Source organism: Enterovibrio norvegicus DSM 15893 (assembly GCF_900115495.1).
GTDB lineage: Bacteria > Pseudomonadota > Gammaproteobacteria > Enterobacterales > Vibrionaceae > Enterovibrio > Enterovibrio norvegicus.
In genome coordinates, this window is the sequence record NZ_FOWR01000003.1 from 115,344 (window position 1) to 171,828 (window position 56,485).

Here is a 56,485-nt window from a genome sequence, read left to right on the forward strand (position 1 = left end):
CGAATGGCATTATCGGCACGCTCTGTGCGCTGTGGCTGTACAACAACTTTGTCGGCTGGCTGACCTTCCTTTCAGCTGCGATACCGCCAATTGGTGGTATCATCATCGCCGATTTCATCAAGAACCGTGAACGCTACAAAGACTTTGCCAATGCAGAGTTTCAAACCGTCAATTGGGCAGCCATTGCCGGTGTCGCCATTGGTATTGCAGCAGGCCACTTGCTCCCAGGTGTTGTACCTTTAAATGCAGTACTTGGCGGCGCAATCAGTTTCTTGATTTTAGATATGCTAAACGCGAACAAACAAAACACTTCAGCTCGCGTGTAAGAGGGTTAAACCATGTCAGCAACTATGCTAATTAAAAACGTTGTCATTCGCGGGCAGAATAGTCTGTCGCAAATTTTGATTGAAGACGGTGTGATCCGTGCTATCGAACCCAATGAAGCCACACTGCAAACCAATGCCCCTGTGCTTGATGCAGAAGGCGGCATGGCGCTACCGCCATTTTGTGAACCCCACATCCACCTCGATACGACCCAAACGGCGGGCGAGCCAAGCTGGAACATTTCAGGCACCTTGTTTGAAGGCATTGAGCGCTGGGCTGAACGTAAGGCACTGCTGTCAATTGACGATGTGAAAACGCGCGCGAAACAAACCCTGAAATGGCAAATAGCAAACGGCATTCAACATGTTCGCACGCATGTTGATGTTTCAGACCCTACCCTCATCGCACTGAAGGCCATGCTTGAAGTGAAAGAAGAGATGAAGGAATGGGTAGACATCCAAATCGTTGCATTCCCGCAAGAAGGCATTCTGTCTTACCCTAACGGTAAAGAGTTGCTGGAAGAAGCGGTGAAGCTTGGTGCAGATGTTGTCGGAGCGATTCCACACTTCGAATTCACCCGCGAGTACGGTGTAGAGTCACTGCATTTCGCCTTCGAACTGGCGTGTAAATACGACCGCCTGATCGATGTGCATTGTGATGAAATTGATGATGAGCAATCACGCTTTGTCGAAACCGTTGCCGCCCTTGCACACAAGTTCGACATGGGACATAAAGTCACGGCTAGCCACACCACCGCAATGCACTCATACAATGGCGCGTATGCGTCCCGCTTGTTCAGATTGCTGCGTATGTCAGGCATCAGCTTTGTCGCCAATCCACTGGTAAACATCCACCTTCAAGGCCGCTTCGATGACTACCCAAAACGTCGTGGTATCACGCGCGTGAAAGAGATGCTGGCGTCAGACATCAACGTCTGTTTTGGTCATGATGATGTGTTCGACCCTTGGTATCCACTAGGCACGGCAAACATGCTGCAAGTGCTGCACATGGGCCTACATGTTTGTCAGATCATGGGTTACGACCAACTTAACCAATCCCTTGATTTGATCAGCCATAAATCAGCGCGCACACTTAACATCACTGATAGCTACGGTGTGGAAGTAGGCAAAGCAGGTAACTTGCTCATTCTACCCGCGGAGAACGATTTCGACGCACTGCGCCGCCAAGTGCCCGTTCGTTACTCTATCCGCAACGGTAAAGTAATCGCAGAAACCCAACCCGCAGCCACGTCTTTGCACCTCGATAAAACAGAAGCTGTGACTTTCAAACGCTAAATCGCGTTCCGAGTGTTTCAGTTCGATACAAAGCCCTGCATGTGCGGGGCTTTTTTTCCCTTAAAAGCCGATTACCACAACCGCCAGTATTCTCACCCCAACATCAAATTTTTGCACCATTCGTACATGGTTGATGAGAGCTGACCTTAATTATGCAACATAAGGCATATACAGCAAACAATAAGCCCATTCTAATAGGGGTTAATGTTAGGTGGGAGAGGAAGTATATGTTTCCAAATGTGATTGTTCTGAATGGTACGGGCAGTGCAGGTAAAACCAGCATTGCAAAGTCTCTCATTGAGATGCTCCCTCTCCAATACTTAAATTTCAGTATCGATAGCGTGCTTTACGCGCTTCCACCCAGTGATCTGCAGAAAATGATGGAGGGTAAAGCCATCACTCGAGAAGGCTACAATTACTCAACCCTGATAGAAGGTTATCACCAAGCCGCCTCTGGGCTGGCAAAAGCGGGTTGCTTCCTTATCCTCGATAACGCGTGGACACTCCCTGCTGAAAAACTCAACATGTTGAATGCACTTTCGGGGTTCAATGTTTGCTTGGTCGGCGTTAAGTGCGATTTGCGTGAAACATCAGAACGGGAAAGACAACGCGGCGACCGCGCCATCGGCCTTGCAGAGAGCGAATTCCACCTCGTCCACCAGCACCTCACTTATGACATAGAGCTCGACACAACCTTTGCGTCTGCCGAACAAGCCGCCAAGAACCTGTTGGTCTATCTCAAAGAGCAAGACGTTTATAACGGTGCGCAATTGTCTCGTGAGAATCTTGCACGTTAATAGCCATAAAAGAAAAAGCACAGCGAGTATCCTCACTGTGCTTTCTCGTCTTATCAATCGATTTGTGAACAGATTTACGGTGTAAATTCAGCGTGCGTAGGTCACATTCAGTGCGCGTTGTAACTTCTCTGATACGTTCGTAAAACCCCACCAAACAGCATAAAGGTCAACAACCATAGGGCATGTCCACCGCCGCCGCCCCCATCTGACGACGCTGACGATGACGAGCTTTCAGCCATAGAGAGTGTTGCACCTTCAAACGCCGTCGCCCCATAAATCATCACGTAATAGGTACCTGAAGACATGTTGGTCAAGGAGCAGCTTTCTTGGTTAGACGTTGATGTCGAGCGGCAATCATATGCAGAAGTCGTCGGGGCCGAACCACCTCGCACGTAGAGGTTTGCATCACCCAATCCTCCTGACATGGTAATGGTGACCCCACCGCCAGAATACGTTGATGCGCTCGGCGCATTTTTAGAACCAGCACCAGCGTTCGCAGAAAGAATGCCCGCAGAACCTACTGTGAAGGAATAGTAAATGGCATCACCTTCCTGCCCTTCGATATTCGAGACAGGTAACGACGGATCAATCGGATCAGCACGCTCTTCGGGTGGCTGGGTAGGTGTATCCAGAGATAGTGACAGTGTCACACCTGAGTAAGCAGAATAACCGTGCAGCATGACATAGAACTCATCACCCGCCACACCCGATGCCGTACAAGATTCATTGTTGCCGTAATAGTAAGGGCGGCAGTCATAATCAGATTGCGATGGCGAACTTCCTTTGTTGAGGTATAAGTCAGCATCCCCTGACCCCCCTGAAATTCTGACCCGTAGATTGCTGCCGTCCTCTGGAATCACGAAACGATAGAAAAGGGTATCGCTTCTCGCACCTGATAAGTTCGTTACTGAAGAACCGATCACTAACTCCTGAGGGGGCAATTCTGTCGTGTCCATGACGATACTCGCGCCACTGTAGGCGGTTTGTCCGACGACAAGGACGTTGTATTCACCGCTACCTTGGAAAGAAACGTCACAGTATTCGTTGTTGTCTGACGTCTTTGACACGCAATCGTAGTCTGATTCCGTCGGTAAGGCGTTATATTTCACGTAAAGGTCTGCATTACCCGTACCACCACTCAAAGTGACATTGGTCGATTCCGTATTCAGTGGCAAAGAAAACGTAAAGTAACTTTCCTCGCCCGCACCACCGCTCAGATTTGATACTGGCACCTCGTCTTCAAGCGACGTGGTCGCTAAACACGCGAACACACCAACCGCATTGAAGGCATTGACGACATCCGTGGTGTTGTAGTCCAGATCATTGGCAGCATTCACGACACCACACGCACCTTCATCAAAGGTCGAATCCGCTTCCCAATAGATTTTGTTTGCCATCGCGAATGCCGTAAAGGCCGTTTTTATGTCCCACCCGTCGGTGTTTGCCAGCAAATAGAAAGCACGGTTAAACACGCCGCTCGAATAGTGCACGTCCATGCCATCGTAATACTGATTCGCATGGTTTATTGAACGTCCGTCATCTGACGGTGTTTCAAAGTAACGCAATGCTCCGAAGCCCTTATAAATAACAGCACCAACTTTCCAATCAACAGAACCTTTCCAATAGTATTCAGCAGCTTCACCCGCGATATCGGAAAAAGCTTCGTTAATGCCCCCAGACATGTTGCTGTAGATAAGATCAGAGTTTTGATCGGTAAATCCGTGGCTAACTTCATGTGCAGACACATTGATATCAACGAGCGGGTAAAAGCGTGAATGACCATCCCCAAATGTCATGGACGAGCCATTCCAAAATGCGTTCTCGTAGTTGTTGCCATAGTGAACTCGCATCACTAATTGGCCTGTTAAGGGCGATAATCCCAGCCAATCATTAAACATCTCGAACACCAGCCCGCCAAAGTAATGCGCGTCATTCATCGGAGAATAGGCACCATTGATTGATTTCACGGTGTTGGTGTTATTGCCGTCATTACAGTTGTAAGAGAATGCCGCTGATCCGGAGCTGCCATGGTTCAAGTTAACGGTTTTAACATTGCTGTTTTCCAGGGTGCATGTCGTGCCCAATTTGGTGATAGCAAATCCATCGTAGTCAGTACCAAAGTCGTATCGGCCCGTCTTCTCGTTGCCGCCAGGGCCTCGCCCTGTCGCTTCGGCATGTGCGAGACCTTCCCACATTTTTAAAATCTCACCGGATTTCGCATCAATATAAGCATGGGGGCGAGAAGGCTTGCTTGAAGGAATGAAGAAACTGACTTCATACACTAAGCGTGGAACGCCATCATCAAGCCAAACAAAAAGCTCACTCTCTTCATTTTCCGGCACAACAATGGTGGCTGCAGGCACACCGAGAAGATATTGGTTTTTTAGTTGCTGAAGCGCGCGTTGATGACTCATAGAAGGTGTGACAGAAGGCAATTCTGCGCTTAAACCAACCACTCGATTGCCTCGCGCTTGTTTGTGGCTGCCGCTCTCATTCGTCGTTACTACACGTCCCTTTCTGACGGGAATGCCTTGATAGTATTGCTGGTGACGAACTTTTACCTTCCCATTAGGTAACGTGATTGTTTCTTTAGGATAAATCCCCGTTAGGCTTTGCTGGCTGCTAAAGCGGGCAGCAGCGACTGGCACCTCTCCAGACAACACACTCACATCGCTTACCGACTCAACAGTGGCGCCACTCGCCGCTGTCGAGAGTAAAACGGTGGGGATAAGACCCGAAATGATTTTCCACTTCCTTTTCATCACAGCCACTTTCCCACTTATGAACCACATGAATCAATATCAATTAATAATGGTCTAACGAGGGTGGTTGATCGAGCAGAAATGGTTCTTTTTTAATTCAAATGACCCACAAAAGAGACACTGCTTTTTATCAATATTTAACGTTTTCTTAATCTTTATGTTTTTCAATATATTATTAAGAATTCACACAAAATAATTCGGGACTTATTGCAAAGGGGTTTATGTAAGCCTTGCTTAACACATTCATCTATTGACTATTTTTCAGGTCAAAAATCACTAAAATACGTACAAAATATTGGCAACTTATCGAGTTTGATGACGCGATCTTCACACACTAAAAAGAGACGTTGAGGAAGATCCGTTGAAGAAAATATCGCCGAGAAGATGAAAAAAGAGAAAACCACGGCATTCGACAATGAGAACCATCGCCGAGGTGAACATGACACCGTGTATATATTGATAAGGGTTACGATTTTAAACCCCAAGTTTAAAACAGCGCCGAGCGAGCCTTGATAAGGCCAACCATTCCCTTTACTGTGAGACGCTATATTCCCAAATAACCTCAAGAAATAGGATTCAGAGCCTCTCATTTCGTTCAACTTGAGGTTGTTTGGGTATACTCATTGTAACGTCTTCAACATTGGGAATTAGTTGTGGAATACCTAGGACAAGCCATCGCCTTTTTTACCGAGCATAAATTTCTCTTCACGCTCATCGTCATTACCGTAATTTGGATAATTAGACGCATTTTGATCCGCTTCATCTGGGGCGAAACAAACTTCCTCAGCGAAGATCAACGCAAATGGATCTCACGAACAAAAAATGGCACGTTCACCACCTTACTGATCGTGATGTTTATTTTATGGCGGTCAGAAATCAACGAGTTCGCCCTTTCCTTAACAGCAATCGCGGTTGCTGTGGTTGTGGCGTCAAAAGAAATCATTCTTTGTTTTACGGGCTCGATACAACGCGCAAGTTCACGTTCATTTCAAATTGGGGAATGGATAGAGGTCGGTTCGCAATGTGGTGAAGTCATTGAGCACAATTTAATGGCGACAAAAATCCAAGAGATTGACCTTCACCACGGAACGTATAACTACACAGGGAAAACGGTCACTTTCCCCAACAGTTTGTTCTTTACGACGCCCGTAAAAAACCTCAACTTCATGAAACGTTATGTTTACCATGAGTTCAGCATAACGATTAAAGAAACGGCTAACCTCTTCCCACTGATACCCAGCTTGCTGGCGCGCATTGATGATCACTGTGAAGATTTTTATGAAGTTGCCACACGCTATAACCATGTAATTGAGCGTCATGCGGGTGTGGATCTACCAGGCGCAGATCCACACATTCACGTGACAACAACCAGCCTGGGTGACCAACAAGTACATGTTCGACTTTTCTGCCCAACAGAACGTGCGACAGAACTTGAACAGCTTATTCGAGAAGACTTCATGACATTGTTCTGCGAACGAATTTTGAATCAAAGATCCGTTGAAATTGCGGACGATGATTTGTTGCTCGAACTACAAACGAAAACCGACCAAGAAGGCTAACCTAAATAGCCATAGCCAACCTATAACATTCAGCGCTGGTCCCTTTGGGGTAAATCACCAGCGCTTTACTCTCCAGCTTCGCCTCGTCGACCTTAAGCCAACTTGCTGCACGCGGATGGAATAAGAAAAGATCAGAGGCCGCCCGTGACATCGATGATAGATCCTGTAATAAACGAGGCCTCATCAGAAAGCAAAAAACAAATAGCAGCGGCGACTTCGTCACGGGTGCCACCACGTTGCATAGGAATACGAGACGCCAAACGGTCGACACGATTAGGTTCTCCACCGTCAGCATGAATCTCGGTATAAATCAGGCCGGGACGCACACCATTTACGCGAATACCCTCAGCCGCGACTTCTTTTGACAGGCCAACCGTAAATGCATCCACCGCCCCTTTGCTTGCCGCATAATCAATGTATTCATTGGGAGAGCCGGTTCGAGACGCCCCCGATGATACATTAACAATGACGCCACCGAGCCCGTTATATTCTGTCGACATGCGCTTTACCGCTTCACGAGCACACAGCAGACTGCCTGTCACATTTGCGGCGAGCACTTTCTCTATTCGGTCTGCCGTCATATCTACCAACTTACTTTGGGTAAACAACACACCCGCATTGTTCACAAGCACCTTCAGCGGATATGCCATGCTATCAATAGCACCAAAAAGGACCACTACATCCGCTTCTTTCGATACATCAGCCTGCACACAGAATGCCTCTCCACCAGCACCAATAATGCTGTGGGCTACAGATTCCGCCGCTGCCGCATTGGATACATAGTTAACACAGACCTTATAACCATCAGCACCTAAACGCATGGCGGTTGCGGCCCCTATTCCACGACTCGCACCTGTCACCAGTGCGATGCCTTTTACGCTGTCTTTCACCCTCATTTCTTTCCTCTATTTCCGCCAGGAAAATCGATATTTTCAATGTCTATCACCTGCCAAGGTCGATCTTGGTTGCGAAATATCCGCTTGTTTAGGCGAGGGTAATCAGCCTCATCGTGCGCGAGTCGCTGACCAACAACAATACAGCGTAAGGTCTCGGACCCGGTATTTATCATGGTGTGTGGTAAACCATTCGCGGGATAGCCAATAAAATAGCCTTCTCCAACACCGAAAGTGTCTTCACCTATCGTGACCTCTGCATTGCCTTCAAGCACGTATACACATTCATCTTCAAAGTAATGCACATGGTATTCCGTCGATTCATAGCCAGGTTCTATCTCAACAATATGAAACCCAAAACCCGTTAGCCCAACCACATCCCCAAGAGATTTGTTGGTGCGAATAGCCTTTGAATTTAAGAAATGTGTTTTGCAGGTGCCTTCCATTTGTTCAATCTCGACTTTCGATATGATCGATTTGCTCATGCCCACGTCCCTGTTGGTGTGAAGTGACTCCTTGTTTTTAACATGAACAAAAATGCCACGTAAAGGCATGTAGTAAGTAGAGGTTGTGTACACAGAAAAGTGCGCGGTAGGTCAAGCGGCTAGTTTATCTAAGGTAAAATGTGGACGTAAAACCATCAATGACGATTCAGTGATAACTCGGTATCCAATTCGATGCGTTCTCCTCCCAACATGACAGGGTTCAACACATTCTCAAAACGAGGGTCTGCAAGCATACTTTGCATGCCTCTATCTCTCATTGCTTTTGAAGGCCAAACAATCCACGAAAACATCACTACCTTGTTGGCACAGTGAACGTCGATGAGATCTAAATAGGAAGAGGATTCTTGATCGCCGCATTGGACAATATTGATTGCACCATAAGCACGAATAAGCGGCACGACGTCTTGCAACAATCGTCGGTAGGTTTCTTGATTCACTGCTGGCAACGCTGTTATCAGCCCGTCTACATAAAGCATGATCGACTCCCTCTGCCGGCTTGAGTTGCCTCATAGCAACGCAATAACGAACATCCTGATCAAGCCACCAACTCTGTGTGATTATTTTTATATTTATTAAAGCGTTAACGTTTCATACTCATCTGTCAGGTGACAATAAAAGCCATCAGTATTGAGTGTGTACGTTGTGATGAACTATAACGTTGACATCGTAGGGCTTATTGCCTCAATCACGAGATACGCAAAATGTTTCTTATTAATAATTGAATTAAAAGGAAGTAATTTTTCACGCGCAGACAGATTGCTGGTTGTACGACATTGGTGTTTGTTCAATATTGATGTTTTTTCAATATTGGTTTTTGTACAGCACGGGGTCTGCACAACGTGGGTTTAGCAAAGCGGAAGAGACGTTAAGAGAGTAGTCACGAGGAAATGGACAAGGCAGGAAGGAGAGATGGCGGTTTTTTACAAGCTCAACGAGAGGCGTCAAGAAAAGTAAAAGAAACACCGGAGGCATTCCTGCATTGGGATACATTCCTCCATGGGTATACATTCTTACATAGATATAGACCCGAAATGTTCCCTTAAAACGTGATTAGAATTCTTTAAACAGCTCGATCAAATAGATAATTTCTTGCCCTAGATTGCCAAACTCTTCTTTAGAGAGCTTGTGATTAAGCAGATCGTTATAACCACGCAGTTTTCGCCTATCAAAGGTTTCAAGATTCTTGAAGCCCATTGACCAATTAGGGAAAGAACGCTGCTCAATCTCACTGCGATCGATCACGATCGCGCCGTTGTGGCGAGTATCCGAGGCGATATCGGCATAGAGCTTTTCTACGGCACCTTCATCACCTTCTAAAATTTGAAAAAAGTTTTCCTTGGCGTAAAGCAGCAATCCACTGACATCCCGTTTTTCGTTGTTTGCTCTGCATTTACCTAATAACTGCATGAGATCGTTTTCATTAAACGCTGTCGTCGCAGAACTGGCATATATCAGTCTTATCATTACTCCCCCAAAGCATCACGGCGTTATACGGCAATCTTGTTCGCACAATTGCTCTATCTAAACAATGTAGTCGCAAAAAAGAGACAAAGAGTCGCATCTTGGGAGCATTCGTGATTGAGGGGCTAGGGAATATCAGATTGGAAGATATCGACGGGAATAAGCGTATCCTTGCCCGTTTTTAAGAAGAGTTTATGCGCAGCAGTAATGCGATGCCCGCCATCTTGGAGGATATAGGTTTTCCCACAGGCGCATTGAATAAGCTTTATCGCTTCATTGATGGCCTCACCTCTCTTCAAACTTTTCATGATGGCGGCGAAGCGAGCATCTTCTCCGCGCACCCAATGCAGGTCGAGTTTTACGATGTCACTAATTGGCATAACTTGCATCACTCTTCCCCTTTATATCACCACTAGACATGACCATTTGTTTAGCTTAGCCAAATCAAAAACGGGGCGAGCGTGATTTACGATACCCTAGGGGTTGAAAAATGCATGAGGAGAAAAACCGTTTTATTCCTTTGAAGCCAGCCATTTCCGTAATAAAGAAGCCAACGTTGCTTGCTCTTTTTCCGTCAACACATTCAACATTTGATGTTCATTTTCCACGTGTGCCGTAACGACAGCGTCAATCAAGGTTCGCCCTTCGTCAGTCAACATCACCAAACAACTTCTTCTGTCAGTTTCACTGGCTTGACGTACCACAAGACCACGTTTAACTAGCCCATCAACTCGGGTGCTCATGGCCCCCGATGAAAACATCAAGGTTTGATACATCTCGGTGGGTGTAACAGGTTCGCCAGCACGACGTAACGTCGCCAAAATATCAAACTCGCTGCTCATCAACCCAAACTGTTTGAACACCTCTTCCAGGCTCAGCTTCATTAAATGGTTAGCTCTGTCCATTCGGCCAATCACACCCATAGGCGAGCAATCTAAATCAGGGCGTTGAACCTGCCACTGAGCAAGGATGGTATCAACATGATCCTGCTTCATAACACCTCCATATTTTATCTTTCCAAAAAGATACTTGATCTAAAGAGACAAAGCGAATAATTTATCTTTCAGGAAAGATACTTTTTAGAAAGATTACTAAGCCATTTTTGGCTGACTGTATAGAGGAAACACCGTGATTAACTACTTACTTGCCGCCACCGTTCCCATACTCTGGGGCAGCACTTATGCAGCAGTAAGTCTGTTTTTGCACGATATGTCTCCATTTTGGGTGGCTGTTTGGCGGGCGCTACCAGCCGGTTTGCTCCTGATGTTACTGAAACCGGGAAAACCGCCGCTACCGTTTGGCAAACTCACACTGCTAACCACCTTTAATATCGTGGCGTTCTTTCCATTACTGTTTATTGCAGCTTATCGCTTACCTGGATCTGTTGCGGGTACGCTTGGCGCAACACTTCCACTTCAATTGATGTTCATGCAATGGTTGGTGGAAGGTAAGAAACCCGAACTGAAAATGCTGTCGCTTGCATTGTTGGGGCTTTCAGGGGTCGTTCTCATTTTGAACCCCACCGCCGACATCGATCCGATTGGCGCAGCCGCCGCGCTAGCCGCCACAGCGTTAGTTGCTCGTGCAACACTGTGGCTAAAAAACTGGCCAGTCACGGATATTTTCAGACTCACCGCTTGGCAGTTAACATTGGGGGGGCTGATGCTCGCTCCGATTGCGTTTTTAGTGGAAGGCGCACCAAAGCCCATCACGCTTGATGCTTTACCCGGCATTGTCTGGGTCAGTGTATTAAACAGTGCGTTTGCGTACTGGGCGTTTTCCCGTTCAATTAAACGGATCGGCCCGGATGCGATGGCGATGATCAGTATGCTAAACCCTGTCGCAGCAGTCACCTTAGGCATATTGTTGGTGGGTGAAAGCTTGGGTCCACTTCAGTGGATAGGCATAGGATTGGTATTGTTAAGTCTGCTTTTGATGGGTCGAAGTAAGCGAAGATTAGCAAAGATAGCAGCACAAAAAGCAAGCCTTGGGTAAGCCGACATGTCATAGATATAGAGGGAGAAGCAGAAAGGCTTCTCTCGTTGCTTGTCCTTTCTTTAATTTATGAACGCGTATTGCCCATTATCACCCCACTCTTCGGGCGTATTTATTGTCTAAATAAACTCTCACTTATCATATAAGAAAGACAACTTCGCGACCGTCACATTGTCTTTCGTGAGGAAGCTCTTAGTTTCAACGATACGCTGCCCACATTTCGTCAATTCAATAATTACGCGTTTATCCTGCCCAAACCTACAGTGTTCGCACATCATCTCGATATCAACTCAATACTTGGACAGACATGCCAACTCAGTTGCATATAACACCTTAAACTCTTTGGATCGGGAAACTTGAACAGCGCCTAAACACAGGGCAAATTGCAAAGGGTCAATAACGATGGGAGAAAGAATCAATGGAAATACGCGTCGATGATTTATCAGGAAAGGAAATCCAAGATCTTCTCCATCAACACCTCGCAAGCATGTATGACATTAGCCCACCTGAAAGTGTTCACGCATTAGACATTACCGCCCTTCAACACCCAAATGTCACGGTTTGGAGTGTATGGATTGATGGAGAAATAGCGGGTTGTGGTGCGCTGAAGCAAATTGGCCCAGGCCATGGCGAAATCAAATCAATGCGAACCTCAGAAAATTTCCTCCGTCGCGGTGTAGCAGCAAACTTGCTTGCACACATTCTTCAAGAAGCTCGTCGTCGCAAGTATTCGCGCCTAAGTCTGGAAACAGGTGCTGAACCCGAGTTTGAGGCAGCAAGAAAGCTATACCAGCGTTTCGGCTTTGATGCGTGTTCACCGTTTGGCGACTACGTCGAAGATCCAAACAGTGTCTTTTATTCACGCGCACTTCAATTATTTAGCCCTGCTCTCTAAATGAAGACGTTGACAAGCGGACGCACAAAACAGCCATGCATCCATGTTGTTTGATATGAAGCATTACATCGACATTGTTGATTACCACCCGCGCTACACCGAAGACACCCTTCGAATGTGGCGCGAGAGTAAAGCATTCGCACTGGGTAAGGCTGAATCACAGAGCCTTGCTTCTCATCGCTACTACCTCAATCGCGTGCTCGCCGCATGCAATGACATTTATCTCGCCATAGAAAAGCAGTCTGGACAGGTGCTCGGGATGATAGCGACAGATGGCGAATCAATCACTCAGCTTTACGTTGCACCAGATGCACAGCGGCAAGGCATTGGAAGCTGCCTTGTTGAACTCGCCAAAGAATCAGCGAACAATGGCCTTATGCTGTATACCGTTGAAATTAATCAACAAGCGAGGGAGTTTTGGCAGAAGCAAGGGTTCATTGAATGCGAAACCAAAACAATCACGTGCGATGAAGGTATGATCGATGTGTTGTGCGAATGGCATCCGAAGGCGCTTGCAGAGCATTCACGAATGGGTGGCTAGATAAGTGTCTGCCCCCACATTTTCAATCGCCGTTTACACATCATCTCCCGGCGAGTTATACAACCCGCCCCCCTTACCCCGTATCTGTGAAAAAAGTGAAAATAATTTCCCCCTTTCTCACGTTATCAACCATGAGAGTTCTCTCTTTTTAATCCATACTTTACGCGCTTCACTCCAGTAAATTCGGGGCTTGTAAAACATTGATGTAGATCTCAAAAATTTACCCGAGCTACGATTAATATTTTTTATCGTGACGACCAAAAGATTGATTTGTCGCGACTGGCGCAAAGCTGTAACTTTCGCGCTCTTTCATGCGGTGCTGAGAATTTGGAACAGATAAGGTCGCCGCGGAGAACGTAAACGATAGTGTTGATTATTCAATCGGTTCTTATAAATGTGAGCAGGCCTACGCCTCTGAGCAACTATCGTTTACTTGAGTAAGTGTCAAAGACTGATGCGCTCACTCCATCCGTTCGAAATATACTATCTGGGGCATTGCAGCAATGACTGACAACAACACATCTCGCACAGCTGATGGCGAAGACTTTAATATTGTTCAAGCAAACGCACGAACTGTCGTTGGCTGGCGTGAATGGGTCGGCTTACCAGGGTTAAACATCCAAGCAATCAAAGCAAAAGTGGATACAGGCGCAAGAACATCTTGTCTGCACACTTTCGGCATCGAAGAATACCAAAAAGATGGCGAGAAATGGGTGAAGTTCATGGTTCATCCAATCCAAGACGACGTGCATACCGAACAAGAGTGCCACGCGAAAGTATTTGATATGCGCACAGTGCGTGATTCTGGTGGTCACGAGACGTACCGTTATGTCATCGAAACGCAATTGATTATTGGTGATCTCCAATATCCAATAGAGATGACACTGACTGCTCGTGACAACATGACGTTTCGTATGTTGTTAGGTCGTATCGCGATGGAAGGTCGTTTAATCGTCCAACCAGAAGCATCTTTTATTCTTCAGGCGCCACAAGGTTAAGTTATGAAAATTGGAATTTTATCGCGCAGTGAAAATCTCTACTCTACACGCCGCCTGATTGAAGCGTGTGAGAAACGAGGCCACGAATATAAAATCATCGACGCACTACGTTGCTACATGAACATCAATTCTACCCAACCTTCTATTCACCTGAAGGGTGAAGATTTGGTGGGTTTTGATGCAGTCATCCCACGTATTGGCGCGTCTGTGACGTTTTACGGCTGTGCCGTTTTACGCCAATTCGAAATGATGGGTGTTTACACAGTGAACGACTCCGTCGCAATTTCACGTTCACGTGACAAGTTGCGCTCACTGCAACTGCTTTCACGTAAGAACATTGGTATGCCGGTCACAGGTTTTGCGAGCAAACCGGGCGATATTAAAGACCTGCTAAGCATGGTTGGTGGCACACCTGTTGTTATCAAATTGCTTGAAGGCACCCAAGGTATCGGTGTTGTTCTTGCTGAAACACGCAAAGCAGCAGAAAGCGTGATCGAAGCCTTCATGGGCTTGAAAGCCAACATCATGGTGCAGGAATACATCAAAGAAGCGGGTGGCGCAGATATTCGCTGTTTCGTTATCGGCGACAAAGTGATTGCTGCCATGAAGCGTCAAGCATTGCCGGGTGAGTTCCGTTCGAACTTACACCGCGGTGGTAGTGCATCACTGATTCGCATCACGCCTGATGAACGTAAAACTGCGGTTGCAGCGGCGAAGGCCATGGGGCTTCACGTAGCAGGCGTTGACTTACTGCGCTCTGAGCGCGGACCATTGGTGATGGAAGTAAATTCGTCGCCAGGTCTTGAAGGGATTGAGACCGCAACGGGCAAAGACGTCGCTGGTCTCATCATTGACCATATAGAGAAAATAGTCTCATCTCCGAGGACAAGGACACGTGTCAAAAGCAATTAAAAATACTGCCTTCGAAATTGGCGGGGTAACCATCCCTGCGGGTCAACGTGCGAGCGTTGAGTTTGAAGTCGCTAAGCTTTACACACACTCTCCGCTGTCAGTAACAGCGGAAGTACTTCATGGTAAGAAACCTGGCCCAGTGTTGATGATCAACGCGGCCATTCATGGTGATGAACTCAATGGTGTGGAAGTGGTGCGTCAAGTACTTGAACGCATCAACCCTGCCACACTAAAAGGCACGATCATCGCGATCCCTGTGGTTAACGTATTCGGCTTTATTCATAAATCTCGTTACCTGCCAGATCGTCGCGATCTCAATCGCTGCTTCCCGGGCTCTGAGCGCGGATCAATTGCAGGTCGCATGGCGTACCAAATCTTCGAACAAATTGTTCGTCGTTGTACCCATATTATCGATTTGCACACAGCGGCGATTTACCGTACCAACCTGCCTCAAATTCGCGCTAACTTGGCGAATGAAGCGACAAATGAAATGGCGCTGGCGTTTGGTACGCCGGTGGTTATTGATGCAGCTCTGCGTGATGGGTCATTGCGTTCAGAAGCGGAAAACATCGGTATTCCTGTCATTACATACGAAGCAGGTGAAGCACTGCGCTTTGAACCGTATGCGATTACTGCAGGCGTTAAAGGTGTGAAACGCGTTATGCGCCACCTTGGCATGATCCGCAGGAGCAACCGCAAAACATCAACGGTCGAACCGGTCATCGCACGCGCTACACGTTGGGTTCGCGCAGAAGCCGACGGTATCTTGCGCTCACACGTGTCTCTTGGACAACGCGTCAGCAAAGGCCAATCTCTGGCATCTATCAGCAGCCCTATTGGTAGCGAAGAGATCCAGACCTATGCACCGCAAGGTGGCATTATCATTGGTCAGCAAACACTGCCATTGGTGAATGAAGGTGATGCGATTTTCCATATCGCCTACTTTGAAGAACCAGACCGTATGGTTGAGCAGCAAGTAGAAAACTACTTAGATGAAGTCGTCGATGACGCGAACAACGAAATCAAATTTGGTATCGGCACCGCGTAATAAACACTTCGTACTGTATGAAAAGAGCGCTATTGCGCTCTTTTTTTTTGATCTAAATCTCACCCTGAAAAATAATTGTTACACAATATTAACAATTCACGCTTGTCTCATTTCTAAGCCTCAACAGGTTGCAATTGTGTCGCTAAGCTTTCAACGACATCAGAGGACTGACCAGAGGATAATGCTATGAAAGGGATCTTTATATCACTGTTGTTTGCAGCAACGTCGCTATCTGTATTTGCAGGCTCTACCGTTCCAAGCGCTAACACAGGCTACACACAAACCAAGTACCCCATCGTACTTGTTCACGGTCTATTCGGTTTTGATAACATCGCCGGTTTTGACTACTTCCATGCCATCCCACAAGCGCTCACGCGCAGCGGGGCGAAAGTCTATATCGCACAAGTGTCAGCCGTTAACAGCTCAGAAAAGCGTGGAGAACAACTGCTGAGACAAGTACGCCGTGTACTCGCTATAACGGGCGCCCCAAAAGTGAATCTTATCGGACACAGTCACGGGAGCCCAACTTCGCGCTATGTGGCATCTGTCGCGCCGCAGTATGTTGCATCCGTCACCAGTGTTGGCGGTGTTAACAAAGGCTCTGAATTTGCCGATGTAATGCGTAAGGCACTCAGACCTGGCTCTGCCGGCGAGGCGAGTGTCGTTGCAGCGACAAAAGTATTTGCTCGCCTAATCAGCGTACTATCTGGATCAGGCAGACTTCCGCAAGACCCTTTAGCCTCATTAGACTCCTTGTCGACTAAAGGCTCGCTTAAATTTAATCGTAAATACCCTGAAGGTGTTCCACGTTCTCGATGTGGTAACGGCGACAGTCGCGCTTCCAATGGTGTTTATTATTATTCGTGGTCAGGCACAAGCCAGGTGACAAATATTCTTGATTTAAGTGACCCAGTGCTATTCACCACAGGACTTTTCTTTCGTGAAGCCAACGACGGTCTCGTGGGTCGCTGTAGCACGCACCTCGGCCGTGTTATCCGTGATAACTACCGCATGAACCACCTTGATGAAGTGAATGGCTTCTTTGGCTTACATCACTTGTTCGAAACCGATCCTGTGACAGTTTATCGTCAGCACGCAAATCGACTTAAGCAGCAAGGTTTATAACGGCAATGGTCAAATTCAACGCGTGTCAGGCGTATAGCTCCATCGCGCGTTGAATTCTTTTACCCAAGACTCGATCTATACCTTTATTGGAAAATGTTTCACGGACGCCGGAGGACATCACATGTATCTTGCTTCTCGCTCATTAGGGATAGCTTTTGGAGGATTATTGATAGTATTTGTCGCGATTTACATGACAAGTACCGCCCAACAAGAAAAAGCTACCGATACGCCAGTCTCTTCTCAAATTGGGACAGACATTGATATATCTTCTGACAGAGACACGTTTGAATATTTTCTCTCTACATTAGGTGAAAAAGAACTGGCTGAGATTCAGGGTTCTTATCAGAAATTCGCCGATACCGTCAGCTATGGCGAAAAACAAGAAGTGCTGTTTCAAAAGTACCTGCGGTATAAAGAATCCATTGTATCTGTGCCACCGCCAGACGGTCTTACTGGTATAGAGTATCTAAAATTCATCCATGAAAAGATGCAGCAACTTCAAGCAGACGCATTCAGTTCACGGGAACAAAACTCACTTTTTTACCAAGAGAACTTAGCGCGTGAAATGACCATCAAAAAAGCCGAATTACAAGCACTGGGCGTAGATGACGAAACGTACCAAGACCTTTGGCAACAAGCCTTAAACACGCTTCCGCCTGACATGAAAGAAAGCTATCAAAACGCTGAATTACTGGGGAACATCAACAACCTCGCTTCGCTGGACAGTGATGAAAAATCCTACCGTCTCACTGATCTTGTTGGGGAAGACGCCGCAAACCGCATTCACGCCTTGGAGCAAGAAGAGAATGCGTTTGATGCCTCGGTTCAGGCCTACTTGAAAGAACGCGAAACCTTACTTAATGACAATAGCTACAGCGAAGATGAGCGCCTGCAAGCCATTGCCGATTTGCGCAGCAACCATTTCTCATCAGATAACCATCGACGCGTGCAAGGCTTAGAAAACCTTGATGATGAGAAAAAGAATCGCGCGCTATAGCAGGTTTTTACGCTGGAACGGTTTTGTACGCTGCAACGAATGAGAAACTCAAGTTGGTTGCTGAGGTGACAGCGTGAGGCTTTGCGCATCGCCCCACTTGTGAACAGGCCATTGATACTCCCCTGCTTTTTTAAACAATTTACTGCACGGGTTGATGATGTGTACATCATCCGCAAATAAACACATGGGAAGATCATTAATAGAGTCAGTGTAAAAACTGATTCGCTCAAAATCGTGGTCAAGGCCGCCAATCCATTGAGTAAGACGCAACACTTTTCCCTCACGAAATGAAGGCACGCCTTCAGGCTGAGGTTGGTATTTCCCATTGTTTAACACCAAGTCGATACCCATGGCAGTCTCAACGCCTAACGCCTTTGCCACAGGTTTAACAAGAAAGCTTGGAGAAGCAGAGACAATTGCCAGCGCCACCCCTTCATCCTTGTATTGCGCTAACGTGACGATAGCTTCAGGAAAAATTAACGGCATCAACGCGTCCTTCGCGAAACGCGCTGCTAACGCATTGATGTCTTCCGCGAGCATGTGTTTTAACGGGGACAGGCTAAAAGCAAGGTAAGCATCGAGATCTAAACTGCCATCAGCGTACGCCGCCATGAATTGCGTATCCAACGCCAAAAAGTCAGGGGCTGTTGCGAGCCCTTTATCCACGAGAAACTGATGCCATAACGTCATCGAATCACCATTCAGCAACGTCTCGTCTAGATCAAACACCACCAAGTCTTTCATCATATTCCACTCTCATTGCTGTTAAACACACACCTTAATCATGTCAGGGGTTTAAGGGTAACACCACGAAAAATATGTGTTTTATGCGTCAGTACAAAACAATATAGGGATGAAACAATCACTGCCCGCCCTATTGTGGCTTGAGCAACGAAACACGAAATCGCACTGCATGATGGGTTAACGCCGCCATGCGACCTGGTGTTGCCAAAGATTCATCAACCAACTCGACAGCAGTGACCTCATCAAACTCATTGGTATAAAGCCGAAGGTTCCCCACATACAGAGCCTGATCATCCACCCGGACTAAATAGGTATACGTTTCAGGCAAGGTGAAGTGCTGTGATGTGGGTTCACCATGAGACATCGAATACACCTCAATTCTGTTCAAAATGAGGGCTTTTTTTGGGGTAACAAATTCAAAAGGCGTGTCCCATGAAGTGGTCAGACTCGCTGTTTCCTTGGAACGCGCAACGACATTGCGGTCGCGATGGTAGTCCTTAAACCATAGGGTCACTTTGTCTGAATGCGGCGGCATATCGGTGTGCGTTTCGTGTTTTAAGTCAGCCGCAAGATAAGACGGTATACGTGACACTTTCCCCATCACCAACACGTCATCATTATCGAGGTTTAACACAGCCAAAGACGAAGTCGAAGAAGACCCAGAACTGCAACCACTCAGCATGAGCAGAGCCACTAAGGCCCCTAAAAACAAGGCCCGTAACGACAAGGCTTTGGTAGAGGCGGCAGTCGCCAAGCACCTCCCTCGATAGAAAGGCCGTTTTATAAGGCGGCGATAACACACACACAGAAATTGATGCATTAAAGAAACGTAGTACACGAAAAAGAAAAGTACCCCATCAAAAGGACTTCCCGACTCTACATCTCTAAAAGTTCGAAGAGGTGATACAGGAAGGTACTTATAACGTATCAAGAACCTAGACCTTTTATGGCTCAGCTATCCAGCATGAAAGAAACGACCCAGTACTGCGGTCAACTACACCGGCGAAATAAATGCAATGGCTGCCTTTCCCTTGAATCTTCTCTTTGATAACGATCCAACGGAGATCAGCAACTCGCTTCGATATATCCATCCACATTGAGGGTCTATTGGCCCTAGAAGGTGACGACATGCTTAATTGGGAATCTGTATTATCCACTGCGAAGAATGGCAATCCTCCAGCGCCACGCCGCGTTGAGATGAGCGAGGCCGAATGGGAAGCCAAACTGACACCTGAGCAGTTTTACGTCACGAGAAAACACGGGACGGAAAGGCCGTTCAGTTCAGATATGTGTGGACTTTTTGCTCCGGGCATCTATCAATGTGTGTGTTGCGACACACGCTTGTTTGATGCACAAGAGAAGTTTGACTCAGGCACAGGGTGGCCTTCATTCACTGCACCGCTTGAAGAAAATGCAGTGGCGTACACCATGGACATTACGTTGGGCATGACACGCGTAGAAGTAACATGCAATGTGTGCGATGCACACCTCGGCCACGTATTTCCTGATGGCCCACCGCCAACGCGCTTGCGTTACTGCATCAATGCCATTGCCATGGAAAAAGAAAGTTAATACTCGCGAGGCGCAGCCGAAGACGTCACTGCGCCTTTTCAATCACACCTCCTTATGTTCTTGCCTGCAAATGTTCTTACCAGCGAATGTTCTTGCTTGCGATTCATTCACACAACCACTGATTACAATGGTCAACGCTTCTGGCTTTTATGCAGACCCGTGTTCATTTTCCCTTTTATCCTTAGAAACAATCAGCCTGTTAGGATCTCTACCGCTTTTCCCGTACCATACGCCCCAATAAGACTTATCAAGTGAGTGCAAGGCAAAAAATCATGAATGATGACGATATCCTAACCAGCGAAAACCTTATTGAAATCGTTGAAAATCAGCTAACAGATAACAACCCTAAAAAAGTAAAAGAAACCCTCATGCGCCTGCGTATGACGGGAAGCACGCAAGAAGAAGCGATCGAATTCATTGCTTGTGCGCTGATGGTTGAGATCTATGATGTGGCAAGGGGTGACGGTGAATTTAACCTTAAGCGCTACGAACAGCACCTCGATATGCTGCCTGAAATGCCTTGGCAACAAGATTTGGAAGACTAAGTCGACCTACTTGCGTCTATAATAGCTAAAACAAAAAAAGCGCCTATCGGCGCTTTTTTTTGTTTTCTGTGTAACATTTCGGCTGGGATGAACCGTTACATGATTTGCGGTAAAACACCCGAGCCCAAATCATATACCCAATACCAAAGGAAGCCGTGACAAACCACAACCACACACGTTAACGCCAAACGTAAGAAGGTGTACCAAAGCGGGTAAACGCCTTTAAACATCAAACCCACTTCAAGTAAAAACAAAATCACAAAAGAAGCGGTAAGCAAATAGAGTGACATAGGGTAAGGCATTAAGAGTGCACCAACAGCCACCAACGAAAACACGATGCCGACCGTTAAACCCTTCGTTGATTTTTCTTCCTTCGCAGCATTCTTCGCATCACTGATGGTAATCCCCCATACCGCGCCTGACAAAAATGCCAAGATGATGGCGCTATAGGTCAGGAAGGTATAAGCGAGTTTTCCTTGCCAATCTAACGGCCAAACCGGTAGCAGAACCCCAAAAGCAAGAAAAGGAATCAACCCCATCACGCCATAAATAAACGCTGTCTTTTTCATTCATTGAATCCTTTATCGTTGAGACCTCAATAGCGTTAACGTTTTCTCCTACAACGTTTGACGATCTCACACAGCTATTATGCTGCACGCATTGGTGCTGCTCAAATTAACGTAAGTATAAGAGCTTACCTGTGGTCACTTAGTCACTCAATAGTGGATGATTGTCAGGAAGTTGCTTCTGAATCCAAAGCACCAATTTATGTTTCATGTTCGGCCCATCTTCTTTATCCGTCGCCAGCGGCGTCAGTACTTTATCTTCCACCAACAGACGATAAATACACTCAATCTTTATCTTGTTAGACGTCCCTTCATCAAAATGCGCAAAACCTCGTTTTTCCGCATATTGCTGGCCAATCTGTAAGGCTTTTTTTAGCAGTTGAGCTTCGTGCTTAATTTTTTTCATCCTGAGCCTCCAACATTTCGTGTGCTGCCAGCATAGCAGAGCAAATGCGCAACCGTTGTGACCATACACGAGAGGACTCAAAACTAATCCGAAAAACCATTTCACTGTTGATAATCAAAGCATTTCTTAACACACATTCACCCAAAAGAAGTTGAACAGTGACGTTTTCACATAACTATGGTTAAAAACGACATGGTAGGTGGAATTGACCGACATTCCAAACGACACGGATCCGCAAGCCATTGAACTTCAATCATTCCTAGAGAAAAACGGTGTGGTTAAAACGCTTGCGCACTTTTCCGGATTAGATGAAAACGGCAAAGAGGCGGAGAGCATTGAGTCAATCTACCACCAGCTTTAAACGCATTCGCAAAGCGGATGAAAAAACAGAGAGGGAGCGTAAGCTCCCCTACCTAAACATGATGTTTAAGGACAAAATGCCAGCACCCATTGACGAAGCAGACATTTTAGAAAGGCTCAACGCAGCACCGTCTGTTCGTGGCTTTTTCATCACGGCGGTAGATGTCTTCAGCGAGGCTATTGATGCGTTAGTACAACGTATTTTTCGTAAAGACGATTTTGCCGTGAAATCTGTTGTCGGGCCATTGCTCGAAGATTCCGGTCCGTTAGGTGATCTTTCCGTTCGATTAAAGCTATTGTTTGGCTTAGGCGTGCTGCCTAGCGAATTGTTTGAAGACATCAACGATGTGATCAAGCTAAGAAATGAGCTCAACAACGACATGGAAGAGTACAGCTTCACTGACCCTTTCATTCTCAATGCCATCAAGAACCTTCACTTAGTCAATAAAATGGGCATGGTTCGACTTGATATACAAGAACCAGATGATGATGTTGACGTCATGTTTTATCAGCTTCAACTCAAACGCCAGCAGCAAATGATTGCCTCGGGTCTGTCACTTGCCATTGTCGAAATCTGCAATGAATTAAACCGCGAAAGCCCCTTCTAAACCGGGTAACAACCTCTCTTCCTTTTATTGCATTTACTACTCAACATTTAACATCATCTTACATTTTGCTTGGCAACAACGAAGGTTATTACGCAGACGCGAAATATCGCTTCCGGTAGGATAACAAACGCTATTTATTCTCCTATTTTTCCCAACACGAGTAATACTTCACACCATGGACGACAGAAGTCAGCATTTTCTAAACCAATATTTGAGGACGCTTTCTGACATAGAGCGCGCCAATCATACTTCCTTTTCTTCTGATTACTTTTGCGCAGACGCCCTCAACGCCAACCTTTGCGCCGACCTCATCCAACGCGGAGAAAAACGCGCATCGTGCAGCTTGGAACACTGGTATTCGCACAAAAATGAACCTCGCCCACAAATTGGACATCTTCAGGTCGTTACCGACTGGTCTGGAGAACCTAAGTGCATTATTGAAATCCAATCTGTTGAATCTTGCCCTTTCAATCAAGTGACAGAGGAATTTGCCGCCTTAGAAGGAGAAGGTGACAAAACCTACGCTTGGTGGCGAGACGCCCATTGGGCATTTTTCAGCAAGGAATGCGCAGAGCTCGGCATTGAAATGCGCGAAGATACCATGCTCGTATTAGAGCGATTTCATGTGGTTTATCGCGGCTAATCGCGCGAATCGAAGGACATAAGAATGAAGAAGAATTTCCGCATTGCGTTGGCACAACTCAACGTGACCAAAGGCAACATCCGCGCGAACCTACAACAGCATATTGAACTCATCGAGCTTGCAGCAGAGCAGCACGCCAATGTGATTGTCTTTCCAGAGTTATCGTTAACTGGCTACGAACCCGAGTTGCTTGCAGAGCTTGCTTTTACGCCAACCGACGAGAGTGTGTTGGCCTTATCTCGCCTAGCGACCTATCACAACATGACCATTATTTGCGGCCTGCCATTAAAAAACGAAAGCAGCGCAGATGACGCCCAAGCTAAGCCTTATATCGCTGCTGCAATCTGTCAGCCTTCGCGAACGGTGAGTTTCTATAAAAAGCAGTACCTTCACGAAGGGGAAACCGCTTTTTGTGCTCCAGGGCATGACAACGTGATGTTATCCGTCAAAGGCAACAAACTTGCGCTGGCGATTTGTGCAGATTTCAGTGAGCCGCAACACGCAAAAGATGCTCAAGAGAATGGTGCTGATATTTACCTTGTCTCCGCACTCATTTCCCACAATGGCTACGAAGGTGACGGCCGATTGCTTGCAGATATTGCTCGAACGCACCACTTCCCTGTTTTGCTTTCCAACTTTGTTGGCGAAACGGGTGGATGGCAAGCTGCGGGACAAAACCGAGTTTGGGACGTGAATGGCGATAAATCCGAAAAGGGTTGCACCATACTTAACGGTATTCTTCTGTGCAGCCTTACGGGCAGTGATCTCTTGTCTTCCCAATTTCATCCGGGCACAACTCGGCCAATAGTTGAAGACCCTTCCGCCGTGATCGCCTAACACAAAAGAGGCGAGCCTATGCTCGTCTCTCGTCTCTCGTCTCTCGTCTCTCGTCTCTCGTCTCTCGTCTCTCGTCTCTCAGCACACTGTCACTGGCTCAGCTCTTCCACCACGTCTGTGCGCTCCGTTTTACTTTTGTAGTTCGACACCATCGCGCCCAGCGTCACTAAGACCACCGCCACTACCAAATTCACAGACCAATCCACCAGCCCTGCGAGAGACAATGCAAACGACGATAACAGCGGCGTGCTAAAACTCAGAGAGGCCAACAATTGTCGATTGCCTCGCTTCATTCCCACGTCCCACAAGTAAAATGCGCCACCAACCGGCCCCAAGCCCAATAAAACCACACCCACCACTTCAAGCCATGAGAAATCCCAGTGACCTTGCTCTAACGAGAAGTGCGCCGCGAATGAGAGCAGAGCAACCGCCGCAGATAGCCAACCAATGTCATCAACGTGATTGTTAGACGTCGATAAATACCATGAGAAAGAAGACCAAATAAGCGCACAACACATCGACAAGGCATAGCCCTTCATATAACTGCCGTTCAGCGCTAACTCACCGTCTCCCACAATGATAAACGCGATGCCGACAAAGCCCAGCGTCCCGCCCAATAACGCTTGAACCAGCTGATTTCTCGACGCGACAAACACGCTTAATAACAAAGGCCATAAATACACAATCAAGCTGACTTCAATGGCGGGGGCAAACTTGATCGCCATGAAGTAACAAAAATGGAAGCCGAACAACCCTGCTATGCCGAAAAGCCACTGGCGCGCAGTGAGCGTGGGCAAGGTCAACAGAGGTTGTTTCATCACAACGCGTTTCGCCACCATCAAACATGCTGAGAGAGAAAAACACAACGCAAGAAGCTGAAATGCCGGAATACTCGACGTCATCGTGCCCAACAGCGCCAGAACACCCCAAAGAATGATTGCGCTGATACCCATTACTGAAGCCATGTTGTTAACCCTTTTCCTTGTTTGCCATTAATGGCCGAATCGATAGGAAAAGCGTAACAGCGAATAGCAAGAAGAATTGTGCAGGAAAGACGCTCTGTTTGGCTGGAAAGATAGAAATAGGGTCTAGACGCGATGCATGCGCGACACAAGGGGTTCGGTGACGTGATTAATGGCAGACGTTACGCCAAACGCTTCGCCCAGTTTCCATCATGGACGTTCATGCAGCTTTCTTCCGAGTCGAAAAAGACATGACGAGCCATGTTTTTAACCGGAATCCCGAGATTGTTCAGTGTCGATTGAATCAACGACACGAGCTTGTCCTGCTCATTGCTCTCAGAAAACGCCGCCAGTTGCGCATTGGTATCAAACACACAGGTGATTTTTAAGCTCTGTGGGAAAGACGAATAGTTGACGGTATGCGTGAGCCATTGAAACCCGTCTATGTCTGTCAGCGCCGTTTCACAAACGTTCGTGAGCGCGATGCGCAGTTCATTGTCCATTTTCTTGTCTGTTTTACGCATGCTCGTTGTTACCTCACGATGTTATTACGGATTGTCATTATACCCAAACAATAGGATTGAACCGGATATGGCGCGTTACAAAACACGACGCTTCATCCATGCACTTGGGGATTGGCCAAAATAGGCCGAGAAACGACGACTGAACGCAGAGAGATCTTGATAGCCAACATCGAGCGCGACAAGGCGCACGGGCAAGTCGGTGTGGCTGAGCAACGCTTTGGCTTTTTCCATCCTCAACGTTAACAGATACTTTTGCGTCGTCATGCCTGTGCTTTGCTTAAACACCTTTTTAAATTGCGTCACGCTTAGATAGGCATTTTTAGCAAGCTTCTCCAAAGAATGGGATTGGCTGAGATCTTGTTGGATCAGTGCGATGGCACGCTCGATGCGATGATCCATTTTCAATGCGCATTGCTGAGTTGATAACAACTGCTCAAGCAGCACAAAACAATGGCTTTCCAATGTCGCGCTCACTTCGAACGCAAGTTGCTTTTCAAGGAATTGAAGGAAGGCGAACAAGGTAGGGCTAATGGCGAACTTGGCACGTTCAGCATTATCGAGGTTGGTTGGCAGAGTATCGAGATCCACCACAATAAAACGCGCAGCTTCATCTGCTTTGAACTCATGGTGATGTTCAGCGCGAACAATCACGCAATCGCCAGCACTGACCAACCCCGCATACTCACCAACACGAATGTCGATAGAGCCATGCAACGGCAACACCAACTGATGGTAGCTGTGTGCATGGCCATGTGCTTGGCGCGTGTATGAACGAATAGAAACGTGCTTGATCATACCTTGCAGACTCCCTGTCATTGCGTCGGCGGTCACAGTGGCAATGGCTCGGCGTTACGGCTTTTTCACGCTCAGCGTATTGCGGTTATCACGGCTAGAAAGAATTAAATCATCGCCAAGTTCAATGTTCTCCGCTTTTGCCAAACGGTCGTAAAGAAGTACATTCACCGACGCGGCAAGGTTCATGCAACCTACCGTCGGCACGTAAACAACATGATCAGCTCTGTCTGCCACATCTTGTGCAATAGAACCGTCTTCGGGCCCGAAAATGTAAATCGCGTTTTCTGGGTGCACAAAGTGTGGAAGGGGTTGAGCACCGAGTGCCAATTCAACACACACGATTTTCATGTCTGCAGGTAAATCATCAAGAAACGATTCCACGGCAGTCAATGGAATGGTGTCTGCGGCACTTTTCGTGTCGGTGTAGAACTTGACCGCCCTGTCATAACGTTGGCCCGTGTATCGCACTTCATTTGCCTGGTAACAGCCTGCAGCACGCATAACAGCACCCACGTTTTCTGGGCTTTTAGGGTTACTTAATCCAATGATGACGGTCGATTCTTTCAAAGTGATCTTCTCTTCTATATCTATAGCGGGTTGTGCCCAAACAAGGGGCGGCATTCTAACAAAGCGGCGTGCGTTTCCCCACACAGTTTCGATGTCTAGCGACGATTTCTTTACTCAGCCCTTCAAGCTGACGGCTTTTTCCAATCGATGTTGCCATTGCCATTCAGTCTATCTCCCTCTCTGTTGTCTGTTTTTCATAGGAGCAACACAACGAGATCTCGTGACTTGTTGCAAACATATAGCGAAAAGCGCCTAACTCCCTGACAATACTGACCCATTTTAATGAAAAGGCATCAAGGTGAAATTTATTGACGCACTTCACTATTCAATGTGTTTTAATGCGCCACTTTGAATTTGGCGAATACAGGCTCGAACTGTGAATCAAGCACCGACGAAAATTACCTTTTTTGGCTGGCTAACGCCGCTGATTGTTAGCGGAAAGAAGACCATCACTATCCGTGATAAATCAGAAAGCCATTACGTGCCAGGCACTCGCGTGGATGTGCACACGTTAGAAACTGACGAATATGTCTGCAAAATCGACATTGAAGCCGTCAATGAAATCACGTTTGATGACATCGGTGAAGAGCACGCAGCCCAAGAATTTTTGCCGCTTGATGAGTTAAAACCTCTCATCCGCGAAATCTACCCTAACGATGATGTGTTCTACGTGATCAGCTACGCCCTAGTAAGCGAAGAAAACACAGAAAACGAAGAATAAAAAAAGCCGACGCAGGCTTAATGCCGCGTCGGCCTTTTTGTCTCACGTATACCAATTAAAATTAACGCTTGAGCACAGCGCTTAATGCATCGAAAAAGCGATCAATTTCCTGATGCGTGTTGTAATGCATCACACCCGCTCGCAGTATTCCGCCTTTCTCTGTCACGCCAAATGCATCCGTCAGTTTGTCGGCGTACAAATGCCCGCTCCACACATAAATTTGCTGCTTGCCCAGCGCTTCAGCCACATATGCTGGATCAATATCGCCAAAGCGTAACGCAAACGTCGCGGTTCTGCCTTCAACGCCGTCAACCCCATACAAAGTCACACCATCAAGGGATGCCAGTTGCTCAAGGAAATACGTGGCAAGCGCTGATTCGTAAACGTGGATATGGTCATATGCGGTTTCCAATTTATCACGTAACGTATCGCCTTCGCCCAGAGAGGCAATGTATTCAATCGCCGCAATGAACCCGCTGAGCACTTCGAAATTGAGTGTGCCTGTTTCCCAGCAATGTGGTGGCGTGATCGGTGCAGGTTCTACTTTGTATGGCGCAACGCTCGACAGCCATTCATGTTTTCCATACAAGAAACCAAGATGTGGTCCGTAGAATTTGTACGCAGAGCCTACAAGAAAATCGACGTCCAACGCCACAACGTTCACCAGTTGATGCGGCAGTAAATGCACAGCATCCACGAACACTTTCGCCCCAACACGGTGACATTTATCAATGGCAGCTTTCAAATCCGTGATTGTACCCGTGATATTGCTGGCCGCTGTTAATGCCACCAATCGTGTTTTTTCATTCAACAACGCATCCAGCGCATCAAGATCTAACGCACCCGTGCGATCTTTGATCGGCAAATGATGCACATTCACGTCTCTGTCACGAGCTGCCATGACCCAACTTGATCGGTTCGCACCATGATCGGCTTCGGTGACGATTACGTCATCTCCCGCTTGCCATTCTTGGCTCAACGCACGGCTGAAACTGAATGTCACAGACGTCATGTTTGCACCAAAGAAAACATTATCTGGCGATGCCGCGCCCACCAGCGTCGCTGCATATTCCCTCGCCTTTGCCACCACATCCACGGTTTCACGGCTAACGGTAAATTTTCCACCAAGGTTTGAGTTACCTGCACGCAAATAATCGCTGATAGCGTCAATCACGCGTTCAGGGAATTGGGTGCCACCCGGGCCATCAAGATAGACGGGATGAGAGCCATCAATCTCTCGCTGTAACGCAGGAAACTGACGGCGCAGTTGTTCAATGTTTGTAGCATTAAGCGGTAAAGACAAAGACATCGCGGATCCCCTCTTCGCCAGATTGGCTAGATAACGTTTCAGAGATGTGGTGGTAGTAACGTGCATCATCAAGAATGATGAACTGGTTGGGTTCAAGTACCGTATTCAGGTGAGGATGTTGATCAACGGGCGACGTAAATATCTGCGTGAACCCGCCTGCAATATTTTTACGTTGAACACAGAAAATACCCACAAAACGAAAACCATCTTGGTGAATACCCTCAGGTGCAGGGGCAGACGTATCATTCACCGAGCAGGTTACACGAATTTGGTGAACATCCACTTGTGCACCTTCTTTCTCGATGCCAGTTGCACTCGCGAAGGATTTCAACAAGTGTTGAAATGCAGGTGTTTGAATCATATCGTCTGACATAGGTGCAAATTCCCTTAGCACATCACCCACCACACGGTTCACTTCAGAAGATTGCATAAACGGAGCGTGGGCTAACCGAGAGATACAGCCAGAGGATGAAAGTGTAAAACGCGCATAGCTCCTAAAACGAACATCACTGTCCACGTAAGGGTCGCGTTTTAGCGAGGAAAAATAAGGCGTTAATGTATCAGCAACTTCTGAAGGTGTCTGAAATGCTTCAATTAAAAAGGTGTTTTGCATATCTCATTCCTTTTGACGACAAAACAAAACCCAGCCTGTTAATGGGTTGTTAACATTTATATTAAGCCAGCAGATAACACATTAACAACACTTAAACCCAATTATATGCACATATTCCAGTTTATAATTTGGTCAATCACATGAAATGGAACATCATGATTCCATCTAGGTTAAACATAGTGTTTTGTACCATGGTTGAGAGTATTAAAGAACCTCTGTGCTTTTCCCGAAACCTTTAGTTTCTATTGGTTGTATTTCTGTCTGATATCTCGTTCACTATCAATGCTGAATTTCACTATTAACAATAAAATCAACAACGGAGTAATTCAAAAACTGATGACCATGGAATGTAAGGTAATCTCGACAATCGAGGAGTTTGGTAAAGACGCGTGGAACGCGTTGCTACCTAGTGATTATCCGTTTATTCAGTATGAATTTTTCTATTCACTTGAAAAGAGCCAAGCTGTAAGCGCCAAAGCTGGCTGGTTCCCACAATATATCGGCGTATACCGCCATCAAACGCTCGTCGGTGTCGCCCCTTGTTTTATCAAAGCACATCCTTATGGTGAGTATGTGTTTGATTGGTCATGGGCAGAAGCTTATGAAGATGCAGGCATGGAGTATTATCCCAAGCTCGTCTGCGCAGTACCGTTTACGCCGTCCTCCGGCCCTCGTCTACTTGTGTCCGCAAATGAAGACAGCACCGAGATTTGCCAACACCTACTGAGCGCCATGCAAACGCTCGCCAAACAGCGAAAGTGTTCCGGTGTTCACGTCTTATTCCCAACGCAAGCATTGTGCGACACCTTAAAGGAAAGTGGTTTTTTGGAACGCCGCGACGTCCAGTTCCATTGGCTGAATCGTGGATATACCTGCTTTGATGATTTCATGGCAAAGCTCACCTCACGCAAACGTCGTACCATTCGAAAAGAACGTCAAAGCATCGGCGATCAAGGCGCAACCGTCCATGTGCTAGAAGGTGAAGCGATCACCAGCGCACATTGGGATGTGTTTACCCACTTTTATCAAATGACTTACCTCAAACGCTCAGGGCACACCGGCTATTTAAACAGTGAATTTTTCCATCACCTCGGTGAAACCATGTTAGACAAGGTCGTCTTGGTGTTTGCTGAAGCCTATGGCGACTATGTAGCGGGGGCACTTTACATCAAATCGAATGACACGCTTTTCGGCCGATATTGGGGAAGTTTGTCAGATTTCGAAAACCTGCATTTTGAATTGTGTTACTACCAAGGTATTGAGTACTGCATTGAACACGGAATCACCACTTTTGACGCGGGTGCTCAAGGTGAACACAAGTTAATACGGGGGTTTGAACCTGTGATTACTTATTCTGGACACTACCTAGCACACCAGGGTTTCCATGATGGCATTGCAGAGTATCTAACGCGCGAACATGACATGATCCAGCAGTACTATGACGATGCATTTCAACACCTGCCTTATAGAAAGGCATAGTCACTCATTCATCTCGTCGGGTGGATGGTGCAACTTGTACCACATCTGTGAGGTCATTTCGTAAAGGCAGTGCTCAGCAAGCGGGTGACTTGCCGCAATGCTCGGATGAAAAAACTGGAATTGTGTATCTCGCATACCCAGTTTTTTCATCACGGCTTGTGAAGGCATGTTCTCTAGCACTGTAAATGATACAACACGCTGAAGTTGGCTTACCTCAAACCCAACGCGTAACACTTCGTTGGCCGCTTCTGTGGCATAGCCTTGGCGATGAAACGCCGAGGCAATTCGCCAACCAATCTCATACACATATTCGCCCATTACCTGATAATCGGTGAAATTGATGCCGACGGTGCCAATGAGCTCTCCGGTCGATTTCAACGTGACCGCCCAATAAGAAACCCCCGTTTCATCCCATTTACTGGCAATGCGCGATAAGGTGTCTTCGCTTTGGGTACGAGAAAGCGTGGCAGGAAAGTAACGCATGACAAACGGGTCTGCGTTCATCGCAGCAAAAGGCTCTGTGTCTTTTTCCTGAAAACGTCGTAACACCAGACGCTCAGTATGAAGCTCCTTCCCCATTTAATTCCTTTTAAGTCAAAAACTAGGCACAAAAAAGGTGGCTATAAAGCCACCCTTCTAACTATAGGCGAACGTTAACAAAACGCGCATGTTAACGATTGTTAGTGATTACGTTGTTTGCAAACGCGCTTTCACTGCCGCCATTCGTGTTTGCACAAATTCACGGTACTTAAAGTAGCCATAGGTCGCAACCAAAGAGAAGAACAGGTACGACAGTGCGAAAACGAAAGGTGATGCGATCAATTCGCGCTCAAGGCTCCACATCACGCCGAATACAGTGATACCCATTTTGACCGCAAATCCTGAAATCAGAAGCAGCAGCGCCAATTGTGGATAATTTGTATGGCGGAAGCTCAGCCAATAACAACACCCAACAGCTACTGTAGCGAGAGAAAATCCAACCATATAGGAATGGACATGCTCACCCGCGAGGATGCCGCCAACAACAGACAGAAAAACAACCAAGAAAAAGGCCATTTCTACTCCAAAATGAGAGTTAAATAAAACATTGAGCAAACTTTGCTCACCTGAAGCGTATTTTTACATATTTCTGTTCTGACTGCGAAGGGGGTGTTTTTTACATTTGCGTAACACAATTATACAAAATCAGACGGTTACAGAACCATAACTGCCTTATTTATTGAGGTTTTATGTGTAGAGAATGCGTTAACAAATTGTTTATTTATTACAAGTGGAAATCTTTTGTTACGATTGTGATGGACTTTTATGCGACGAATGCAAAGAAATCGTCAGCAACAGATAAGTAATGGCGGCATTTACCTTTACTTTAAGGTGGTAGGGTTGCTCGAAATGCCTGATTAAACCGACATGTCATACGTAATTTCTGACAGCACATGCCAAGATGAAACACCAATCAGACATTTTTAACGTTGTCGTTAAAACTTCACTTTACATATGGAAAAACGAATATATGATTTTTCATATGTGAATTTTCAACTTTAAAGACTGCGCATTCAGCGAAAAAGGAAAACGCAATGACAATTAAGATCGGTATCAATGGATTCGGCCGCATGGGTCGCCTCACTTTCAGAGCAGCATTCAATCAAGCAGATGTGGAGTTTATTCGCATCAATGATCCCGAAGGCGACGCAGCGACCCTCGCCCACCTGATCAATTTCGATTCCGTTCATGGCCGTTGGGAGCATGAAGCCGTTGCCGATGGACAAAACATGATCATTGGTGAGAACACCCTTCAATGCACACAGAATACAGCCATTGGTGATACTGATTGGTCTGATTGCGATATCGTGATTGAAGCCTCAGGCAAGATGAAAACCAAAGCACTGCTCAATGCTTACCTTGAGCAAGGTGTGAAGCGCGTGGTGGTTACTGCTCCTGTAAAAGAAGATGGCGTACTCAACGTTGTAATGGGTGTTAACCACCATGAATACGATGCCGAAAACCACCCTATCGTGACAGCAGCATCATGCACCACCAACTGTCTTGCGCCTGTGGTTAAAGTCATCCACGAAAAACTCGGTATCGTCCATGGCTCCATGACGACCATTCATGACATCACCAACACGCAAACCATCATCGATGCGCCGCACAAGGATTTGCGCCGCGCACGTGCATGTGGTTCTTCTTTGATCCCAACGACAACAGGCTCAGCGACGGCTATTACGCACATTTTCCCAGAGCTAAAAGGGCGATTAAACGGACACGCTGTTCGCATTCCTTTGACCAACGCATCATTAACCGATTGTGTTTTCGAAGTCAGCCGTGCCACCACGGAAGAAGAGGTGAACGCACTGCTGAAAGACGCCGCGAACAGCGAACTGAAAGGCATTCTTGGCTATGAAGAGCGCCCGCTGGTGTCTGTTGATTACAAAACGGACCCACGCTCCGGCACCATTGATGCACTGTCCACCATGGTCATTAACGGCACACAGGTAAAACTGTACGTGTGGTATGACAATGAGTGGGGTTATGCAAACCGTACTGCCGAGCTTGCACTGATGGTCGGCCGTCAAGACAAAGCACAATAACCGAATACGGGAAGACATTTCACCATGCCATTCGCTTCACTCTCCACTGAGATAAAGCAGTATCTCATTGTTACGGGCAACTACTGGGCATTCACGCTCACCGACGGCGCACTGCGTATGTTGGTGGTGCTGCATTTCAACGCGCTGGGCTACAGCCCGTTAGAAATCGCCATGCTGTTTTTGTTTTATGAGTTCTTTGGTGTCGTCACTAACCTCGTTGGTGGTTGGCTTGGCGCGCATATCGGCCTAAATCGCACCATGAACATTGGCCTCGGTTTACAAATCGTGGCACTCGGCATGTTACTGGTGCCTGCTGGCATGTTGACGGTCGCTTGGGTAATGGCGGCGCAAGCCTTATCGGGTATCGCAAAAGATCTCAATAAGATGAGCGCGAAAAGCGCAGTCAAAACCCTGGTGCCTGAGAATGCAGAAGGCACACTGTACAAGTGGGTTGCCGCGCTGACAGGATCCAAGAACGCGCTGAAAGGTGCAGGTTTCTTCCTTGGCGGCGCATTGCTCTCGGTGCTTGGCTTTCAAGGGGCGGTTGCAGTAATGGCAGCCATGCTGTTGCTGGTATGGATAGGCAGCTTACTGTCATTGAAAGCCAAACTCGGCACGTCTAAGAGCAAGCCAAAGTTCACGCAAATTTTCTCGAAAAGCGTACCCATCAACGTCTTGTCTGCGGCGAGAATGTTTCTGTTCGGTGCACGTGATGTGTGGTTCGTTGTCGCACTTCCCGTGTTCTTAACCACTCAGCTGGGTTGGGATCACTGGTATGTCGGCGGGTTTCTTGCTGCTTGGGTGATGGCGTATGGCATCGTTCAAGGCTTCGCGCCAAAAATCACGGGCAAAGCGCAAGGGAAAACACCGGACGGTCGGTCAGCAATGTATTGGGCGGCAGGTCTTGCCATTATTCCCGCGCTGATTGCGCTAGCGCTCAGCCAATCTCTCGCACCTGAAATATCCATTGTGGTGGGTTTATTGGTATTTGGAGGTGTCTTCGCGATCAACTCGTCACTGCACAGTTATCTCATCGTGAGTTATGCACGCAGCGATGGTGCATCTCTTGATGTTGGCTTCTATTACATGGCGAATGCCTTGGGTAGATTGTTTGGCACCTTGTTGTCGGGTTGGGTTTACCAAGCCTATGGTCTTGAAGCGTGTCTGTGGATTTCTAGCGCGATGCTTACAACGGCTAGCGTGGTTTCCTATTGGCTACCCCGTCAAATTGAAGTAGAAACGCGCATCTCTTGATCTCTCTATCGTGAACCGTTTTTTTCATCGAAAAATAAAGAGGTTGGACAATGTCCAACCTCTTTTTCGTTTGTCTCTGTGCCTTTTTATTTATCTCTAAACCTTTCAGTTTATCGCAGGGCGGAGGCTGATATTAGGCGTGGAAAGCAATGCTTCAGACGTCACTTTATCGTGATAGGCCTTGTTCAGCGCACTTACCTCCACAACTGGCCCCAACATTTTCACGCGCATTAATGCGCCATGAGAGCCTGATATTTCCGCGACTCGTCCTTCAGAGTAGTCACTCTGATAAGGGAAGGTTTCAATCGCAAGGTGAAGAAGGTTTAACTCTTGTCGGCGAACAGAAAGGAAAGAACGCCACATCAACGCATCAAACACTTCGGCAGTGTTGTATGCCCGAATAACAAAACGCCACCCTCTATCCTCACCATAAAAATCCAACGGAAACAATTTTCGGATTCGTTTATTGATTTTCAAACTGGTATCTCTTTTCCAACAGAAACTGGATGCACACACGATCTGAGTATAGAGACAGATTCAAAGCTCGCCATGAAACACACTTAAAATAACGTCTTGTTTTTATGCGCATCAATATTTCCAATTCCATGAATTTGGGTCTATCCGTCGAGTGAATTCGACGGCGATAACCTTCGACCAATTATTAAAATTGGGAATAAGAACCAAAAATGATGCGTAAGCTTGTCCAATTGATACACTGACAAATTAAAAGCGCGGTATGTTGCTGGTCAGATATACTAAACAGATTGATACGACTCTGGTCTAACACTTTTCTCGCACGCGTGAGGCTTTCATTTTAATGCCTTAAAACATTGAAGTTACAAACAAAAAGGCAGAGTCATCACAGCGACACGACATCAGCGTGCACATTAACACGACCCTCTATTTCGGGTCGGATTGACAGGGAAGCGGCATTCTACATGAAACTAAAGATATTCCGATGGATTATCGTTGTTGTACTCGTGATCGGTGCATTTGTACTCGGCATCGAGTTTCAAAAATTTACCGAACCAGATTCCTGCCTTGATATGGGTGGAGACAAAGGCATAGGCAGTCATCAAATATGCATCTCCACTGATCACGACTAATCCAAACTCGAAACAGTCGTGAAAGTCCAAGCCAAACATATGCCAACATAGGAATAACATTTTCGTCGTAAATGCGTTTTATTTGTTCAAACGATACACATGACACGCTTTAAATGACTTTATAGACAAGATCTGCCTTAAAAATGCGGTAGACTTTAAAGACTGACTGTAAATTACTGAAAGAGTTGTCAGTACTTTGGAGTGAAAGATGGCTAAACCATTTCCCTGGGGAATGAGTCGTACAGGCGGTAAACCGTTTGAATTTGACTTCTGGCATTGGCAAAGCGCAATGCAACCCGGATTACATCAGCGAAACTATCAATGTCTATCTGATCGTCATCGCGCAAAACTTGATGTGAATGAGAGTGATCTCAACGGCGCGTCTCAACGCCCCTCTTTTTTATCCGAACACACCTTAGGGTTAACACTCAACTCTTTCAGCGTTCGTGGACGACTCACCCGTGTCATGGATCACGCAGTAACTCTTGCGCCAGTTTTTGCGAAAGCAACGCGACGCCAGCCTCAGTATGACCACCAACAGAACTCGAAAAAAGGAGTGGCGATGCTTACAAAGCACCAAGCTGCCACTGCTCAATACGTTAAGAGCCTTGCATGCTGAAAAAGTTATTCAAGTTGCGTAGAAGCATACAAACACAACTGACAGTTCTCGTGTTAGGCCTGAGCCTCATTTTTGCGGTGCTTTCAATGAGCGTTCAAGTAGGCATCAACTACTCACACACGGTCGATTGGACAAAATCTTCGCTAGGAAAACGCGTAGGTAGCACCATTTCAGTGCTCAACTATGCCATCAGTAAACAAGACAACGAACTCTTAAACCAACAGCTAATAAGCCTAGCGAGCATGCCGTATGTGAAAAATGCACTTTTGGTCAGCAACACTGGCACACAGCGTTGGGCTTACCCAGAAGATGCACCGCTTGCTGAAGCCTATTTCTCACGTTATAGCATCAGTGATGGCACAAGAAACGCGGGCTTTATCGAAGTCTATTTAGATCTGAATGCCATAGAGTCTTCTGCCATCACAAGTGCAAGCTCAGTGGCCATGGTTTATCTGCTTGAAGCCTTCGTGATCGCACTGCTACTGCTGTTTATTGTTCAGCGCACCTTCACCAGCCGAATGAAAACGCTGGCAGAACACGTCGATAAAATAGACCTCACCAAAGTTGGTAAACTTGTTCTGCCTGACGCACTGATCAAATGTGAAGATGAGATCGGCCAAGTCTCTAATTCCGTGCAAGCACTGTATCAACGTGTTCGTGCCGACTTCATCGAGAAAAAGCTGGAAGAGCGCACACTGAGACAGCACAAAACCTTGCTGGCAGAAGAAGTGAATGCAAGGACATTAGAACTAGATTGGCAGAACAAAGCGAACAAACTGTTGGCTGACCTATCGCTACGCCTGCTCAAAGGCCATAAAACCGATGTTGAAAACGATGTACGAGCAAGCATGTCACGCATGGCATCCTTGCTCGAAACTGACCACATCTTTTGGTTGGCCTTTGACTACAACAACGTGCAGTATCGTGCCTCATACCCAGAATTTAGTGATGAGCCAGACATCGATTTCACCGACATGTATAAGCTCAAACGTTGGTTAATGGACGTGCGTGACACCGCGATCATTGACACCAACAACATGTCAGATCATGCCGTGACCGAGCGTCAGTTCCTTGAAAGGGTTGGCATTCACAGTTTGGCCATGTTCCCCCTCACCGATGGACGTAAGAGTTTCGGCTTGCTCGTGGCAACCAACAATCATTGTTCACTGCGTTGGAATGAAAACAAAGACCTGCTGTTAAAACGTTTCGCTACCATGCTGAGTGAGCTAACGATTCGTGAACGTGACCATGTTGCCATGACCGAGCTTCAAGAAGAGCTCATTCTCGCCAACGAAAGATTGCGTGTTGAAGCGGAAACTGACGAATTAACACGCCTTTTGAATCGTCGCCCTTTCCGTCGAATCATGAACACCGCCTTATATGATGCGGTCGATGAAAAAGCGTCTATCACCATCATGATGATCGATATTGACCATTTTAAAGCCTACAACGACATTTATGGACACCTTCAGGGCGATCGAGTGTTAACGTATGTGGCGCGAGCAATGAACCAGGTAGCAACAGCAAGCAACGCCACGATTGCGCGATTTGGCGGCGAAGAGTTCGCCTTTCTTCTTCGGGATGCAGACCTAGAGCAATCAAAGAAAGTGGCGTGGCAACTTTGTCAGTCAGTGCGCGATTTAAGCATTTCGCACCAAGGCAGTAAAAACAGTGGAATCATCACGGTCAGTATTGGCGGTGTTATCTGCACCCCAGATGGTGAAACCCAACCGAATCAACTGCTAGAAACCGCGGACCAACGCCTCTATAAAGCCAAGCGCGCAGGTCGCAACCGCGCAGAAGTGAAAGAGCTCGATTTAGCCCCCCTTCCTTCAGAAGCGTTCGAATCTTAAGCTGAGTTTCTCTCATTACACATCAATAAAAGCGACGAGCTTCGTCGCTTTTTCGTTTTAAACATCTACTTCAAACCGCCACATTTTATCGAGATAACGCATGTCGGTATTTCCAAAAAAAAGGTCGGACTAACGACACCCTTCCCCCTGAAAATGACACGCCCTCTTTGACCGTCATTACTGCCTACTACCCGCCTTAATTTTGTCGACTTGTCTCTTAAATCAGAAACTTCTCACTCCTCAGCTATGCGAGTATACGCATACGTTCCTAGAGAGTGTTGAGCAGAAGATGATAAACCGAACGGGCCCCTTACATATCTGTCATTTCGTCGATAATCTCGCCGACGCTGAGCAGAACCGTCAGGTGTTTAATGTCATCGGTCAATTCAGCAGTGATGCGTATGAACACACCTTGGTGGTGCTAAAAAAACAGCCGGGACTCAACGTACGTTTCCCCCCTAACACCAGCTGCATTGAACTCACCCCAAAAGGCGTATTGAATTTCGGTGGGTTAAAAGAGTGTCGCCGTGTAATATCGCTGCTGCGACCGGACATTTGCCATACTTATGGTGACAACACCATGGCAATCCAATGGTTTGCTTATCAACACGCCACACCACTGCGCTTGCATACACAATTTACCAGCCCAAGCACATCGGCAGGGTTAGCCCACCTCATCGAACAATGGCGTTACCGCTTACTGGCCCCTCCAACGCATTTTATAGTGACGACCTCTGATGAAAGCGAGCAATGGCTTCTTCAACATACTCAAGTAGAAGAAAACAAGGTAAAGCTGATCCGCTTCGGCATAGATAGCCAACGCCTGTGCCCACCGTTGAGACAGCTCGAGGTCAACACAAAAGAACACATGATTGGCACAGCGCCCGTACCGAGCGACAAATTTGTCATTGGCACATCCATATGCGATGCCGAGCCACAGGACGTTGAACACTTTTTCGAAGCCTATGCGAAAGCGCGACAACGCGACGATGACTTCGCCGATCAGGCCATGTTGCTGGTGTCAGGAAACAGCCCGCACTTACCCGCCTATCGTCAATGTATTGACCGGTTAGCACTGCCTGAAAACGCCATTCGCTTCTGCGGGCTGCTCACTGATAGCTACCAATTCAACATGCACGTTGATTGCTATGCCAGCTTGCACCGCAAATACGTGTTTCCCTCGAAAACCTTAGAAGCCATGTCGATGGGGCTGCCGATTTTACTCGCTAACCAAGACGCTTACCCTCAGTACCAAGGCACAACAAGTCCTGTTCTCTCCTCGAGTGCCACACAAGGAAAATACACCCACGATCGTTTACTTCAGCTGTTTAACAATGTCGCCCAGCGCATGCAGCTAGGCCGCTTAGCCCGTTTGCACATTCAACAGCACCATGATGAGAAAATTCACCAACAACGTTGTGAAGCGCTTTATGTGTTGGCGTATGGGGATCAACTCGGGAAGGAAGCGCGACGATACAACCAAGAAAGACTATCAATAAAGTCCAATCGCGACGCGTGATGCGTTTGGGTATAGAGCTAAAAACCCGCCGACACATTCAGCGCGACCGCGTTGTGTCGCCAATGCTCTAACACCACTTCTTGCACCACACCATCAATGTCCGCATGTGTTCGCGCAATTAACAAAGCGGGAGCACCCGCCGTTGCACGCAATGCCTGAGCAATTTCCTTGTCGAAAGACGTTGAAGCAACGCCATACGTACACTGCGCAAAACGCAGGTGGAAGGTATTAGCGAAAATCACGGAGAGATCTTGAGAGAGGTCATGATCCAGTAAAGAGGGCGTGCTGTCAGCACGGACATAGTGGATGGCGTACATCACAGGACGGCCATCAACCAAATGCGTTCGTTCGATATGGTGAATCTCAGAAAACGGTGGCAGCGCCATCTTCTCTGCCGCTTCTTTATTGGCCATCACGGTCTTTGAGACGACCACGTCCGTTGATGCTGATTTCCCTTGCGCCTGAGCCACTGTATGAATGTGATAAGCAGACATCAAATCAAGCTGTATCGGACGCTCAGCAATAAACCATCCTCGGCGATCTTCACGGAAAATCACCCCTTCAGCTTCCAATAAAGAAAGCGCCTCACGCAGCGTGACACGCGTGGTTTTGAAAGATTCCGCGAGCTTTCGTTCAGAAGGCAGTTTCGTGCCCGCCGCCAGAAGGCCACTTTGGATTTGTTCAACAATGGTGTCTTTGATTTTGATGTACTGCAAAGCAAGCCTGCTCAGTCGTCCAGCATGCGCACTGAACCATAAAAAGTCATGCGTAAAGCATACCTCAGCAAACAAAAGAAAACAGCTTTCGTCTCGTCAGAAATCAGACAGTTAATCGACCAGCCATTCAACCGAACATGACTGCATCATCAAGACACCAATACATCATAAAAACGGTTAGAAGAGCGTGTCATCAATGCTGACCGAAACAGTGCGAGGAAGATGACGTGACAAATCAGCTCCAGTTCACGCCTGCTAATCGGATGATTTCCATACGTTCGAGTTCACGTAACAACTTTTGCGCATAATCAGGGTGGCATACAGAAAGCGCAGATAAGGCCGCGCCGAGAGGGAGATTTTTTTCAAGAAGGGAGAGAAACACACTGGTTGCGCTATCGCACACTAACACGTCGCCCGTCATTGGACTGAACAACACCATTTGGTCACCCGATTCATAGGAACATGCATCTAAAGTAAAATTGTCTGCCAAGCACACATCAACGTCTGCTTTTAGCACTAGATTGTTATCCACAAACTCGGACATTCTCATATCAACACCCCACCACTTTGCTGAGTTAAACCTATCCTTCACAAATCACTCGCATTCCATCGCGTTATACCCAATTAACCTGAGGATTCCGAATTCAGCGAGCAGCTTCATTTTTCTTGGGTATACATCATTAACTGTATAACCTGTGAGGGATTTTCCTTGTGAAATTTAGGGTTACTTTCACAATCGTCGCAGAGGTAAGACGTGAGACACTTCAACGGATTTTCCATCGCTTGCAAACAAAACGCGAACGATGGAAAATTACACATAAAATCATGTGTTAACGTTGAAGAGAGTACTTATCGATCAAGGTGTAGAGAGTAGGACGAGACACACCAAGCAAGTTGGCGGTTTGAGACATGTTCCCCTCAGCACGTAACAATGCACGGGAAACAGCATGACGCTCTGCCTCTTCACGCACTTGACGTAAGTTCAACGGCAAACCGCTGTCTTTCTTCTGTTCCTTGGTCAGCATAAGATCGGCCGTCGCAATCTTATTACCATCGGCCAAAATCACTGCAGATTTCACCTTGTTTTGAAGTTCTCTGACGTTCCCCGGCCAAGGGTGTTCGAGCAAGGCTTCAATCGCATCTTCTGTAAAGCCAAGAATGTTTCTGTTCATGCTGTGACTAAATTCATTCAGAAAAGTCTTTGCGAGGAGCATGATGTCATCCGGTCGCTCCCGCAATGCAGGAATATGAATTGTCACTTCACCAATACGATAGAACAGATCTTCTCTAAAGCGCTTCTCCGCAACACGGCTGCCCATGTCTTGATAGGTCGCACTCACTATCTTCACATCCACAGGGATCGGTTGCTGACCGCCAATGCGGTTCACCATCCTTTCTTGCATGAAACGAAGTAATTTAGATTGGAGTGCTAGAGGCATATCTCCGATTTCATCAAGAAATAACGTTCCCCCTTCTGCCGCTTCAATCTTACCTACCGTGACACGGTAGCCTTCAGACGCAGAACCACTTTCTGTACCAAACAACTCAGCTTCTAACAGATGATCAGGCACTGAAGCACAATTAATCGCAATGAAAGGTGCCTCTCTTCGCGGACCTTTGTCATGCGTAGCCCGTGCCAGAAGTCCCTTGCCTGTTCCGCTTTCGCCCACAATGAGCGTATTAACGTCAGTCAATGCAACACGATCGACCATGCGCATTAGCTGCAACACTTGCGAGCTATTGCCAACAAACTGATCTTCACGTTTTTCCTGTTTACTGAGTCGAGCAAGATCCTTTTCAACTTTGGCAACATGCGCAGCACGCTTCACTACCAGCTTAAGTAAAGGATCGTTCAGCTCGCGCCCCACTACATCAAATGCACCCAACTCGAAAGCCGGTTGCACCGTTTGTGTATTTTCATTACCCACTAAAGCGAGAATCTTATTTTTCTTATCCAGCGCGAGAATATCACTAATAAGCGTAAGGTCAGCCATGACCAAATCGCCCATCACAATCACATGCGGTTGATGATGTCTAAGTGCCGAAATGGCATCAAAACGGCTCGATGTAACCACCGTTCCCATGTCTTCAAGTAATCTTCCCAGACGCCGTAAGTTCTCTGGATCGTCCTCAATAATGAGTAATGTTTGTTGAAGTGATGATGCATCGCTTCTAATAGTATCAACCATGTATCCCCCTTAATGGGCTTTAACACCTGTGTTGAAACCGCTCAAGGCCTACTGCGCAAGGGCAAATCATTGCCCTTAGGAATCGAAGTCAACACAAATCCATGCGTTCGTGTTAGATGCCTTATTTAGCGTGCAATCTCGATAGTAATCATTCGCGCCACGTACAAACATACCCGCAACGCGCAGTACAAGCCAAAACGTCAAAGCCCTTCGCATTGAGCCGTTTGCCCTGTTTCGACCTCTATCAAGATGTTGAAGTCACAAGTGAACAAAATAAACAGGCAAGTTTTTGGCGTTTACTGCTTCATATCATCCAGTTAGAACCTCAAAATCTTGCTTGTCCCACCAGCCATTGCACTGGCTTTTCTTACCTACTGACGGTTTACCATTTAGCAATAATGGAAACGATAACTCTATTGCTAACGCAACCGTCTCTACATTACTTGGCAGCACTACTTATAGAAGCCGAGTTGATTGACAACATGACGGGCAATCATGTCGTCGAAGTCGAAAGCGTGGAAAATCATAACGATTGGAGAGTTGCACTCAGCACATGCCTAGCGTTTTCCAGCATTACATTTATGGTTCACAATAGCAGTGGAGAGACTTGAAGGATGATCAACAGAAGGGAATAACACTGAATTCTTATTTTGTAGGCACATTCTCCGTTTCTAAAAGTCAAAAACCCATACATATCGCATAACATTTCCAACACGACGTACGTATTACTCTACATAAACCCCAGATATTACAATGATAAAACGCTTTGCGTTGTTGCCAACTTCTCACGAACGTCCATCAAAATTTGCCCAAGTTTATTCTCACCGACACCGTCACGATCGATGCCCCAAAATGCATCACAGGGAGAACATTCCGCGAGAAAACGCTCCTTCGTTGCCAAAAGTTGTTGCTTTAAGTCATCGTGTTGCTCAAATTTTTTCATCACGACCAGGCGCATCACATCCACACGAATGTCCATCCATTCGTCGCACACCGCATCGGCATATTGGCGGCTCAAACGGAAAGCATCGTCGGGGGTGGGGGCTTGCTGAATCACGTTGCGAATATCTTGGCATTCGAATTTCTGCGCATGGTAATAATGCTCAGAGCACAGCCACGTTTGACCATCAATAAGCAAGGGTGCGAGATAAAAATTTGAAAGGAAACCAAACGGGTCGTCAGGCTCATAGAAGTAGATTGTCGACATGTGTACCACCTAAGTCATTGGAACTTTCAGCGTTAATGATAGACAACACAAGAACAAAAGCGATGTGTCAAATTCTAACGTGTGACGTTAAGACTTTTTATGGCATTCGTAGAGCTGTTCAATGGAGTAATTAAAAAGCGGTTTAATTTTCGATTTCGCTTCCGAAATCGACACTTCTTCAAAGGGAGTATTGATCGTTTTCTTTCCAAAAATACCAAGAAAGCCCTTATCTAACACCAACCAGAAACACAACAAGCCTTTATCTGGCTCTGTTGGCACCAATTGAAAACACGCGTACTTGTCGTCTTCATCCCCGACAGTGAAAAACAACCCACCCCCTTCTCCGTGCTCTTCAAACAACGCGACTTCTTCACGCCACGGATACTTATCAATCAGATCTATCGCATCATGATAATGCGATGTTTGCACTTCAACGTGCTGCATTTCAGGGTGTTCACCACGGAAAGAATAGAAAACATTGACCATATCAGCCTCTAAAAAGCGAAACATCAAGATCCAAACGCGCAGTGATAGACACGTCGATCAGACCTTATTCAAATGGTGTAGACCGTTATTAAATTGTGTAGATAAAGGCAATGTAAACGATATGTTACTCATTCGCGACAGTCGACACGAAGCATTCGTACCAAGTCTCGAAATTGCAAAAAAATTAAAAATTATCAGACAGATACACGAGACATTGACCAATGTCCATTGCACGCGGCATTGCTCACACCCCACTCTCCCGTTAACGCATCATGGCTCGCACTCCCTGAAAAGTGATAGCCCCACTGCATGCTGTCGCTGTAGATTTCCAGTTCTCCGGATTCCGAAATCCAGCCTTTAAGGGTCGAATTGTCATGTGAAATGTGGAAAGAAACGAACCCGTTACGAATCGTGCCTAAAACCTCTGAGGGTGGGCACTTGCGCTGGCTATTTTCATCGACATGCTTTCCTTCCCATGTTCCATCAAAACTTGTCGTCGGCGTAAAAGAGGGGGCGATAGGCAACGCAACCTGAAAAGCTGTTGCTGGCAGTGCCGAACGGGCAGACTCAAAGTACAAGCTGATAAAAAACAATCCAATGAGCGTATAAAAGAACGGATACATTAAGCTAACAATCCCTTTTCCCTGAAAGGTATATCCAAACAACCGCATGGCTGCAATATCTTTGCTTTGTGATGAATGGCTCTTTCGCCACGGCCGCCATTATAGGTACAGTGTATTTTAAAATCAAATTTGGATATTAATCGCGCAACCAATAAAAAATTACACTTTCATATGGAAAAAATTAAAACAAGAGCCCCCCTCTTTATGACGAAGAAACATGAAGATGCGAGACCAATTCAACGCCTTGGAAAACGAAATCCAACGGTTACGTCAGCAGCAAAAAGCCATTGTCATCTTGTTAGAGCAACCAAGATTACTGGAGCAAAACATGGTAACCAAAGAACGCTGGGTCGACATTATGGTCGCAGCAGGCATGCGCGAAGAAGACATGATGAACTGGCACAAGCAATTCGAAAAGATGGTGCCCGATGCGCACCAAGAGTTTCTTGAATCGCTAAACATCGACGAAAAAGAAATTATCAAGATCCGCACTTGGTCAAAAGAATCGTAACGGCATCTCCTAACGCAGAAACGTACATTAAACGGTCATCATGGCCGTTTTTTTTGCTTCTACGTTGGTCAGAGAAAAAGGCGCGATTCAACATTCTCGCGCATTTTTCCCCAAAAAAGAGTGTGTCGTTGCAGCCTGCTAATCACCTCCCATAAATCCCTAGACACACCGTTATCTTGCGTTTTAAATACCCCTCTTGTTTGCGGATATCTTCTGAGGAAACCGTGCAAACCATCGAAAGCAATAACGAGTATTACAACGAAACGTTCAACAAGCTTGAACTCAACGATGAAACCCTCACGCAGTGTGAATTTGAAGAATGTGAGTTCATTGACTGCCACTTTTCATCCACCGAGTTTCGCAGTAGCAAGTTCATCAACTGTACCTTCACCCGCTGCAACTTAAGCTTATTAAAAATCCCTTTTTCTAAGTTTAACGAGGTGGTGTTTAACGCCTGTAAAATGGTGGGCATTGATTGGACAAGGGCAGAATGGCCAACGTATCGCGTTGATGCCGAGCTGAAATTCACGCAATGTATTCTGACCGACGCCTCCTTTTTTGGCCTCACCCTGCATTCACTCACACTGTCTGAGTGCAAACTGCATGACGTCGATTTCCGTGATGGCGATTTTACCGAATCTACCCTGACCTACTGCGATTTTGACCGCGCTCAGTTCATGCGCACAAATCTACAAAACGTGGATTTCACCGAATCCACCAATGTGTTTTTGAATGTATTGGAAAATCGTGTGACGGGTGCAAAATTCTCTCGCTACGAAGCGTTAAACTTGTTGGAAAGTTTAGGGATTGAATTGGTCGACTAACGCAACGCGGTGAACCCAGAAAGTTAAGCGACCACAAACCGCACACGAGACAGCGCACGAGGGCAGCATCATGAACATTGCCATTCTCACATTTGAAGGTTTCAATGAAATGGACGCCTTCGTCGCGCTCAGTATGCTTAATCGCATGAAATCATTTGGCTGGCGTGTTCACCTTTGCAGCCCAAGTGATCCTGTCACCTCAATGAACGGTGTCACAGTAAGAACTCAACAGTCACTCGAATTTGCGAACAGTGCAGATGCTGTTTTGGTTGGCAGTGGAAAATCATCACGAGATATCGCCAGCAACGGCGATGTGTTGCGCCGCATGATGTTTAACCCCGACAAGCAATGCATTGGCAGTCAGTGTTCAGGCGCTTTAATTCTGTCTTCGCTAGGGCTCTTTCAGCATTCCCCTGCCTGTACTGACGCCACCACCAAGCCCTTGCTCATAGCGTCAGGGGCAACCGTGCTCGATCAAGCGTTTTATGCCCAAGGTAACCTCGCTTCAGCCGGGGGATGTTTGTCTTCTCACTATCTCGCGGCGTGGGTTATTGCTAAATTAGCCGGTCTAGAACACGCAAAACGTGTGGTCGATTACGTCGCCCCCGTTGGCGAAAAAGAAGAAACAGTCGACCGCTGTATCAAGGTCATTAAGCCTTATCTTTAATTGAATAGAAACCCAATAAGTAAGCCAACAACCTTGCCAGTTCTTTCTTGAGGATCTCTTTGCTGCAACAGAGAAAAAGAACCAAACAGTGTTACGCTTCCACACATGCGCAACGCGTATTTTCTTTGCCTTTTTTCTCTACACACTACCGAGATTTTTTATGCGAACTCATCATCGTTTATCAGCGCGTTTGTTTTACACCCTTCGCTGCTTAACCCTAGCTGTGCTTTTTGTGCCGGCCGTTTCACACGCCACCATCTCTCCCGCGCTCATGACCGAGTTAGACAATATGTGCGGAAAAATGAAAGTCTGTGTATCAGAGATGTTCGGTGAGCAAGCGCAAAACGAGCAAATGAAAGCCATGGTGAATGGCATTGCGGATCAAGCCTGTGAGCAAACAAAAATTGAAATGCGCGATATTCCAGATGATCCTGCCATTCAGAAAGCGGCCATCGCCTGCATGCGAAGTGTCAATACGCTTTCTTGCAACCAGTTGACGGAAGATTTTGAAACCCCAGAATGCAAGCAGCTAGAAAAGTTTGACCTAGTACCTTAACGCAAGGCGCTATAACCAGAATGCAATGCGCCAATGCGTCACCTTTTAACGCGCGGCGTATTGCTTCCTTATCACACCTTCACCCGCCAAAATGTGAATAACTGCTCACCTTTAACACCTTCTATTACAAGGCTCACGTTCAACGTCAACACACACGTCTCGTCGATTTATTTATGGTGATATCTCAACTAAACGACACAACAAAAGTGCCCAAGTACCATAAATTAAATCGGTAACATCAAATAATAGGACGTTTAGTTGGCACGGGTTACAAGGAGAGAAACATGACGACGGTGAACGATATTGAGTTTGATTATATCGAGGTCGGAACAACAGGAGATGACCAAATCTCCAGTCTGCAAGGTAGCGATTTACTTAATGGCGACAACGGCAACGACACTGTGATGGGTTTCGGCGGCAATGATTTGCTGCTGGGCGATGATTTTCGATTGAATGAGTACTTATCCGATCAGGAAATCTTCGCACCCGGCGACGAAGCAGAAGACTATCTCGCCATCTTATACACCGCATGGCAAACTTCAAACGTTGCATCGCTTGAAGAATACGCCCCCAATATTCACGACTTTTTGTATGGCGATATCCAATTTCCGCTCTCACTATTTGAAGGTGACGGCGACGATCGCGTCATCGGTGGTGCAGGTAACGATGTGATTTACGGCGGTGGCGGTGATGATTACCTCGGTGGCGGATCCGGCAATGACATCATGATTGGTGTGGCGGGCAACAACGACATGCTCGGCGGCACAGGTGACGACATTGTTATCGGCGGTATCGGCAATGATCGCCTCTTCGGTAACGACGGCGATGACATTCTCGTCGGCACCACTGGCAACGACTTCTACATTGGCGGTGAAGGAAATGACTTCTTTGTTTTCTACGAACAAATACCGTCCGAATCGAGCCATGATCGCGTAGTGGATTACACACAAGGTGAAGACACCATCGTGCTGCTATACACAGGTGATGAGTTTGAAGACCTCAGCCTCATGCAAGTCGGGGCAACCGTGGTGTTGGAACTATCACAAACAAACACAGTGACGTTCAACAATACCCAGCTTTCAGATCTTACTGAAGATGATTTCATGTTCAGCTATGGCTAATGGTTCACGACCAAAACGATCAACATCCTGATCGTCAAAAAGGCGCATCTAGCGTCTTTTTTCATTCCTCTCTCAAGCTCAAGTTTCAGCCCAAGCCAGCTCGAATACCTGTTTTACTGCAACACCCCCTTACTTTCAGTCTCCTATACGTGTCGGTTTCCTAAAATTTGTCTTTGGAAAACGACAGATTTTCGAAGCAACTTCATATAAAATCCCCGCGGCGACGTGATGAAAACGCTTTCAGCGCGTATTCATACCCTCTTGCTTTCGTATCGAACGTCATGCACCGATTGCCTTGTGCGCACACTATGCTTGCAGTGTTTGTGCAGGAAAAAGGCAAATTGATGAAATAGCATTCACGTTGAAAGCGAGTATCTTCAGGTCGTTTGGGTATAGTTCTATGTAAGGGTTGTGTCATCACAATTAGAACGGGGTTCTGCCTATCAGTTTGATAGGTAAAACCGACTATCACTTTTTTCCTTAGTGTTTATAGTTTTAGCACTAAAAAATGAATGACTTGTCTGACGGACTCAGACAAGTGGGATAGCATTATGGTTAAGCCTGAAAATAATTGTATCGTCATCTTTGGGGCCTCGGGCGATTTGACTCACCGCAAATTGATTCCCGCCTTCTATCATCTTTATGCCAATGGATTACTCTCAGAAGAGTTTGCCATTTTAGGCGTTAGCCGCACGCACTACTCCGATGCGGACTTCCAACAAAAGCTTAAAGAATCGCTCACCGCGAACGAGAAAGTCGATCAAGACGTATTGAACGCCTTCTTGGAACGCGTACATTACCAAGCGATAGATACCTCAAACGTCGATGACTACGCCACGCTGAAAACGCGTTTGGCCGATATAGAAGTACAATACAAAACCGGTGGCAACACCACGTTTTACTTGGCAACACCGCCAAGTCTATACAGCATCATTCCAAGCAGCCTTGCTGCGCACGGTTTGAACACCGAAGACAACGGTTGGAAACGACTGATTGTAGAAAAGCCTTTCGGTTATGATCTTGCCACTGCTGAAGAGCTCGATAAAAACCTCCACGATTGCTTCCTAGAACACCAGATCTACCGCATTGACCACTACCTTGGTAAAGAGACCGTCCAGAACCTGCTGGTTTTCCGTTTTGCTAACGGCATGTTTGAACCGCTTTGGAACCGCAACTTTATTGATTACGTTGAAATCACTGCGGCCGAATTCCTCGGTGTAGAAGAACGAGGGGGTTATTACGACGGCGCGGGTGCAGTGCGTGACATGTTCCAAAACCACCTATTGCAAGTGCTTGCCATGGTTGGCATGGAACCGCCAGCGGTTATCAATGCAGATTCTATGCGTAACGAAGTGGTGAAAGTGCTGAACAGCCTACAACCGCTGACCGAAGAAAAGTTGCAGAAGAATCTGGTATTGGGACAATACACAGAATCTGACGTTCGTGGCGAGCACCTAAAAGGCTACCGCCAAGAGAACGGCGTGGCAGACGATTCGCGTACCGAAACTTACGTCGGTTTGAAGATGTTTATCGACAACTGGCGTTGGAACGGCGTGCCGTTTTACGTGCGCACCGGTAAGCGTTTGCCAACCCGCGTGACCGAAGTGGTGATTCACTTCCAGAAAACACCGCACCCAGTGTTTGGCGCGAATGCCCCTGAGAACAAGTTGATCATTCGTATTCAACCTGACGAAGGCATTCAAATGAGCTTTGGTTTGAAAGAACCAGGCGCAGGCTTTAAAGCCAAAGAAGTTTCGATGGATTTCCATTACGACACGCTTGAAGAAACGCAAATGCTAACGGCTTACGAGCGCTTGTTGCTCGATTCAATGAAAGGCGATGCCACATTGTTTGCCCGTACAGATGCAGTAAGAGCATGTTGGGAATTCGTACAACCCATTTTGGAATACAAGGAAAACCCAGAGCACCTATACGGCTACGCCGCAGGGACATGGGGGCCGAAAGAAGCCGACGAACTGCTTGATGAAGAAGATCGTTCATGGCGCTTCCCTTGTAAGAACCTAGCAAGCACGGATTATTGCGAACTATGAGTAATATGAATTACCGCGTGTTTGACGACAGCCAACAGGTCGTTGAAGCATTAGCAAATAGCCTGCTGGAATACAGCGAAATGGCTCGCCCTGTGCACATTTCCCTGTCTGGCGGCAGCACGCCATCACAGCTTTTCAGCTACTTGGCGAACTCTGATTACGCGACTCGTATTCAGTGGCAAAACCTGCACTTCTGGTGGGGCGACGAACGATGCGTCGCGCCAGAAGATGAGCAAAGCAACTACGGCCAAGCCAAAGGCCTATTGTTTGACCACATTCAAATCCCAGCCGAAAACATTCACCGCATTCGTGGTGAAGATTTCGCAGCAGCCGAAGTCATCCGCTTTACGGAAGAAATGCTCGACACCATTCCGAACGCAGAAGGCGCCGTGGATCAAGAAGGCGTGCCTGCTTTCGATTGGATCATGCTGGGCATGGGCACAGACGGCCATACCGCCTCATTGTTCCCGGGCAAAACAGATTACAAAACCACAGAGATCGCGACCATTGCGTCACACCCTGAGAGCCACCAGCTCCGTGTGTCAAAAACCGCGCATCTTTTGGAAAACGCAAAACGCATCACCTACTTGGTGTTAGGCGCAAGCAAAGCAGCCGTCCTAAAAGAGATTGCTGACAACGCGCCAGCGGCAGAGGCCTACCCTGCTGCACACGTTCGCTCAACAGCGGGCACCACCGAGTGGTATTTAGATTCAGACGCAGCGAAAGAGCTGGCCTAAGGAGAAATGGATAAATGAAAGCTGATATTGCCGTAATCGGATTAGCCGTAATGGGTCAAAACCTGATCCTCAACATGAACGACAACGGCTTCAAGGTTGTTGCCTTTAACCGTACCGTCGCCAAAGTCGACGAGTTTCTTGAAGGCCCAGCGAAAGGCACCAACATCGTCGGTGCAACATCGCTAGAAGACATGGTGAGCAAGCTAGAAACGCCACGTAAAGTGATGCTAATGGTTCGCGCAGGCGACGTGGTTGATCAGTTCATCAACGCACTAGTCCCACTGCTAGACGAAGGCGACATCATCATTGATGGTGGTAACACCAACTACCCAGACACCAACCGCCGCGTGGCAGAACTACGCGAAAAAGGCATCCACTTTGTGGGTACTGGCGTTTCTGGTGGTGAAGAAGGCGCACGTTTCGGGCCTTCTATCATGCCGGGCGGCAGCCCAGAAGCATGGCCGTTCGTGAAGCCTATCTTCCAAGCAATCGCAGCGAAAACCGACGACGGCGAAGCCTGTTGTGACTGGGTTGGCCGTGAAGGCGCTGGCCACTTCGTGAAAATGGTTCACAACGGTATCGAATACGGCGACATGCAGCTGATCAGCGAAGCCTACCACTTCATGAAAGAAGGCCTAGGTATGTCGCATGACGAAATGCAAGCGACCTTCGCTGAGTGGAACAACACTGAGCTAAACAGCTACCTGATCGAAATCTCTGCTGACATTTTGGGTTACCGCGACGAAGACGGTGAACCACTGGTTGAGAAAATCATGGATGCAGCGGGCCAAAAAGGCACCGGCAAATGGACAGGTATCAACGCACTTGATCTAGGCATTCCATTGACCCTGATCACCGAGTCAGTGTTCGCACGCGTATTGTCTTCAATGAAAGACCAACGTGTTGAAGCGGCACAGCTATTCGACAACCCAATTCAGCCGGTTGAAGGCGACAAGTCAGAGTGGCTAGAAGCCCTACGCCAAGCGTTGCTTGCATCTAAAATCATCTCTTACGCGCAAGGCTTCATGCTGATCCGCGAAGCGTCTGAAGCGAACAACTGGGAACTGAACTACGGCAATGTGGCGCTCATGTGGCGTGGCGGTTGTATCATTCGTAGCGCATTCCTTGGCAACATCCGTGATGCGTTTGAAGCAAACCCAGAACTGCCGTTCCTCGGCACAGATGCGTACTTCAAAAACATCCTACAAGGCAGCCTGCCAGCATGGCGTAAAGTGGTGGCTAAGTCGTTCGAAAGCGGCCTACCAATGCCATGTATGTCGTCTGCACTGACCTTCCTGAACGGTTACACCACCGCTCGCCTTCCAGCGAACATGATTCAGGCACAACGTGACTACTTCGGCGCGCACACTTACGAGCGCACTGACAAAGCACGTGGCGAGTTCTTCCACACGAACTGGACTGGCACAGGCGGCAACATCTCGTCTACCACATACGACGTGTAAGCACCGCATGCAAATCGCCTTTTAAGCAAGGCGAATAAATACCCAAGGGCAGGATGAGAATCCTGCCCTTTTTTTGTGCCTGACGCTCACAGAAAAAAGTTGAACAAAAGTCACACAATCACTTGCAATCCCTAAGCCATTGAAGCCATCGATTTCGTGGGAGTTATGCACAGAAATTGGGGATAAGGTTGGGGTTAGTTAAGTGGGTAACTTTGTGATGAGCACGTTGTGAGGAGTTAGTCCCACATCGAGTTGGCTCATTTCTGCCCCTTTTCTTGTTTCGTCAGACAAACACATTAATCAAACCAAGCAAGATTTGACTTACTTTTTCTCATATTTATATTGCTTCCATTGATTCTAAGTAATAAATAGAGGTGGTTGAAAGTTGGCTAGTAATGTTGATTTAGTGGTCGTGAGTACTGATATCCACCGCCAAATGCAACTTTCACCAGACTCTGCGCTTTCCGTCAGAAGTATAGCGGGGACAGGCATTCAAAAATACCCACAACCTTGCCATACTCAAAGTGATAGAATAGTATCACTTTGAGTATGTCTTTGAGATAACACAGATGAAAGTAGAACTGGTAACGTCGTTGAAACGCCAAGCGACCAAAATATTGTCTGATCTGCACGAAAGCAAAGAGCCAGTGCTCATCACTGAGCACGGTAAACCATCTGCCTATCTCGTGGATGTTGAAGATTACGAGTTCATGCAGAATCGCCTTGCGCTACTGGAAGGTATCGCACGTGGCGAAAGAGCCGTTACTGAAGGAAAAGTAACCGCACATTCGGAAGCCAAGAATAAAATGTCAAAATGGCTCAAGTAGTCTGGACTGATTCAACGCTTTCCGATCTTAACGATATTGCTGAATACATCGCGCTCGACAACCTTCCTGCTGCAAAGCTAGTTGTTCAGTCAGTCTTTGACAAAGTAGAGCGACTAGAAACTTTCCCTGAATCGGGTCGAGTCCCCCATGAACTGCCACATTTGAATTATCGCGAAGTGGTCGTCAGCCCCTGCAGAGTATTCTATAAACAAGAAGCTGATACTGTATTTATCTTGTATGTCATGCGTGAAGAGCGTGAACTGCGGAAGTTTCTTTTGAGTAAGTAAAGCAGATGCAGACCTTGAGCTTCGCTTTCAACCTCTGTTTTCTTTAGCTATGACGCTCCCCGCTTAAACTGCGCCCTATATTCTCTCGGTGTCAGTTGCTTGTACTGCTTAAATTGGCGATTAAAATTCGACAGGTTTCTGTACCCAACGTTTTCCAAGAACTAACGCACAGAACTAACGGGACACACACACTTAAAATGCATGAGAAATAGCGGGGAATATATGGATTCTCCCCCGAACTAGCGATTATTTTGTTATGCGGAGCATGTCAATTATCCGCACCTGTGCCATATTATTTTTTTGCTAGTATGAAAATTAATTATATTTGTGATCAAGGAAGCAAGAAAACTTGAAAAAGTATAGCTACAGCCTAATTTGGAGGCTCAGACATTTAACCGTCATATTAGTTGCGGGAGCAGTTCCTTTTACTCTCTCTGCTATAAAGCTCGGCATTTCACCAATCCTTGAAGAACCATGGGTAGTAATATACATATGGGCTTTACTTAGCCTAATTACAATACCAAGAATTATTAGGGAGAGAGTTTTAACGCATTCTTTGTTTATTGATAAAGGAAAAGTTAAAAATACCAGAAGCAACGGAGTTATTACTAAATTTGATATAAAAGATATATCAAAAGTAACTATCGTAGATGCTTCTGAGAGCTTGAACGGTTTTAAAGAGGAAGAAATGATTGTTGAGTTAAAAAGCAATAGTGAGAAAATAATAGTTCCTGTCAATATTCTTGGGTTTAATGATCTATATGAACATTTCACTAACAATAGATAGGTTTTTTCCTGAGTTCAACTTATCTAACCCACACGGCTTAGAGCACCAATTCTGAGCCGTGTCTATCTAAAACTTCTCAGAATCAAATATTAAACATCGCTCTCCGTAGCGAACTAACGGAACACACATCTTTAAAATCGCAGAAAACCACATCACTTGTCTTTCTAGCAGTGTGCCCAAATAACACCTCTCCCCTAGATTTTAGGCAGGAAAGTAGAAGAACTCGCTGAAATTACCGAGAAGAGGTGTTTTGCAGGTAGGCGAAAACCACCAATAAGGTGGTCATTCAAAAATCGGAAGTGGTTTTGGTGATTCTAGGAGGCTGGGAGTCGAAACCCGCAAAGTCGCTTTCTCCCGAGTGACTATAGCTGGACTATAGCTGGGACAGGCACTCAAAAATGAATCAACCAAAAGCTCCAAAAGATAAGCTTAACTCGCCAGAAGCGATTTTAAACTTCCAACGAAGAAGGCAAAGGTTAATGGGATATCTTAGAAAACTAACAGGACACACATCCTTAAATGGCAGAAAACCGCATCACTTGTCTGTCTACCATGGAGCCCAAATAACACCTCTCCCCTAGATTTTAGGCAGGAAAGTAGAAGAACTCGCTGAATTTACGGGGGAATGCGTGTATTGCAGGTAGGCGAAAACCACCGGTACGGTGGTCATTCAAAAATCGGGAGTGGTTTTGGCAATTCTAGCTGGCAGGGAGTCGAAATCCGCAAAGTCGCTTTCTCCCGAGCAAGGATAAAGCCCCCTTAATGGATGACTCTGTGCCAATGAGAGTTCCTTTTTCAGCATGTTTGTAGACATCAAGCCATTCAGCGGAATCAAACCCTAAGCGGTTGAGTATTTCAGGCGTTCGGCTATCAATTTGACCACGCTTATCCTCTCGGCATTGGCGACCTGTCCAATCGACAAGTTCTAGATAATCCATCAGCCGAAAAGGAATACCCTCTGGCATGTTTTCTCTTGGGTTTCCTACAAAGGGGAACAATCCTTCTGTGGCGGTTTTATCATTTTCAATGGCGTTAATTCGCGCTTTGACACTCGTGAAATCGGACGTTTCTGGTGTGGCTGCAATCGCAGCCCTGATAGGATTTAAATCCACATAGGCCATGGCGGCAGCAAGGG

Annotated in this window: 63 protein-coding genes and 1 pseudogene (2 of these 64 only partly in view); 36 read left to right on the forward strand and 28 right to left on the reverse strand. The window is 46.7% G+C overall.

The genetic code is table 11. From position 1 onward, the window contains the following. The 3 genes from codB to BM082_RS02840 all read left to right on the forward strand — a co-directional run. Positions 1-326, forward strand: the 3' end of a protein-coding gene (codB, locus tag BM082_RS02830; RefSeq protein ID WP_074925202.1) for a cytosine permease. 913 nt of this gene lie to the left of the window's left edge; only the last 326 of its 1,239 coding nucleotides appear in the window; its start codon lies beyond the left edge, outside the window; it ends in the stop codon at positions 324-326. Between the two features lie 12 nt (positions 327-338). Next, entirely contained in the window at positions 339-1,619 is a 1,281-nt protein-coding gene (locus BM082_RS02835) for a cytosine deaminase (RefSeq protein WP_074925204.1), read from the forward strand. Between the two features lie 227 nt (positions 1,620-1,846). Continuing rightward, entirely contained in the window at positions 1,847-2,416 is a 570-nt protein-coding gene (locus tag BM082_RS02840) for a chloramphenicol phosphotransferase CPT family protein (RefSeq protein ID WP_074925206.1), read from the forward strand. A 107-nt stretch (positions 2,417-2,523) separates the two neighbouring features. Here the strand turns inward: BM082_RS02840 and BM082_RS02845 are convergent, their stop codons facing one another. After that, the gene (locus BM082_RS02845; RefSeq protein WP_159435492.1) at positions 2,524-5,178 is read right to left on the reverse strand and encodes a M4 family metallopeptidase; all 2,655 of its coding nucleotides are present in this window, start codon (positions 5,176-5,178) and stop codon (positions 2,524-2,526) included. A gap of 653 nt (positions 5,179-5,831) precedes the next feature. On the opposite strand from BM082_RS02845, the gene BM082_RS02850 reads away from it, so the two are divergent. After that, positions 5,832-6,737: a mechanosensitive ion channel family protein gene (locus BM082_RS02850; RefSeq protein WP_017012371.1), complete on the forward strand. Its 906-nt coding sequence runs from the start codon at positions 5,832-5,834 to the stop codon at positions 6,735-6,737. Positions 6,738-6,868: 131 nt separating this feature from the next. Here the strand turns inward: BM082_RS02850 and BM082_RS02855 are convergent, their stop codons facing one another. From BM082_RS02855 to BM082_RS02880, 6 genes are all read right to left on the reverse strand, one after another. Continuing rightward, positions 6,869-7,633, reverse strand: coding sequence for an SDR family oxidoreductase (locus BM082_RS02855; protein WP_074925210.1), 765 nt, complete (start codon positions 7,631-7,633; stop codon positions 6,869-6,871). Further along, positions 7,630-8,115 (reverse strand): cupin domain-containing protein, encoded by a 486-nt coding sequence (locus BM082_RS02860; protein ID WP_074925212.1) that lies wholly within the window; start codon positions 8,113-8,115, stop codon positions 7,630-7,632. Before BM082_RS02860 ends, BM082_RS02855 begins: the two co-directional genes overlap by 4 nt. Positions 8,116-8,270: 155 nt before the next feature. Continuing rightward, on the reverse strand, positions 8,271-8,612 hold the full coding sequence (locus BM082_RS02865) for a DUF1428 family protein (protein WP_074925214.1): 342 nt from the start codon (positions 8,610-8,612) through the stop codon (positions 8,271-8,273). 574 nt (positions 8,613-9,186) lie between these two features. After that, positions 9,187-9,600, reverse strand: a complete 414-nt coding sequence (locus BM082_RS02870) for a BLUF domain-containing protein (protein WP_074925216.1) — start codon at positions 9,598-9,600, stop codon at positions 9,187-9,189. 122 nt (positions 9,601-9,722) lie between these two features. Beyond that, positions 9,723-9,986 carry a hypothetical protein gene (locus BM082_RS02875; RefSeq protein WP_017012376.1) on the reverse strand — a complete coding sequence of 88 codons (264 nt, stop codon included), beginning with the start codon at positions 9,984-9,986 and terminating at the stop codon, positions 9,723-9,725. A gap of 123 nt (positions 9,987-10,109) precedes the next feature. Continuing rightward, complete coding sequence (locus BM082_RS02880; protein ID WP_017012377.1) at positions 10,110-10,592, reverse strand: MarR family winged helix-turn-helix transcriptional regulator; 483 nt, start codon at positions 10,590-10,592, stop codon at positions 10,110-10,112. A 133-nt stretch (positions 10,593-10,725) separates the two neighbouring features. Between BM082_RS02880 and BM082_RS02885 the strand changes: the two genes are divergently transcribed. The 8 genes from BM082_RS02885 to BM082_RS02920 all read left to right on the forward strand — a co-directional run bounded on the left by BM082_RS02885 (position 10,726) and on the right by BM082_RS02920 (position 18,108). Further along, the gene (locus BM082_RS02885) at positions 10,726-11,592 is read left to right on the forward strand and encodes a DMT family transporter (RefSeq protein ID WP_074925218.1); all 867 of its coding nucleotides are present in this window, start codon (positions 10,726-10,728) and stop codon (positions 11,590-11,592) included. Positions 11,593-12,010: 418 nt separating this feature from the next. Continuing rightward, positions 12,011-12,487 (forward strand): GNAT family N-acetyltransferase, encoded by a 477-nt coding sequence (locus BM082_RS02890; RefSeq protein ID WP_017012379.1) that lies wholly within the window; start codon positions 12,011-12,013, stop codon positions 12,485-12,487. 55 nt (positions 12,488-12,542) lie between these two features. Next, positions 12,543-13,028: a GNAT family N-acetyltransferase gene (locus BM082_RS02895; protein WP_026024973.1), complete on the forward strand. Its 486-nt coding sequence runs from the start codon at positions 12,543-12,545 to the stop codon at positions 13,026-13,028. A gap of 503 nt (positions 13,029-13,531) precedes the next feature. Then, a complete protein-coding gene (locus BM082_RS02900; protein ID WP_017012381.1) occupies positions 13,532-14,026 on the forward strand; it encodes an ATP-dependent zinc protease family protein in 495 nt (164 codons plus the stop codon). Positions 14,027-14,029: 3 nt separating this feature from the next. Beyond that, the gene (rimK, locus tag BM082_RS02905) at positions 14,030-14,938 is read left to right on the forward strand and encodes a 30S ribosomal protein S6--L-glutamate ligase (RefSeq protein WP_074925220.1); all 909 of its coding nucleotides are present in this window, start codon (positions 14,030-14,032) and stop codon (positions 14,936-14,938) included. After that, a complete protein-coding gene (locus BM082_RS02910; protein ID WP_017014799.1) occupies positions 14,922-15,986 on the forward strand; it encodes a succinylglutamate desuccinylase/aspartoacylase family protein in 1,065 nt (354 codons plus the stop codon). The genes rimK and BM082_RS02910 overlap by 17 nt, the downstream gene beginning before the upstream one ends. A gap of 186 nt (positions 15,987-16,172) precedes the next feature. Continuing rightward, positions 16,173-17,111 carry a triacylglycerol lipase gene (locus tag BM082_RS02915; RefSeq protein ID WP_017014800.1) on the forward strand — a complete coding sequence of 313 codons (939 nt, stop codon included), beginning with the start codon at positions 16,173-16,175 and terminating at the stop codon, positions 17,109-17,111. Positions 17,112-17,277: 166 nt separating this feature from the next. Then, entirely contained in the window at positions 17,278-18,108 is an 831-nt protein-coding gene (locus BM082_RS02920; protein ID WP_229491735.1) for a lipase secretion chaperone, read from the forward strand. Between the two features lie 48 nt (positions 18,109-18,156). Here the strand turns inward: BM082_RS02920 and BM082_RS02925 are convergent, their stop codons facing one another. Both BM082_RS02925 and BM082_RS02930 read right to left on the reverse strand, forming a co-directional pair. Further along, positions 18,157-18,855 carry an HAD family hydrolase gene (locus BM082_RS02925; protein ID WP_074925222.1) on the reverse strand — a complete coding sequence of 233 codons (699 nt, stop codon included), beginning with the start codon at positions 18,853-18,855 and terminating at the stop codon, positions 18,157-18,159. 127 nt (positions 18,856-18,982) lie between these two features. After that, positions 18,983-19,606, reverse strand: coding sequence for a hypothetical protein (locus BM082_RS02930; RefSeq protein ID WP_017014802.1), 624 nt, complete (start codon positions 19,604-19,606; stop codon positions 18,983-18,985). Positions 19,607-19,980: 374 nt separating this feature from the next. On the opposite strand from BM082_RS02930, the gene msrB reads away from it, so the two are divergent. Together msrB and BM082_RS02940 are read left to right on the forward strand one after the other, a co-directional pair. Next, positions 19,981-20,424: a peptide-methionine (R)-S-oxide reductase MsrB gene (gene msrB / locus BM082_RS02935; protein ID WP_017012388.1), complete on the forward strand. Its 444-nt coding sequence runs from the start codon at positions 19,981-19,983 to the stop codon at positions 20,422-20,424. Between the two features lie 272 nt (positions 20,425-20,696). After that, the gene (locus BM082_RS02940) at positions 20,697-20,969 is read left to right on the forward strand and encodes a hypothetical protein (RefSeq protein ID WP_017012389.1); all 273 of its coding nucleotides are present in this window, start codon (positions 20,697-20,699) and stop codon (positions 20,967-20,969) included. Positions 20,970-21,064: 95 nt separating this feature from the next. Here BM082_RS02940 and BM082_RS02945 read toward each other — a convergent pair whose 3' ends face one another. Then, a complete protein-coding gene (locus tag BM082_RS02945; protein WP_017008670.1) occupies positions 21,065-21,538 on the reverse strand; it encodes a DUF3429 domain-containing protein in 474 nt (157 codons plus the stop codon). A 139-nt stretch (positions 21,539-21,677) separates the two neighbouring features. Beyond that, positions 21,678-21,941 (reverse strand): DUF5062 family protein, encoded by a 264-nt coding sequence (locus BM082_RS02950; RefSeq protein ID WP_017008671.1) that lies wholly within the window; start codon positions 21,939-21,941, stop codon positions 21,678-21,680. Between the two features lie 199 nt (positions 21,942-22,140). Between BM082_RS02950 and BM082_RS25040 the strand changes: the two genes are divergently transcribed. The 4 genes from BM082_RS25040 (at position 22,141) to BM082_RS02965 (ending at position 24,389) form a co-directional block, all read left to right on the forward strand. Beyond that, positions 22,141-22,302, forward strand: coding sequence for a hypothetical protein (locus BM082_RS25040; protein WP_167550928.1), 162 nt, complete (start codon positions 22,141-22,143; stop codon positions 22,300-22,302). Between the two features lie 76 nt (positions 22,303-22,378). Then, positions 22,379-22,909 carry an MltR family transcriptional regulator gene (locus tag BM082_RS02955; protein WP_026025168.1) on the forward strand — a complete coding sequence of 177 codons (531 nt, stop codon included), beginning with the start codon at positions 22,379-22,381 and terminating at the stop codon, positions 22,907-22,909. Between the two features lie 175 nt (positions 22,910-23,084). After that, complete coding sequence (locus BM082_RS02960) at positions 23,085-23,552, forward strand: ASCH domain-containing protein (protein WP_017017080.1); 468 nt, start codon at positions 23,085-23,087, stop codon at positions 23,550-23,552. A gap of 24 nt (positions 23,553-23,576) precedes the next feature. After that, complete coding sequence (locus BM082_RS02965; RefSeq protein ID WP_017017079.1) at positions 23,577-24,389, forward strand: carbon-nitrogen hydrolase family protein; 813 nt, start codon at positions 23,577-23,579, stop codon at positions 24,387-24,389. Between the two features lie 89 nt (positions 24,390-24,478). Here the strand turns inward: BM082_RS02965 and BM082_RS02970 are convergent, their stop codons facing one another. From BM082_RS02970 to BM082_RS02985, 4 genes are all read right to left on the reverse strand, one after another. After that, positions 24,479-25,354, reverse strand: coding sequence for a drug/metabolite transporter permease (locus BM082_RS02970; RefSeq protein ID WP_026025238.1), 876 nt, complete (start codon positions 25,352-25,354; stop codon positions 24,479-24,481). Between the two features lie 179 nt (positions 25,355-25,533). Beyond that, positions 25,534-25,875, reverse strand: a complete 342-nt coding sequence (locus BM082_RS02975; protein WP_074925224.1) for a Fis family transcriptional regulator — start codon at positions 25,873-25,875, stop codon at positions 25,534-25,536. 75 nt (positions 25,876-25,950) lie between these two features. After that, positions 25,951-26,670 carry an AraC family transcriptional regulator gene (locus tag BM082_RS02980; RefSeq protein ID WP_074925226.1) on the reverse strand — a complete coding sequence of 240 codons (720 nt, stop codon included), beginning with the start codon at positions 26,668-26,670 and terminating at the stop codon, positions 25,951-25,953. 54 nt (positions 26,671-26,724) lie between these two features. Next, positions 26,725-27,237, reverse strand: coding sequence for an RNA methyltransferase (locus BM082_RS02985; protein WP_074925278.1), 513 nt, complete (start codon positions 27,235-27,237; stop codon positions 26,725-26,727). A gap of 376 nt (positions 27,238-27,613) precedes the next feature. On the opposite strand from BM082_RS02985, the gene yqfB reads away from it, so the two are divergent. Further along, a complete protein-coding gene (gene yqfB / locus BM082_RS02990; RefSeq protein ID WP_074925228.1) occupies positions 27,614-27,958 on the forward strand; it encodes a N(4)-acetylcytidine aminohydrolase in 345 nt (114 codons plus the stop codon). Between the two features lie 61 nt (positions 27,959-28,019). Here yqfB and BM082_RS02995 read toward each other — a convergent pair whose 3' ends face one another. Further along, positions 28,020-29,267, reverse strand: coding sequence for a cysteine desulfurase-like protein (locus BM082_RS02995; RefSeq protein WP_074925230.1), 1,248 nt, complete (start codon positions 29,265-29,267; stop codon positions 28,020-28,022). After that, a complete protein-coding gene (locus BM082_RS03000) occupies positions 29,245-29,880 on the reverse strand; it encodes a 2OG-Fe dioxygenase family protein (RefSeq protein WP_074925233.1) in 636 nt (211 codons plus the stop codon). Before BM082_RS03000 ends, BM082_RS02995 begins: the two co-directional genes overlap by 23 nt. A gap of 342 nt (positions 29,881-30,222) precedes the next feature. Between BM082_RS03000 and BM082_RS03005 the strand changes: the two genes are divergently transcribed. Then, positions 30,223-31,359, forward strand: coding sequence for a GNAT family N-acetyltransferase (locus tag BM082_RS03005; protein WP_244275906.1), 1,137 nt, complete (start codon positions 30,223-30,225; stop codon positions 31,357-31,359). On the opposite strand, the gene BM082_RS03010 is transcribed toward BM082_RS03005, so the two are convergent. Next, complete coding sequence (locus tag BM082_RS03010; protein ID WP_017016037.1) at positions 31,360-31,938, reverse strand: GNAT family N-acetyltransferase; 579 nt, start codon at positions 31,936-31,938, stop codon at positions 31,360-31,362. A gap of 108 nt (positions 31,939-32,046) precedes the next feature. After that, the gene (locus tag BM082_RS03015) at positions 32,047-32,415 is read right to left on the reverse strand and encodes an NADH:ubiquinone oxidoreductase (RefSeq protein ID WP_074925236.1); all 369 of its coding nucleotides are present in this window, start codon (positions 32,413-32,415) and stop codon (positions 32,047-32,049) included. Positions 32,416-32,933: 518 nt separating this feature from the next. Here BM082_RS03015 and BM082_RS03020 point away from each other — a divergent pair. Next, positions 32,934-33,947: an ArsJ-associated glyceraldehyde-3-phosphate dehydrogenase gene (locus BM082_RS03020; protein WP_017014813.1), complete on the forward strand. Its 1,014-nt coding sequence runs from the start codon at positions 32,934-32,936 to the stop codon at positions 33,945-33,947. 24 nt (positions 33,948-33,971) lie between these two features. Continuing rightward, positions 33,972-35,201, forward strand: coding sequence for an organoarsenical effux MFS transporter ArsJ (arsJ, locus tag BM082_RS03025; RefSeq protein ID WP_017016036.1), 1,230 nt, complete (start codon positions 33,972-33,974; stop codon positions 35,199-35,201). Positions 35,202-35,306: 105 nt separating this feature from the next. Here arsJ and BM082_RS03030 read toward each other — a convergent pair whose 3' ends face one another. Next, complete coding sequence (locus BM082_RS03030; RefSeq protein WP_017008685.1) at positions 35,307-35,678, reverse strand: hypothetical protein; 372 nt, start codon at positions 35,676-35,678, stop codon at positions 35,307-35,309. 837 nt (positions 35,679-36,515) lie between these two features. On the opposite strand from BM082_RS03030, the gene BM082_RS03035 reads away from it, so the two are divergent. From BM082_RS03035 to BM082_RS03045, 3 genes are all read left to right on the forward strand, one after another. Next, a complete protein-coding gene (locus BM082_RS03035; protein ID WP_017008688.1) occupies positions 36,516-36,926 on the forward strand; it encodes a hypothetical protein in 411 nt (136 codons plus the stop codon). Between the two features lie 86 nt (positions 36,927-37,012). Continuing rightward, positions 37,013-38,779: a GGDEF domain-containing protein gene (locus BM082_RS03040; RefSeq protein WP_244275908.1), complete on the forward strand. Its 1,767-nt coding sequence runs from the start codon at positions 37,013-37,015 to the stop codon at positions 38,777-38,779. Between the two features lie 289 nt (positions 38,780-39,068). Then, on the forward strand, positions 39,069-40,298 hold the full coding sequence (locus BM082_RS03045; protein ID WP_074925240.1) for a glycosyltransferase family 4 protein: 1,230 nt from the start codon (positions 39,069-39,071) through the stop codon (positions 40,296-40,298). Positions 40,299-40,315: 17 nt separating this feature from the next. On the opposite strand, the gene BM082_RS03050 is transcribed toward BM082_RS03045, so the two are convergent. From BM082_RS03050 to BM082_RS03080, 6 genes are all read right to left on the reverse strand, one after another. Next, on the reverse strand, positions 40,316-41,014 hold the full coding sequence (locus tag BM082_RS03050; protein WP_074925242.1) for a UTRA domain-containing protein: 699 nt from the start codon (positions 41,012-41,014) through the stop codon (positions 40,316-40,318). A gap of 235 nt (positions 41,015-41,249) precedes the next feature. Continuing rightward, complete coding sequence (locus BM082_RS03055) at positions 41,250-41,564, reverse strand: hypothetical protein (protein ID WP_017008693.1); 315 nt, start codon at positions 41,562-41,564, stop codon at positions 41,250-41,252. Positions 41,565-41,844: 280 nt separating this feature from the next. After that, complete coding sequence (locus BM082_RS03060; RefSeq protein ID WP_017014817.1) at positions 41,845-43,203, reverse strand: sigma-54-dependent Fis family transcriptional regulator; 1,359 nt, start codon at positions 43,201-43,203, stop codon at positions 41,845-41,847. A 748-nt stretch (positions 43,204-43,951) separates the two neighbouring features. Further along, positions 43,952-44,410: a riboflavin biosynthesis intermediates N-glycosidase gene (locus tag BM082_RS03070; protein WP_017014819.1), complete on the reverse strand. Its 459-nt coding sequence runs from the start codon at positions 44,408-44,410 to the stop codon at positions 43,952-43,954. A gap of 87 nt (positions 44,411-44,497) precedes the next feature. Continuing rightward, positions 44,498-44,920: a hypothetical protein gene (locus BM082_RS03075; RefSeq protein ID WP_017008697.1), complete on the reverse strand. Its 423-nt coding sequence runs from the start codon at positions 44,918-44,920 to the stop codon at positions 44,498-44,500. A 170-nt stretch (positions 44,921-45,090) separates the two neighbouring features. Beyond that, on the reverse strand, positions 45,091-45,567 hold the full coding sequence (locus tag BM082_RS03080) for a hypothetical protein (RefSeq protein ID WP_241902490.1): 477 nt from the start codon (positions 45,565-45,567) through the stop codon (positions 45,091-45,093). A gap of 175 nt (positions 45,568-45,742) precedes the next feature. Between BM082_RS03080 and BM082_RS03085 the strand changes: the two are divergent. The 10 genes and pseudogenes from BM082_RS03085 to BM082_RS03130 all read left to right on the forward strand — a co-directional run. Beyond that, a pseudogene (locus tag BM082_RS03085) lies at positions 45,743-46,030 on the forward strand (MerR family transcriptional regulator); the annotation flags it as partial. Between the two features lie 224 nt (positions 46,031-46,254). Then, positions 46,255-46,854: a pentapeptide repeat-containing protein gene (locus BM082_RS03090; protein WP_017014822.1), complete on the forward strand. Its 600-nt coding sequence runs from the start codon at positions 46,255-46,257 to the stop codon at positions 46,852-46,854. A 70-nt stretch (positions 46,855-46,924) separates the two neighbouring features. Further along, complete coding sequence (locus BM082_RS03095) at positions 46,925-47,521, forward strand: DJ-1/PfpI family protein (RefSeq protein WP_017014823.1); 597 nt, start codon at positions 46,925-46,927, stop codon at positions 47,519-47,521. A gap of 160 nt (positions 47,522-47,681) precedes the next feature. Then, a complete protein-coding gene (locus tag BM082_RS03100) occupies positions 47,682-48,077 on the forward strand; it encodes a hypothetical protein (protein ID WP_017014824.1) in 396 nt (131 codons plus the stop codon). Between the two features lie 284 nt (positions 48,078-48,361). Further along, a complete protein-coding gene (locus BM082_RS03105; RefSeq protein ID WP_017014825.1) occupies positions 48,362-49,198 on the forward strand; it encodes a calcium-binding protein in 837 nt (278 codons plus the stop codon). A 551-nt stretch (positions 49,199-49,749) separates the two neighbouring features. Beyond that, a complete protein-coding gene (gene zwf / locus BM082_RS03110) occupies positions 49,750-51,249 on the forward strand; it encodes a glucose-6-phosphate dehydrogenase (protein ID WP_017008704.1) in 1,500 nt (499 codons plus the stop codon). Beyond that, positions 51,246-51,986, forward strand: a complete 741-nt coding sequence (pgl, locus tag BM082_RS03115) for a 6-phosphogluconolactonase (protein ID WP_017014826.1) — start codon at positions 51,246-51,248, stop codon at positions 51,984-51,986. The genes zwf and pgl overlap by 4 nt, the downstream gene beginning before the upstream one ends. A gap of 14 nt (positions 51,987-52,000) precedes the next feature. Further along, positions 52,001-53,449, forward strand: coding sequence for a decarboxylating NADP(+)-dependent phosphogluconate dehydrogenase (gene gnd / locus BM082_RS03120; protein WP_074925248.1), 1,449 nt, complete (start codon positions 52,001-52,003; stop codon positions 53,447-53,449). Positions 53,450-54,018: 569 nt separating this feature from the next. Then, a complete protein-coding gene (locus BM082_RS03125) occupies positions 54,019-54,276 on the forward strand; it encodes a type II toxin-antitoxin system Phd/YefM family antitoxin (RefSeq protein ID WP_017014828.1) in 258 nt (85 codons plus the stop codon). Next, the gene (locus BM082_RS03130) at positions 54,264-54,563 is read left to right on the forward strand and encodes a type II toxin-antitoxin system RelE/ParE family toxin (RefSeq protein WP_017014829.1); all 300 of its coding nucleotides are present in this window, start codon (positions 54,264-54,266) and stop codon (positions 54,561-54,563) included. The genes BM082_RS03125 and BM082_RS03130 overlap by 13 nt, the downstream gene beginning before the upstream one ends. A gap of 47 nt (positions 54,564-54,610) precedes the next feature. On the opposite strand, the gene BM082_RS24715 is transcribed toward BM082_RS03130, so the two are convergent. After that, on the reverse strand, positions 54,611-54,721 hold the full coding sequence (locus BM082_RS24715) for an AraC family transcriptional regulator (RefSeq protein ID WP_371734714.1): 111 nt from the start codon (positions 54,719-54,721) through the stop codon (positions 54,611-54,613). Positions 54,722-54,912: 191 nt separating this feature from the next. On the opposite strand from BM082_RS24715, the gene BM082_RS03140 reads away from it, so the two are divergent. Next, on the forward strand, positions 54,913-55,350 hold the full coding sequence (locus BM082_RS03140) for a hypothetical protein (RefSeq protein ID WP_017014830.1): 438 nt from the start codon (positions 54,913-54,915) through the stop codon (positions 55,348-55,350). A gap of 698 nt (positions 55,351-56,048) precedes the next feature. On the opposite strand, the gene BM082_RS03145 is transcribed toward BM082_RS03140, so the two are convergent. Beyond that, positions 56,049-56,485, reverse strand: the 3' portion of a protein-coding gene (locus tag BM082_RS03145; RefSeq protein ID WP_017014831.1) for a transposase. It continues 526 nt past the right edge of the window; 437 of the gene's 963 nt are visible here — the last part of the coding sequence; its start codon lies beyond the right edge, outside the window — the gene reads right to left on this strand; the stop codon is at positions 56,049-56,051.

What these genes read in the sequence shown, in the direction of transcription:
- rimK (WP_074925220.1), top strand. Translation starts at nt 14,030, where the DNA reads ATGAAAATTGGAATTTTATCGCGCAGTGAAAATCTCTACTCTACACGC.
- BM082_RS03070 (WP_017014819.1), bottom strand. Translation starts at nt 44,410, where the DNA reads ATGTCGACAATCTACTTCTATGAGCCTGACGACCCGTTTGGTTTCCTT.
- BM082_RS02960 (WP_017017080.1), top strand. Translation starts at nt 23,085, where the DNA reads ATGGACGACAGAAGTCAGCATTTTCTAAACCAATATTTGAGGACGCTT.
- msrB (WP_017012388.1), top strand. Translation starts at nt 19,981, where the DNA reads ATGCTTAATTGGGAATCTGTATTATCCACTGCGAAGAATGGCAATCCT.
- BM082_RS02865 (WP_074925214.1), bottom strand. Translation starts at nt 8,612, where the DNA reads ATGCTTTATGTAGACGGGCTGATAACAGCGTTGCCAGCAGTGAATCAA.
- BM082_RS02915 (WP_017014800.1), top strand. Translation starts at nt 16,173, where the DNA reads ATGAAAGGGATCTTTATATCACTGTTGTTTGCAGCAACGTCGCTATCT.
- BM082_RS02900 (WP_017012381.1), top strand. Translation starts at nt 13,532, where the DNA reads ATGACTGACAACAACACATCTCGCACAGCTGATGGCGAAGACTTTAAT.
- BM082_RS02995 (WP_074925230.1), bottom strand. Translation starts at nt 29,267, where the DNA reads ATGTCTTTGTCTTTACCGCTTAATGCTACAAACATTGAACAACTGCGC.
- BM082_RS03055 (WP_017008693.1), bottom strand. Translation starts at nt 41,564, where the DNA reads ATGAGAATGTCCGAGTTTGTGGATAACAATCTAGTGCTAAAAGCAGAC.
- BM082_RS03125 (WP_017014828.1), top strand. Translation starts at nt 54,019, where the DNA reads ATGAAAGTAGAACTGGTAACGTCGTTGAAACGCCAAGCGACCAAAATA.
- BM082_RS03130 (WP_017014829.1), top strand. Translation starts at nt 54,264, where the DNA reads ATGGCTCAAGTAGTCTGGACTGATTCAACGCTTTCCGATCTTAACGAT.
- BM082_RS02955 (WP_026025168.1), top strand. Translation starts at nt 22,379, where the DNA reads ATGCCAGCACCCATTGACGAAGCAGACATTTTAGAAAGGCTCAACGCA.
- BM082_RS03075 (WP_017008697.1), bottom strand. Translation starts at nt 44,920, where the DNA reads ATGTTTCGCTTTTTAGAGGCTGATATGGTCAATGTTTTCTATTCTTTC.
- BM082_RS03015 (WP_074925236.1), bottom strand. Translation starts at nt 32,415, where the DNA reads ATGGCCTTTTTCTTGGTTGTTTTTCTGTCTGTTGTTGGCGGCATCCTC.
- BM082_RS03060 (WP_017014817.1), bottom strand. Translation starts at nt 43,203, where the DNA reads ATGGTTGATACTATTAGAAGCGATGCATCATCACTTCAACAAACATTA.
- BM082_RS03005 (WP_244275906.1), top strand. Translation starts at nt 30,223, where the DNA reads ATGGAATGTAAGGTAATCTCGACAATCGAGGAGTTTGGTAAAGACGCG.
- arsJ (WP_017016036.1), top strand. Translation starts at nt 33,972, where the DNA reads ATGCCATTCGCTTCACTCTCCACTGAGATAAAGCAGTATCTCATTGTT.
- BM082_RS03080 (WP_241902490.1), bottom strand. Translation starts at nt 45,567, where the DNA reads ATGCGGTTGTTTGGATATACCTTTCAGGGAAAAGGGATTGTTAGCTTA.
- BM082_RS02875 (WP_017012376.1), bottom strand. Translation starts at nt 9,986, where the DNA reads ATGCAAGTTATGCCAATTAGTGACATCGTAAAACTCGACCTGCATTGG.
- BM082_RS02975 (WP_074925224.1), bottom strand. Translation starts at nt 25,875, where the DNA reads ATGCGTAAAACAGACAAGAAAATGGACAATGAACTGCGCATCGCGCTC.
- pgl (WP_017014826.1), top strand. Translation starts at nt 51,246, where the DNA reads ATGAGTAATATGAATTACCGCGTGTTTGACGACAGCCAACAGGTCGTT.
- BM082_RS02870 (WP_074925216.1), bottom strand. Translation starts at nt 9,600, where the DNA reads ATGATAAGACTGATATATGCCAGTTCTGCGACGACAGCGTTTAATGAA.
- BM082_RS02890 (WP_017012379.1), top strand. Translation starts at nt 12,011, where the DNA reads ATGGAAATACGCGTCGATGATTTATCAGGAAAGGAAATCCAAGATCTT.
- BM082_RS03010 (WP_017016037.1), bottom strand. Translation starts at nt 31,938, where the DNA reads ATGGGGAAGGAGCTTCATACTGAGCGTCTGGTGTTACGACGTTTTCAG.
- BM082_RS02855 (WP_074925210.1), bottom strand. Translation starts at nt 7,633, where the DNA reads ATGAGGGTGAAAGACAGCGTAAAAGGCATCGCACTGGTGACAGGTGCG.
- BM082_RS02950 (WP_017008671.1), bottom strand. Translation starts at nt 21,941, where the DNA reads ATGAAAAAAATTAAGCACGAAGCTCAACTGCTAAAAAAAGCCTTACAG.
- BM082_RS02965 (WP_017017079.1), top strand. Translation starts at nt 23,577, where the DNA reads ATGAAGAAGAATTTCCGCATTGCGTTGGCACAACTCAACGTGACCAAA.
- BM082_RS02940 (WP_017012389.1), top strand. Translation starts at nt 20,697, where the DNA reads ATGAATGATGACGATATCCTAACCAGCGAAAACCTTATTGAAATCGTT.
- BM082_RS02925 (WP_074925222.1), bottom strand. Translation starts at nt 18,855, where the DNA reads ATGATGAAAGACTTGGTGGTGTTTGATCTAGACGAGACGTTGCTGAAT.
- BM082_RS03095 (WP_017014823.1), top strand. Translation starts at nt 46,925, where the DNA reads ATGAACATTGCCATTCTCACATTTGAAGGTTTCAATGAAATGGACGCC.
- gnd (WP_074925248.1), top strand. Translation starts at nt 52,001, where the DNA reads ATGAAAGCTGATATTGCCGTAATCGGATTAGCCGTAATGGGTCAAAAC.
- zwf (WP_017008704.1), top strand. Translation starts at nt 49,750, where the DNA reads ATGGTTAAGCCTGAAAATAATTGTATCGTCATCTTTGGGGCCTCGGGC.
- BM082_RS03100 (WP_017014824.1), top strand. Translation starts at nt 47,682, where the DNA reads ATGCGAACTCATCATCGTTTATCAGCGCGTTTGTTTTACACCCTTCGC.
- BM082_RS02880 (WP_017012377.1), bottom strand. Translation starts at nt 10,592, where the DNA reads ATGAAGCAGGATCATGTTGATACCATCCTTGCTCAGTGGCAGGTTCAA.
- BM082_RS03105 (WP_017014825.1), top strand. Translation starts at nt 48,362, where the DNA reads ATGACGACGGTGAACGATATTGAGTTTGATTATATCGAGGTCGGAACA.
- BM082_RS03040 (WP_244275908.1), top strand. Translation starts at nt 37,013, where the DNA reads ATGAGCGTTCAAGTAGGCATCAACTACTCACACACGGTCGATTGGACA.
- BM082_RS03020 (WP_017014813.1), top strand. Translation starts at nt 32,934, where the DNA reads ATGACAATTAAGATCGGTATCAATGGATTCGGCCGCATGGGTCGCCTC.
- BM082_RS02895 (WP_026024973.1), top strand. Translation starts at nt 12,543, where the DNA reads ATGAAGCATTACATCGACATTGTTGATTACCACCCGCGCTACACCGAA.
- BM082_RS03035 (WP_017008688.1), top strand. Translation starts at nt 36,516, where the DNA reads ATGGCTAAACCATTTCCCTGGGGAATGAGTCGTACAGGCGGTAAACCG.
- BM082_RS02845 (WP_159435492.1), bottom strand. Translation starts at nt 5,178, where the DNA reads ATGAAAAGGAAGTGGAAAATCATTTCGGGTCTTATCCCCACCGTTTTA.
- BM082_RS02840 (WP_074925206.1), top strand. Translation starts at nt 1,847, where the DNA reads ATGTTTCCAAATGTGATTGTTCTGAATGGTACGGGCAGTGCAGGTAAA.
- BM082_RS02835 (WP_074925204.1), top strand. Translation starts at nt 339, where the DNA reads ATGTCAGCAACTATGCTAATTAAAAACGTTGTCATTCGCGGGCAGAAT.
- BM082_RS03045 (WP_074925240.1), top strand. Translation starts at nt 39,069, where the DNA reads ATGATAAACCGAACGGGCCCCTTACATATCTGTCATTTCGTCGATAAT.
- BM082_RS02980 (WP_074925226.1), bottom strand. Translation starts at nt 26,670, where the DNA reads ATGATCAAGCACGTTTCTATTCGTTCATACACGCGCCAAGCACATGGC.
- BM082_RS02945 (WP_017008670.1), bottom strand. Translation starts at nt 21,538, where the DNA reads ATGAAAAAGACAGCGTTTATTTATGGCGTGATGGGGTTGATTCCTTTT.
- BM082_RS02860 (WP_074925212.1), bottom strand. Translation starts at nt 8,115, where the DNA reads ATGAGCAAATCGATCATATCGAAAGTCGAGATTGAACAAATGGAAGGC.
- BM082_RS02970 (WP_026025238.1), bottom strand. Translation starts at nt 25,354, where the DNA reads ATGGCTTCAGTAATGGGTATCAGCGCAATCATTCTTTGGGGTGTTCTG.
- BM082_RS03000 (WP_074925233.1), bottom strand. Translation starts at nt 29,880, where the DNA reads ATGCAAAACACCTTTTTAATTGAAGCATTTCAGACACCTTCAGAAGTT.